Raw genomic sequence first — 57,671 nt, forward strand, 5'->3', positions numbered from 1 at the left:
GATTATTAAGTTAGTTATAAAACTAAAAATCATCACCATCTTGCAGTTATTACGCTTAGTAGAAAGTGATGAGGTTTTTTATGTAGGTAGTACAGAAGTGTTACCTCCTCCTTTGAGCAATGATGAAGAAACATTTCTATTAGTCCGTTTACAAAATGGTGATCATACGGTAAAAAGCATTTTCATTGAAAGGAATTTACGTTTAGTTGTCTACATTGCTCGTAAATTTGAAAATACAGGAGTTGGCATTGAAGATTTAGTTAGTATAGGAACGATTGGATTAATTAAGGCTGTTAATACATTTGATCCAGTAAAACGAATTAAATTGGCGACTTATGCTTCAAGGTGCATTGAGAATGAAATTTTGATGTATTTAAGACGTAATAATAAAACACGTTCAGAAGTATCTTTTGATGAGCCATTAAATATTGATTGGGATGGAAATGAATTGTTATTGTCAGATGTCTTGGGGACGGAAAATGATATTATTTATAAATCTGTAGAAGAAGAAGTTGATAAAACACTATTACATAATGCCATGAGTAAGTTATGCGGTCGCGAACGACGCATTATGGAACTTCGCTTTGGTTTGCATGATGATGGATTAGAGCGTACACAAAAAACTGTGGCAGATATGTTGGGTATATCTCAATCGTACATTTCTAGGTTAGAGAAACGAATATTGAAAAAAATGAAAAAATACATGAATAATATGAGCTAATTTACAAACTTAATCGCTCCCTTTTTTAGGGAATGTAATTTATTGTTGTTGTTGTAAGCGATCTGATTTATGTAAGGGGCAATCATAAGTAGAACTACATCTGCATCTTGATTGATCTCTTTAATCGAGAAATCATTGGCTACAGCACTGGTGATCATAAGGATGCCAGCTTAGTGTATAAAGCATTTGCCAGCATTAAAATAAATTTGAAAAGCATCAGTCTTCTTCATACCGATCGTGGAAATGAGTTTATATATGTGGATGAGGTACAAGGGTACTTAATGCTATTGTAATGGATCAAATAGGTGTTATTCTCAGTGCTTGTTGTAAGCTGGAACTATGAAATACTCGCTAGTGTCCCTGGATATGTGATTAGGTGTCATCATAAAGCAAGACTTCAAAATATTACCGATTCTACAACAACCTTGCTAGGAACCTCTGAGGCTGGATCTATAATGAGCTACTGGTCATCTCAATGGTCAGTGATACAAGGCTTATTTACAATAAGTACAGCAAGAATGTTTGAAATACAGCATGTTACTAATACAGGACATGCGGGTAGTGGGTTTGGAATTGCTCTTGCTTTCGCTGGTATTAATGAGATTTATACAGTAATTACAATAAGAAAGATAGCGTAGTGTAGGCATAATGATAGATCTTTTTATTACTACATGATAATTATTATATGATAGTAAACTTAGTTTATGTTATTATGGTAATGTAAATTAAATATGATAGTTATATTGCGAAAGGAGATATATCAAAATGTTTGGGGTTGGAACACACTTTAGAAACTTGCTTCGTACAATCAGATATGCTAGGGAAGGATTAAAAATTAAGCATGTAAGCTACATTGACAAAGGATTTCAGGCAGAGGCTCCTATTGAAATACTCTACAAAGTTTTGATCGAATCACATGTGTTTATGGGTAAATACACATATATGGTTAGCGGTAGAATTTATCAAAATACTAAAATTGGGAGATATTGTTCTGTTGGCACAAATGTAAATATTGGACTACCCGAGCATCCAACGAACTATCTTTCAACTCACCCATTCCAATACTCTAAGGATTATATAAACAAAGAAACTGTTATTGGGAATGATGTGTGGTTAGGAAATAATGCTTGTATTAAATCAGGCATCACAGTTGGGACTGGTGCAATAGTAGGTGCTGGTTCTATAGTTACAAAAGATGTTCCGCCTTATGCCATCGTGGCTGGTGTCCCTGCGAAAATAATTAGATATCGTTTTGATGAGAAAACTATTCAAGAGTTATTAATGTCTAGTTGGTGGGATAAAGATATTCTGGAATTAGATGGACTTTCGTTTGATAATATCCATGAGTGTTTGAAAAAACTTAAGACTAGTAGAGTATAAACTATAAACTGCAACTAATAAGACGTCTGATAGGCGTCTATTTTTATTGAGACTAACTATATGAAGTCAATAGTGAAAGATAACTTTTTAAAAATTTTCTAACATTAAAAAGGGGCGCAAAAATACACACCTAAAGCTGTTGAAATTTTGAAAAAGGTATAAGGTGAAAATTTGAATGATAATGGAATTGTCAACAAAAATTAGATACAAAATTAAGAAAATTTATGAATTTAATTCCTCAAATTGGGAAGCGGAAAGATATCCAAGAGAGGAATGCATTCTCTTGGTGTTGTAATATAGTTCAATATATTTAAAGATTTCTTGCTGAGCTTGCTCAGGTGTTTCGAAATGAGCATCCTGAACAAGCTCTCTTTTTATTGTTCGATAAAATGATTCCATTAAAGCATTATCATATGGATTTCCCTTTCTACTGACACTTGATACCGCTTCATGTAGACCTTGATAGGTATGAATGATAAGACCTTTTTTCGGATGTTCTCTACCATAAGCCTGCATAAATGCATCAATTACAAGGGCATCCTTCATGTTCCGCCCCATAGACCATACAGATACTTTGCGGGAATAAATATCAAGGAATACGGCTAAATATAGTACTCCTTTTTTGTAGGCACGTATATAATATCGCCAACCCAGATTTTATTCATGTCATCAGTTTGAAATGACTGATTAAGTAAGTTAGGTCTTTCTATTGAAGATGATTGCTGATTGTAACGCTTATATCGGTATCTTGCACCTTTTGGAAGCCGTTTCAGATTTCTCATCAACCGAGAGACACGTTTTCGGTTTGTAGTAATGCCTTGCTGTTTAAGAACTTTTGAAATCCTTATAGAACCATAACTGCCTTTATGCTCTTCAAATATATTTTTTATTTCAGTACTTAAAACTTCATTTTCAAGCATTCGTTTGGATGGTTTTCTATTTAGGTATTCATAGAAACCAGAACGTGAAATACTTAATGCTTTACAGGCCTTCTTGATATTATATTTGTCCTGGTTTTCCTTAAGATATTGAAATCTTATACATTCTTTTTCTTCAAGAAGACCGGAATTTTTTTAGTAATTCTGACTCTGCTCTCGGTTCTTCATTTTCTCGTTTGAGTTTTTTTATTTCATATTAAGAATTATAAATTGCGCTTCCATCACCTGAAAACGCAATTTCCCCATATTCTTCATACTCACTTATCCAGCGGTACAGGCTATTGTAATGGATAGATAATTCCTTTGCAACTTCAGAAACGGACATGCTATCTTCCAAAACTAATTTTATTACTGCTATTTTAAATTGGCGGTCATAACTCCTTCTACCCATAAACTGTCACCTTTTCCTCTTATTTTAGTGTCCAGTTTATTATACCATTTCCAGGAGGTCTTTTTCTTCAATGTCCGTATTTTCAGGTTCTGTTCAAGGCTGAAACTTTTTTTATGTAAATGCTCTCGGGCAGAGTGATGAATAAAACTCTTTAAGCATGGTAATAATGCTCATGTACGGGAATGGTATTTTAAGATTATGGAAGTTATGGGAGGAGATAACATGATTATAAATAAGGTCGAAATTTGTGGTGTAAATACAGCAAAACTCCCGGTGCTTTCGGCAGCGAAAATGCGTGATTTATTCGTGGTGCTGCAAAATGGTGAATTATCTGTACGGGAGCAATTAATATACGGTAATTTACGATTGGTTCTGAGTGTTATTCAAAGATTTAACAACCGTGGTGAATATGTAGATGACTTATTTCAAGTTGGATGTATTGGGCTCATGAAAGCCATTGATAATTTTGATCTTTCACAAAACGTTAAATTTTCCACCTATGCAGTACCAATGATTATTGGTGAGATACGTCGTTATTTAAGAGACAACAATCCAATTAGAGTCAGTCGATCCATGCGAGATATTGCTTATAAAGCTTTGCAGGTTAGAGATTCTCTTGTTTGTAAACATTCTCGTGAACCTTCAATTAGTGAAATTGCCAGCGAACTTAAAATGGAACGGGAAGAAATCGTTTTTGCTCTTGATGCTATTCAAGAACCAATATCTTTATTTGAACCAATTTATCATGATGGTGGTGATCCGATTTTTGTGATGGATCAAATCAGTGATAATAAACATTTAGATTTTAATTGGCTTGAGGGTGTTGCAATCAAAGACGCTTTGTATCGATTAAGCGATCGAGAAAAACACATACTTAATTTGCGCTTTTTTGAGGGGAAAACACAAATGGAAGTAGCCGATGAGATAGGGATATCTCAAGCACAAGTTTCACGTTTAGAAAAAGCAGCCCTTGGGCATATGCGTAAATATATATAGATTAGGTGGGGGAAGTATATGGGGAGAAGTTTAAGACAGGAATGTGCTTTATTAAGTATGGTAGTATGTATTATAATAGGTTGGTTTTTATTGATTTATCACAGCAATGAAAATTTACCTGTATCATCTGAAAAGGGAGAGTTGATTCGGTTACATGTATTAGCCAACAGCGATAGTCCAGCAGATCAACAGCTAAAATTAAAAGTGCGTGATGCAGTAATTGCTTATTTAGCGCCTTATTTAGAGCATATTACTAAGAAAAGTGCGGCTGAGCAGATTGTTCTAGACCATCGGAAGGATCTTATTGAGGTTGCCACACAAGTTGTTACTATGAATGGAGCAAATTATCCAATAGAGTTGCAATTTGGAGTATACGATTTTCCAATAAAATCATATGGAAATTTGGTATTACCAGCTGGTAAATATGAAGCGGTACGTGTACTCATAGGAAATGGTGAAGGCAAGAATTGGTGGTGTGTATTGTTTCCGCCTCTATGTTTTATTGACATTACAAATGCAACGGCTATGCCAGCTAAGAATTTAACGGATCACATAGAAAATCAAGAAGTAAAAATTGAATTTAAATCTAAAATTGCTGAATTATGGAGGGAAAATCAAGACTAAAAAAGATTGGATGGTACATTTAATTCATACTTTCATATACTATATAGAACAAGCAGAGTTGTTAGGAGGTAAGAATGAATGTTAAAAACGTCAGATCTTAAGATGTCGGATGTATAAATGGTAACGGATTGCAAAAATATTACCTGGTAAAACAAAATTCAAAGTTTTCATTTAAGCGAACTGCATGAATTTTATAGGGTAATTTAATCAATACATCTCGTTTTTCCTCAAAAGTCTTGGCATCAAGAATAGCAGCTGGCGATATCGCCAGCTGTTTTAATTTTTCTTGGGCCACATTCAGATCTGATAAAGTGGATAAGGTAGCTACTAATTCTTTGTTGACACTCTGCAGTTCTTTTTCTGCTGTTTCACCATCGATTATGCTTTCACGATACCAACGAGTAATATCTGCTTGCTTTTTCTTTAATTCTAAGTGGAGTTTAGTTAATCGCTCAATCTCTTTTGAATAGTCAGGTCGATTTTTTATACGTAGGTAAGTGTCTAAATATTTGGTGCCACTAGCTATCTCAACGAGGATTTTCCATAGTGCATCTTCTAAGTCGATAGCAGGTATTCTCCGACAGTCACAACGAGTACCACTAATAGCATAAGAGTTTGATTCTTTTGATATACATGAATAGTAATAGTAGATCTTATCAATGCCATTCTTACGCTTGCTATAACGTGCGTAAGCGATCATAGAACGACCACATAGGGTGCAATATAGGATGCCTCTTAAAAGATAGTCACGCTTCGTATTACGCTTTGCTAGCTTCTTATTTAATTTCATTTGTTCCTGAGCTGCTTCCCACATTTGGCGAGTGACGATTGCTGGTATTTCGATAGGTATCCATAATTCCTGAGGATTATTTTTGATTTCACGAGTATTCTGGCTTATCTTGCGACTAGATTGGGTAAAGAGAGTATGCTGACCATAGTACATTTTTTTTGTGAGTATACGTGACACTGTACAAATAGAGAGGGGACGGTTATTAATGCCCATAATTCCGAGACGTACTAACTCCAGAGCAATGACCCTAGATCCATGGCCATGGTTGATGCATAAATCATAAATCAACCGAATTGTTTCAGCTTCTTTTTCATTGACTTGGTACATGCTATTTTCTGCATCCCAGTCGTAACCGAATGGACGGGCATTGAGTACAATTTTACCTTTGGTAGCTTTGGCTCTGCGGCCACGAGACGTGCGTTCACGTATTTTTGCTTTTTCGTAGGCTGATACAGCACCTTTCATACTGAAAAATAAACGACCTTCAGGTGAACAATCATAGTCACCAGTTACAAACGTAATTTTTGCACCAGCTTTTTCTATTTCATCTGCAATGATCAGCTGATTCGTAAGATTACGACTTAAACGATCGGGATCATAGATTGCAACTGTTTTTATCATGTCGTTCTGTAAATCATTACGCAACATTTCGAGTCCTGGACGTTCTAAGAATTCGCCACTGTAACCGTCATCAATATATTCTTTACTAGTTGTATGACCAAGTGATAATAAATGATTGCGGCAAGCATGTATTTGATCGTCTAATGAATAACCTTTACGGACTTGCTCATCTGTGCTTACGCGGACGTAAATAGCATTCATAAATTTATCCTCCGTCTTTTATAAATAGATAAAATAAAAAGCTGATTGCTTAATACAACCAGCTTAGGTATAACTTTTTCTGGGAGAGCTGCTAATCGCTCCAAAACTGAATATAAGAAATGAGCATTATGAGCTTTGAAAGGAAAAATTAAAGTAAACGAGACTTACTTACCTTTCGTATTTGAGTAAGCATTCTATTGATGTAGGGATGTTTATTTATATGCCCATTCTATCGATTTTACTACTGATTATAGGCAAAATTTTCAGATATTCTGTCTTATATCATTTTAAATATCAATATCAATATAAGATTCCTGATAAGTTTCTATCTTAGAGATCAGATTATTCCATTCGTCACCATTCAAAAATACCTGTCCATCCTTTAATGCATAAACTGATATTCTAGCTGTAATGCCTTGTCCCAAGCTAACCGCTGATAAAATACCATCAGCAATCAGCATTGACACACCTTTAGCAGCGGGAACAGGAGAGATTCGTTCAATAAAAAGTCGTCGGTTAACAGTCGCTTTCATTGTTGATACCATCACCTTGCTTATATTTATTCGACATAATGATTTTTAACTGCTATTCTCTTAACATATACGTAGCCGAGGTCATACAATCTATAAGATAACGTTTTTTTACATAAAACTCACACGCATCACTTTGTTTTGAGGATATAATTATCATATTCAATGACATGTTTAGTCATTAAATTTAGATCTTTTTATTTTCATCATAGACTACAGATTCATATAATGTTGCAATATCTTCAGGAGAACCTAAATCGCATACTGGTACTTTGGGGATGATCTTTCCTTGTATTACATTAGTAAGAGCTTCTTTGGCATCATCTAATTGCGTTTCAGTTAACTCATCGATGAGTTTGTATAATTCGTTTTTTATAGTCATATATACTCCTATTTGCCAATTAACGGCCTTAATTTTGATGGTCTACAAACCCTATAGGATTAGCTAAATAATTTCAGAAATGATAATCATTAGAATGATAAGTTATCTAGTATATTAGTTTAGATATTTAGATCAGAAAATCCTTCTAATTTATTTAAATTTCGTCAAAAAATTCCATAAGTTTGTCAAAAAAATTTAATTGGTAAAATGGCAGGGATTCTATTTTATATAGTAAATATATTAGAAAGATGTAATTAGACTAGCTATCATTATATTTCATGTACGTGAAATGAAGATTGGAGAGATAAATATGTGTTATCGAATTCAAGAAAATATTGATAATATTGATTGGCAAGAGGTTTGTAAGGTGCTACGGGAGGCGGGGTTGACAACACATTCTACGGAATTAACAAGAAAAGCCTTTAAAAATAGTTACCGCGTAGTGTTTGTATTTGATAATGAATTACTAATTGGGGTAGGGCGTGCCATTTCCGATGGCGCATACCAGGCGGCAATTTACGATATTGCTGTCCTACCTTCGTATCAAGGGAAAAAAATTGGTAAACTGATTGTCGATGAAATTCACAAAGGTTTGCAAGAAATTAACATAATCTTATATGCAAGCCTAGGAAAAGAAGCCTTTTATAATAAGATTGGGTATAATAAAATGCTTACAGGAATGGCAAAGTTTAAAAATCAAAACATAATGCGTGAAAAAGGTTTTATTGATTGAAGGGGGATAAGGGCATGGATTATAGAATCGTTCAAAGAGAAGCATTTAAGGTCATAGGCAAGGTCTTTAAAGTATCAACAAAGGAGGGAGAGGAATTAAGAAAAATTCCTGAAATTTGGTGTGAATGTAATTCCGATGGAACTTGTATGGATATTTGTTCAATCGATAGCAGACAAAATATGCTAGGTATATGTATGGACTTTGAACATGATAAAGAACAATTTTCTTACATGGTTGCAATAGAAAATGTAAAAGATATAACGGATACTGATTTTACAGTTAGAGAAATTCCTGTTGCTACTTGGGCTGTATTTCCATCGGTAGGGGCCATGCCACAGTCGATACAAAAGGTCTGGGCAAGAATCTTCCAGGAATGGTTGCCAACAGCAGACTTCAAGCACGCTGATGCACCTGAGCTTGAAGTGTATTTTCCAGGAGATCCATCAGCAGAGGATTATAAATGCGAAGTATGGATACCAATAATAAAAATAATAAAAAATTAATTAATTTTTTAATGTATGCTCGTATACTCAATTGAGTATGTTTCCTACTTCCGGCAGCAAGTATATTCTTAAATGAAACTAATATTCAATAAAATGCTACAAAATAATCACAGCACTTTCATTTTATGATGAAATGATGCTGTGATTTTTATTTTCTTTACTCCAAATAGTTCTATTTTTTAAAAGCAGTTTTAATACTGCTAAGTATTGTGATAATGGACAAAAGGTATTGCATATTTTATAGGGGAGGTGGTGTAAATGGCACAGGAGAGGAAAAAGATTAAAGGTGTGTGTACTGGTTTGGTTGTTAGGAATGACGGAGAAAGTATATGCGGTGGCGTTTATTCGGCACTTATGAGAGGGGAATGTAGAATGATTCCTCTTGATGCGCGTAGCGAGGTACCAGAAGTATTGGCATTTGCAAATGATCTTGCAAATACTTTTATTGAGGTCGATAGGCAGTGGCAAAAGAAAGCTCAGATGGATAGTGTGATCAGTAAAGAAGGCGTTGTTGGATACTTTCAGCTGTAGAAATGATGGACATGCGATGATTTCTCAACAAAGAGAGTTTATTTTTATTGACTAATCTATTTATCTGCTACATATATTATCTGCGAGGTGATACATTATGATTTGTTATATAAAAAAATTAGAAGATCATCATGGATATTGGGAAACTACTAGACTGATCGTATGTAGTAACGAAGAACCGGCTAATTTAGAAGATTATGAAGTCATTGAAGTAGAGAGTATCAGGGATTTAATATAAATAGTTGGAGAGTGAAGTACTATTTTTTATTAATATCTGGTTCGTTTAAAAGAAAATTAGTTTAAGTGAGTAAAAAAGCGTAAATCAAAAGGGAAAATGACTTCAAGGATACAGTATTTTCTTCTTTTAATCATATTACTAACAGTAGGAAGGTGGTATAATTTAAGAAAGTTATTTATAAGGAAGTGGTTTATATGAGCATTAGAATTATTAATAGCATAGAAGTAACCGTCACAGGTACGATCAGTGATGATGAGTTATCAGTCTATCTCACACAATTACAAGCTAAACAAAAACGTAAAATTATTAAGGCTGATATTTCTGTAGATAACGAGTACATAGATGTTAACTATACCTTCGAGTATATGCCTTTTGAACGTATACGTCGTATTACAGGTTATTTGGTAGGCACTACAGAACGTTGGGGAGATGCAAAGCAAGCGGAATTGAGAGATCGGAAAACTCATACAAATTGATACTTTAAATACTATAATGATATTTGTAAATATCATTATAGTATTTTGGGGAACTTTATATTACTTGTAAAGTCGCAATCGGATTAGCAGTAATACGCAAAACTAGTATCTTCATATATTATCTATACTAAGAACCAAAAGAAGCTAGAATAAATCTAGTTTCTTTTTATTTATAAAAGGGGGGGCATACTCTACCGATAATTTTGCGCAAGATGCATAGTGATAGCCTCTTCCTGCATATATGTAGCGGTAAGAGGTGTATACGATATGAAAATGCTCTACGTTGCTAAACGCCATTTTATCCTATTTTTATTACCTACTATGCTATTAATAAGCACACTATATGCACATGATGATATTGCTAGCAAATTGTCCGGAAAAATTATTGTCGTCGATGCCGGCCACGGTGGTATTGACCCCGGTGCCAATCGTCCAGGCGTTCTCGAAAAAGATATTAACTTAGCCATAGCATTACAACTTAAAAATATTCTTAATGACTATGGTGCTAAAGTTGTGTTATCCCGTCAAGCGGATATTGAACTTAGTACCGAGTGCGACAACCAAAAAGTCAGAGGGCGCTATCGCCGTGATTTGACTGCTCGTGTAGAAATGGCCGAAGAATCAGATGCAGATTTATTTATTAGTATTCACGCCAACGCCGTTTCCAATACAAAGCGACAAGGCGCAGAGGTTTTTTATTATGATAAGTCAAAGAATGGTAAAGCATTATCAAATTCTATTCAAGCTGAGCTTGTTAAAGTGGCAAAAGCTACACCGATACCAAATACTGCCGACTACTTCGTATTACGTCGTAATAAAATTCCTGCTGCACTCATCGAAGTTGGATATATCACTAATATGCAAGAACGCTCCTTATTACAATCACCAGAACACCAACGAAAACTGGCTGAAGCAATAGCAAAAGGTATTTATGAATATTATCATCAATCTATTTCATCACCTAACACCACAACGAAAAATAACGGTTGATAAAGTTTTAAATAAGGAGCTCGCTATGGGATTATCTAAAGGATTATTTGGTCTCTTTATTTTTACTCTAATGATTGCCAAGAATTTCAAGTGATGTGTAAGTATGAGATGAGCCCTTCCTTTTTAAGGTAGGGCTCATTTTACACAAAACGTATGCCAAGGACCTATGTCTCCCACCAAGATACAGCACACATTATACTACTATCTCCACTGGTGTTATTTGTTATCAAAATAGTAAAACTATGACCAGGTGGAACAATAATGTCACCGTTCAAAGTATATGTTATTACTGGAATAGCCGCAACTTGAAGACTAGTTGATATAATTGTTCCGCTTGATATGGTAGTAGTAGTATTATTTAAATAATATACGTTACTTATACTACCGCCCGAATGTGAGAAATTTCTGTTCGTTGGAGTTATTGATTTAGGATTAAGCCAAGCAGTACTCATTACTGCATCAGCGTATATATCTGCCTGTAGATAGCCTGTATTCGAATTGGTTGTGTCATATCCGTAAAATTGATATAAATAAATACTTTTTCCTGAATTAGAAGGATTTACAATTCGGAAAGTAAAAAAATTATTTTTAGTAAGAGTTTGAACAGTAGTAATGGATGCTGTATATAAATTTCCTAAAGTACATTGATAGCTTGCAGTTGATATAACGCTTGTGGCCGGGTTAACGACTTTCGTATATATTGGCTCTGTTGCACTAGAAATAACTTTGTTATTCATGCGTAGTTTCTGAGGGGCTACCGAAATATTCTTTTTAGTCATGAGTTTATTCTCCATTAGCGATGTATATATTACATGTTATGTAATAGCAGAGTCTATTGTGCAAATCTCGCTACTCATTCTTTAGGGACTCATTTGTGAATGATGTAAGAATTTATGGTGACTAAAACCATTCTTCTCGTGCCAAGAATTCGTATGGTCTACAAAGAATGTGGTATGAATCTTTCATGGCAGTATTCTTTTATTTATATGATCTCAATTTTTATAACAAAGAGATGAACAACGCTAAAAAAAATTACTGATCGTAAAAGGTTAAGTGCTTTTGCTAAAAGAGGTAAATGTAAAAGTATGTCGAATTTTTTTATAAAAGAGGAGGCGTTTAAAATGCATTTACTAGATAATATGAAGGTAAGTCTTAAATTAAGTGTATTACTTGTTATTGCGCTGTTATCGATGAGTGTTATAGGGTATACAGGATATTATTATCTTCAGCAGTCAAATACCGATATTAATTCCATGTATGCAAAGCACTTAGTGCCAATTGCGCTGATTAATGAAAATCGTGCTCATATCAATAAAGTGAATGCATCTATATTGGAATTGATGATCACAACGGATAATAGCAGAAATAACGAGTTACGAAAGAGTATTGATGAACGAGCAAAAGCCTTTAACGATAATATAACAGAGATTGAAAAAAATCATTTGGATGATAAAGAAAAGGAACAATTGGATGGAATAAAGACAGCCATGGCAAAGTATCGCGCTGCCCGCCAACCAGTGATTGAATTAGCGCTGCAAAATAAAAATGCAGAAGCTTATGCATTATATATTTCAACAGTAGATTCCTTGGCAAATGATGCCAATAAGCGCTGTATCGAACTTTCAAAATATAGTATTAATATGTCAAAAAAAATGCATGATGATAACGAAATTGCATTTAAAAAATCAACATATATTGTAATTGGTATTATTTTCATATCGTTTATGGTGTTAGGAGTGAGCGGATTCTATATTACTAAGATTATTGCAACACCTTTAAATATGATGGTGTTAATTTGCAAAGAATTTGCAGCTGGCGATTTTCGCGATAAGCCGCGAAAACTTCTTAGAAAAGATGAAGTTGGTCAAGTCGCTGATGCGTTAGCTGATATGCGGACCTCGATTCGTGGATTGATGAAACATATTACAGAATCCTCGGAGCAGTTGGCAGCCTCTTCACAAGAACTGACTGCGAGTGCAGAGCAATCAGCCCAAGCTGCCAACCAAGTTGCTGAATCAATTACTGATGTGGCACATGGTGCAGAAGAACAATCAAGTGCAGCCAATAGCACATCAGCGGTCGTGCAACAGATGTCAACCAATATTCAGCGAGTTGCTGCTAATGCCAATGAAGTATCTGGGAAAACGGATCAAGCAGCTGACAAAGCAAAGGAAGGTAATAAGTCGGTAAATAAAGCCGTTAACCAGATGAGTGCGATCGAACAAACTGTTACGACTTCTGCGCAAGTAGTAAGTAAATTAGGGGAACGGTCTAAAGAAATTGGACAAATTGTAGATACGATTTCCGGTATTGCGGGACAGACCAACTTATTGGCTCTAAATGCTGCTATTGAGGCTGCGCGGGCAGGAGAACAAGGACGTGGATTTGCCGTTGTCGCAGAAGAAGTCCGCAAACTAGCGGAACAATCACAAGATGCAGCAAAACAAATCGCCGTATTAATTGGCGAAATTCAAGGAGATACTGACAGGGCTGTCATTGCTATGACTGATGGAACTCGCGAAGTTAAGTTAGGTGCAGAAGTTGTCAATGATTCAGGAAAGGTTTTTCAGGAGATTGCAAATATGATCAGCCAAGTATCGAATCAGACAAAAGAAATATCTGCTGCTATAGGTGATATGTCGCTGGGAAGTCAGCATATTGTTGATTCTGTAAAACAAATTGATGAACTGAGTAAAAAGGCTTCTGGGGAAGCACAGACCGTATCTGCTGCAACGGAAGAACAATCGGCATCCATGGAAGAAATCGCGTCATCTAGTCAAGCATTGGCCAATTTGGCGATGGATCTTCGCGAGGCTGTTAGTAAATTTCAAATTTAGATAAAATAATATTCATGGTAAAAAAGTAAACCGCTCATTATGATGAGCGGTTTTTTGTGTCTGGAGAAAAATGAAACTTCTTAATGCATATGTTGAGAGGTTGGTAAAATAATACTGTATAAACACGAAAGAAAAATAGCTTGTTGCTGAGGTATAGTTAATCCTTTAGTGACACAATGGCTATCCATTAGTGGTTGTAATTTAATAAGAAGTTGTGGAATTTTATCAAGTAATTTTACTAAATCTTCATGGGAAATTTTCAGATCATTGTTAGGTAAATTCACGAATCAATAGTCTCCTTATCATTTATCCATATATTTTTGCTTATAGTATGATAACTACTTAGTTCAAATGATACAATAACTTTATTTATTATTTCTTTGATTTATCTAAAATTCCATCATTTGATAGAAAAATATAAATTCGTTAGTCTGTTTGATTGACTTTGAAAATAAATTTATTGAGAGATTTATTTTCAAAATAAATCTTGCTTATAAGAGGGTGGTGAGAAAATGTCCTTTTTTCAATCAATCAATTCAGATGAACTTGCTACAATTGCGACTCTTATTGCAGTGGCTTCATCTAAGGTGTTAAATGCAGAAGAATTAAATATACTTGGTAATTTTATAATCGCCGTAGGAAGTCTCATGACAAGTATTGCTTCTCAAGAACAGGCACTCAAAGTAGAAAAAGATACTACAGAGGTTGAAGTTCAAGACGCAGGGCTCGATGTTCAAAAACAAATTAAAGATATACAAGAACAGATTCAATATTTACTGCAGCGGTAATAAAAGCAATAAAGTGATAAACAGCACTACGCTAAATCACGGCAAAATCTAGGTCATTAATTGGTGGCCCTGCCTATTGAATGGTTTTTATACTGCTGTTTAAATTAGCAATGCTATTTGAAAGTTGAATAATATTAGTTATATTGGCAATTGGGTTAACAGCTAGTTGTTCAATCATTTCTTGTAATACTAACATTGTGAACAAGGCAATGGCGTTACCAGTAGTTGCGGCTAAGAGAGGAAATTCAATTGTTTTACTTGCCTTTTTTTCTAATTCTTCAAGATTTACGATGTCAGAAATAGCCAAAGTATCATGGGTTTTATGGCAATCCATTTCCGTCCCTCCTTCCTTATTTCTTACTATTTATAACCTATTCAATTGATTTTATTTTAGTACATTATGCAAGTGCCTCTTTACACTGGGGTTGTATATGCTTAATTGAGGCAATTTTTTTAAAAAAATCTTGGAATAAAGTACCTTGACTAAAGTTGTTTTTAAGGGAGATTATAAACTGTAGTATAGTATGACGGAGGGATTAGAAAATGAGTGTAGATACTTTAATTCAAGAAGACTTAGTGAATTTTCGGCGCAATTTAATTGAATGTTTTAAGACACAACACCCTCATATTTTTTCCATGCTTGAGCATGTATTTTCAGGACGTAAAAATATGGTAGGGATACAAGTTGCTGAAGATGGAAAGATTATTGGAAAATATACGCTAATGATGGATGGTATTAATGTTGTTGAGGCTAAAAGTGGTATATTAGACTCTTCTTTACATCACCCCCTGTTAGGTGTTGTAAAACCTTATGTAACGATTGAGCGAAGTGTTGTTGAAAAAATGGTCAAGGATGATCGGTTTAAAACTGAAATATTTACCTCAATTTCTAACTATTTACCTGATGTAACAATTAAATTTTTGCGTTAACAATTTTAAAATATCCAAATGAAAGAAGGACCGATTATAGGCTCGATTTCATTTGTTAAAAAATAGTTAAACCATGTCTAGGAATAATAATCCTGAGGCATGGTTTTTTCTTTACTCACATATGTAAAAGAATTTGCTATCAGTAGCTGATATCATAAAACTTTTTGTCCATCATACAATGTAGTGGGGGTGGATGAGATGAAAAGCGCTATCAATTGTGTATCAGATCTTAAGCTTAAAGAAGTTATCAACGTAATCGATGGTAAGCGATTAGGTGGAATCACTGATATTGAAATTGATGTTGCAAGTGGTAGATTGACTGCGATTGTAGTTCCTGGAAGTGGAAAGTTTCTTGGAATGTTTGGTCGTAGTGAAGATGTTGTTATCCCATGGGAAAAAATTAATAAAATTGGATTTGATGTGATTTTAGTTGAGGTAACGGCTTTTGCAGAGTCAAAACAATTAGACAAATAGCAGGATATGATAGGGAATAAATCGGATTACATAGTTTGGTTATGAGCTAGAAGTCTTTAACTTTTAAGGTTAAAGACTTTTAGTTTAATTTTACGTAATCAGCAAGAAAGTATATCACTTTCTTGATTACAGCTAAGGGGAACTAAGACTTTGGTCTGTGTTGAGGCTTGACCAAAATCAAGTTTTCTTTATAATTATAGCAGGAAATGCACAATATATGGCGTAGATAATTAATAAACAATAATGTTGCGTATTTTATTTTTTACTATGAAACATAGTATGATAGAATAAATAAGATAGGTATGATAAGTTTACTAAAAGTAAGTTGAATTTATGTGAAATGAGGAAGTTATATACATGAAGATCAAAAAGCGCGATGGGCGTGACGTGGTATTTGATGAAAATAAAATAACTGAGGCTATTTTTAAGGCTGCTAAAGCCGTTGGTGGAGCAGATAAACAATTGGCGATGGAATTGACCTTAGACGTTTTGCGCTTATTAAAACAAGAATATAGCGCTGGTATGTTTGGCGTTGAAGAGGTACAAGATGCTGTTGAAAAAATATTAATTGAAAAAGGACATGCTAAAACAGCAAAAGCATATATTCTATATCGAGATAAACGAACTCGTATGCGTGATGCCCAATCTTATCTAATGGATGCCGTCGCTGAAATATTAATAGAAACAAGCCGAGAAAATGCAAATATCTCTAATTCTCCTTCGGCAAAAATGCTACAGATAGCCAGTGCGGCCAGTAAAGCATATTATTTAAATCGATTAATTCCTGAGCATATGGCATCAGCCCATATAAAAGGTGATATTCATATTCATGATTTGGATTTTTATGGGAAGACATTAACTTGCGTCCAAATTCCATTGGGTAAATTATTAAAAAATGGTTTTAATAATGGACATGGTTATATTAGACGCCCTAAACGTCCAGCATCAGCGGCCGCATTAGCGGCTATTATTCTACAAAGTTCCCAAAATGATATGCATGGCGGACAATCCTTTGCTTTTTTTGATCGTGATATGGCGACTTTTATGGAAAAGGTTACTGAAGGGGAAGCTTATCAAGCCATGGAAGCCTTTGTATATAATCTTAATTCAATGCATAGTCGTGCAGGTGCACAGGTTCCTTTTTCGAGCCTTAACATAGGAACTGATACGACTCCAGCAGGACGTATGGTCATAAAAACCCTCTTATTAGCCTACGAAAAAGGGTTGGGCCGCGGTGAAAATCCGATTTTTCCTAATATTATTTTTAGAATCAAAGAAGGCGTTAATTTAAATCATGGTGATCCTAACTATGATTTGTTTAAATTAGCAATTCGCGTAGCTTCACAACGACTTAATCCTACATTTAGTTTTATGGATTCATCCTTTAATAAGCCTTATGGCGATCAAGTTGCCTATATGGGATGCCGTACGCGGGTGATGGCGAATAAGTGCGGTGCGGAGGTAACTGACGGGCGGGGTAATCTTAGCTTTACAACGATTAACTTACCGAGACTTGCGATTAAAGCTGAACGTGATTTGATGAAATTTTATCAAAGTTTATCTGATCTTGTTGATTTGATTTGTGAGCAATTATTTCATCGCTATGAGGTACAAGCTAAGTTAAAAGTAAAAGATATGCCGTTTTTAATGGGACAAGGTCTTTATTTGGGGTCGGATCAATTAACACTCAATGATACAATTGGCGAGGTTATAAAAAATGGAACCTTATCGATTGGCTTTATTGGTTTGGCTGAGACACTTATCGCGTTGACAGGTTATCATCATGGTGAAAATGAAGATTCTCAAATATTAGGCGAAGAAATTATTGCTTTTATGCGTGATAAGGCTGATCGGGCTACAGAGAAGTATAAACTTAATTATACCCTTCTAGCGACGCCCGCAGAAGGTCTATCGGGACGGTTTGTAAAAATGGATTGTCATGAATACGGGTTGATTCCAGGTGTAACGGATAAAGATTATTATACTAATTCTTTTCATGTGCCTGTGAGTTATCAAATTGGTATGTATGATAAGATTCGAATCGAGGCTGTCTATCATAAATATACCAATGCTGGTCATATTAGTTACGTTGAATTTACAGCGCCCCCCATTAATAATCTGAACGCTGTAGAAGATATTCTTCGGTACATGGGTGGCTGTGACATTGGTTATGCAGGAATTAATTTCCCTATCGATTTTTGTGACGGTTGTGGTTATATTGGTGTGATCGCCAGTGAGCATTGTCCCTCTTGTGATTCATCAAGTATCAGGCGGGTCAGACGTATTACAGGATATTTAAGTACAGTGGATCGATTTAATGATGCGAAACATGAAGAATTAGAACAACGTGTGGCACATACTTAAGTAAGGTATTTTCAAAAAATAAGTAATGGAGTGATGTTATTGACTTGGCATTTAAAAGAAAAATTACAAAAAATAATGGATAATGAACAAGGAGCAATGGTTTTTGCTCCTGGCTCTCGGCAAGGATTTGCCTTGGTTTATCCAAATACATATCATGTAGGTATGTCTAATTTGGGCTTTCAAATTATCTATCAACAAATTAATCAGCGAGGCGATACGGCCTGTGAACGTTTATTTTTACCAGATCGAAAAACTGAACCGGAGTATATTCGAACGAATACACCCTTGATGACCATTGAAACACAACGACCTTTGTATGAATTCCCTTTAATCGGTGTGGCGTTAACCTTTGAGATGGATTATTTTAACTTTGTCAGTATTTTATCCTTAGGAAAAGTTCCCGTACTGGCTGCTGATCGTGGAGAAACAGACCCTTTTGTTATGATTGGTGGGCCGTGTGCTACTTTTAATCCTGAACCATTGGCTGATTTCGTAGATTTTTGTATTATTGGTGAAGGCGAAGAAGTCATACATGAAATCTTGGATATTTATTACCAAGGGCGCGAGAAGGGGCTTTTACGCCGAGAAATATTATTTAATTTAGCTCAAATTACGGGTGTATATGTACCTTGTTTCTATCAACCAATCTACAAGGAAGATGGCACAATTGATCATATTGTTTCTACGAAAGGAGTACCTGAGCGGGTAAAACGACGCTTTATTTCAGATCTGGATCAGTATGAGGCGCAAACTGTGGTTGTAACTTCTGATACGGAATTCAAAGATTTATTTCTCATTGAAGTAGCACGAGGATGTGGGCGGCATTGTCGGTTTTGTATGGCAGGGTATTGCTATCGTAATCCAAGAGTTCGTTCATTGGAGAAATTAAAAGTTGCGATTACAAAAGCCAAAGAATTCCGTAGTAAAGTCGGTTTGATGGGAGCGGCTATTTCTGACTACCCTGAGATTGATGCATTGTGCAAAGAAGTATTGGATCAGGGAATGTATATGTCAGTAGCCTCACTACGAGCTGATTCTTTGACTGATGGTCTAGTAGAGGCTTTGGCTGTTAGTAAACATAAGACGATTACTCTGGCACCTGAAGCAGCGAGTATTCGTTTACGTCGAATTATTAATAAAAGTATTACAAATGAACATTTATATAATTCGATCAAAATGGCCATTGGTGCAGGTATTCCTCATATTCGATTATATATTATGATTGGTTTGCCCTTTGAAGAACAAGAAGATATTGAAGAAATTGTGACTCTGGCAGAAAATATAAAAAACTATATGGAATCTTTAGGCAGTAAAGGTAAGTTAACCTTAAGTGTTAATCCTTTTATTCCTAAACCTTTTACCCCTTTTCAATGGATGGCGATGCCGCCGATGGGAGTAGTAGAATCTAAATTAAAGTTTCTTTCTTCTAGTCTACGGCAAAGAAAAAATATTGAGGTATTAGTTGATTCTCCGAAAGAGTCCTATATGCAAGCTGTATTTGCAAGAGGTGATCGCCGTTTATCTGCTGTATTACTGGAGGCTCATAGCCGTGGCGGCAGTAAAGGTTTTAAACAGGCGATGAAAGCCAATCAGTGCACTGAAGAACAATACCTTTATCGGCAACGTGATGAACAGCATGAAAAATTACCATGGGAGCACTTGGATATGGGACTCGATTCATCTTATTTGGTTCGAGAATTAGAGACTGCTAAAAAGGAAATCTTTACAGCGCCATGTGCACAAGGTTGTACTCGCTGTGGGGTCTGTAAAAAGCAGTAATAGGAGTGAATAATCAGTGGAAGGATTTGTTTTAAAATACGGCAGTCACGGTTTATGGTATGGCACTTTTCCACATTTTGATCAATTGGGAATTAAGCATGGTGTATCCACTCGACTAGGTGGAACGAGCGTTCCACCTTTCTCATCACTGAATTTAGGACTTCATACGGGTGATGACGATCAGCACGTGATTGCGAACCGGCAACTATTTTGTGAAGCGGTAGGGACCGCGGCAAAGGATGTGGTTACCGCTGAACAGGTACATGCTGATAAGATTATAGTTGTTACGTCAGAGCATCTTGGCAAGGGCGCTACCGTCTATCGAGAAGCTATTGAGGGAACTGATGCGCTCATTACAAATACTCCTGGTATACCCTTGCTTTTATTTTTTGCTGATTGTGTACCTGTACTGATTGTCGATCCAATCAAGAAAGTAATTGGTCTGGTTCATGCGGGATGGAAAGGAACTGTGAATAAAATTGCTCAGAAAACAATTCTAGCAATGCAAACTCAGTTTGGTACTCTTCCAGAGAATTGTTTAGTTGGAATTGCTCCGTCCATCGGACCTTGTTGCTATGAAGTCGATCATGTTGTCGCCTTGAAAGTTAAAGATCAATTTAAAAATTGGGAACAGTTACTTCGCCCCGCTGGTGATAAGTGGCATTTAGATTTATGGAGTGCCAATCGTCTGCAGTTAGAGGAAATTGGGGTTAATTCTAGCCATATTGTGGTGAGTGATGTTTGTACTGCATGTAATAATGAGTTATTCTTCTCCTATCGAGCAGAGAATGGCTGTACAGGTCGGATTGGTGCTGTAATTGTCTTGTAAGTAAAATATACTTGCAAGACTCTTTTTTTATAAGGTTGGGTAGCATGTATTTTTAATAACATGAAATCAGTGATTAAGCTCCCATATAAAAGTTGAGTTAGTCTCTTTGGTCGATAGCGCATCCCTTACAATTATTCTTGGGAATCTTTAGTCCAGTATATTTAGGTCTAATGTCCTGATGTCAATATATTTTGTAGCTTAAGGATATACTGTAAGAGGAAATTTATGTTTATGCGCGAATAGTAAGTATTATGGAGGGTTGACCATGTTTGTAACAGAAAATTTAACCAAAATTATGGAAAATATTAATCATGCAATCACTAGAGCCAATCAGATCAACATGATTAAATTAGATGATGTGAAATTGGTTGCAGTCACTAAAAATCATAGTGTGCTCACCATTGAAAAAGCCATTGCTGCAGGAGTGGTAGCAATTGGCGAAAATAGAATTCAAGAAGCCCTCGATAAATCCTTGACTCTAACTGGGAAAGTCGAGTGGCAGCTGATTGGGCATTTACAGACAAATAAAGTTCGCCAGGCTGTATCTTTATTTGATATGATTCAATCTGTGGACAGTGAGCGATTAGCGATAGAAATTAATCGTGTTGCTAAAAAAATTAATAAACGCCAAGATATTCTCATGCAAATTAATGTAGCAAATGAAGATACTAAATTTGGGATATCTGCCAAGGAAGTCATGCCTTTGGCCCGAGTGATTAGTAATTTGGAAAATGTCCGTTTATGTGGATTGATGACTGTTGCACCATTTTATGAAAATACTGAACTGACTCGCCCAATATTTCGTGAAATGTATCAGTTATTTATGGGATTAAAAGAGGCTAATTTGCCAAATACCAGTATTGAATGGTTATCTATGGGAATGACAAATGATTATAGTGTGGCAATTGAAGAAGGATCTAATTTGGTGAGAATTGGTACGGGGATATTTGGTCAGCGTGAATATTAAAGGGAGGCATGAAAAATATGAAATTCATGGAAAAAGTCTGGGGTAGTCTTGGTTTGATTGAGCCAGTAGAAGAAGAACATGAGCCGCAAGAAGTAAAAAGTAAAGTTGAAGAAGTTGAGCTAATTAAGGGGAAAAAGAGTAATAATATAGTGAATCTGCCTACGGCACAAAAACAAATGAAAGTGATGGTCGTTGAACCTTTTTCTTTTGATGATGCTCAACATGTAGCTGATCATTTAAAAAATCGCAAACCTGTTGTCGTGAATTTTGAGAACTGTGACAAAGAAGTTGCGAAACGGATGATTGATTTTATTAGCGGTACGACTTATGCATTGGCTGGCAGCATTCAAAAAATAGGCAATAATATCTTTTTGTGTGCGCCTAATAACGTAGATGTTGCTTATAGCCCTCATGATGAAGGAATAGATAAAGAATTTCTACCATGGAATAAATAAGAGTTGCAATATGGAGGAACTATGTTACAAAGTAAAAAAATAGGTTTTATTGGTAGTGGTGCGATTGCAGAGTCATTGATTGGCGGTATTGTGAAAGCAGGCTTAATTGCGCCACAGCAAATTACTGTGAGTGATATATCTCAACAACGTCTTGATTATATGGAAGAAAAATTAGGTGTTCATGGTACGTTAAACATTGAAGAATTAGTGAAAGGGGTCAATATTTTATTTCTAACGGTTAAACCACAAGTCATTCATACTGTGCTCGACACCATTGCCCCTTTCGTATCACCGGAAATTTTAGTCGTATCAGTTGTAGCAGGCGTAACAACAAAAGTCTTACAAGAAAAATTGCCTTGTGTACCTATTGTAAGAGCTATGCCGAACACTCCAGTCGCAGTCGGAGAAGGTATGTCGGTGATTACTCTCGGTGAGTATGCTGGGGAAGAGAATGGTAAGTTAGTATTAACGATTTTTGCATCTGTAGGAAAAGCTATTAAAATGGAAGAAAGTGCTATGGATGCAGTAACGGGATTATCTGGCAGTGGTCCTGGTTATGCCTTTGTTATGATTGATGCGTTATCAGATGCTGGTGTATGGGTAGGATTATCTCGTAAAAATGCAATTATTATGGCTGCTCAGACTTTAATGGGAGCTGCTAAAATGGTTCTTGAAACGGGTGAGCATCCAGCAAAATTAAGAGATATGGTTACATCGCCAGGTGGAACAACGATTGCAGGCATCCATGTTCTAGAACAAAGGGGCGTGCGTGTTGCCCTAATGGATGCGGTAAAAGCTGCGACACGACGTTCCCATGAAATGGGGAAAAAAACAGATGAGTGAACGCGAGAAAATTTTACGTTATTATCGAGCGAGTGGTGAAGGAGAGTTAGCAGCTCGCCTCTTAGATACTGCTGAACATGCACAACGCAATCGGAAATATAAAGTAAGTGAATTTCTTGATCCTCATGGTTATAGTATTGCTGAAACGATCGGGGCTCATTATAGCAGTCTAAAGTTAGTATCAAATGGTGGTTATCATGGTGCTGAACGAGTAAAGGTCATTTTTCTTAATGAGGAATTTCGCGGAACCCCTGACGCAAAGATCGAAGCGCTAGCCGTAACGTGGGATGAACGTTATTATGAGCTAACACACCGGGATGTGTTGGGAGCATTAATGGGTCTTGGCATTAAACGGGAGATTATTGGTGATATCATTATGCGTGGACATGGCTGCCAAATTATTGTTGATTCATCCTTGTCAGGTTTTATTATTCAGGATTTTAAAATGATTGGCGCAGCACCTGTCACTGTATCTTCTTTAGGTTTGTCAGACATTGCACCTCGAGAAGAGAAGACAAAAGAAATCAGGACGACTGTATCAGCATTGCGACTTGATGTAGTAGCAGCAGCTGGTTTTGGTACTTCTCGGACAACAATGTCGGATGAAATTGGGATCGGTAAATTAAAAGTAAATTGGCAGGATGCAAAAAATAGTGCGAAGGCCATTAAGGTTGGAGATATTATTTCCATGCGTGGGCGTGGACGCGTTGAAGTCTGTGAAGTGTTAGGTCAAACCAAAAAAGGCAGAACCAGCATTTTATTAAAGCGTTTTATGTAGACTAGGAGGGGTAATCATGTTAACGCCATTAGATATTCATAATAAAGAATTTAAGAAAAGTTTTCGTGGCTATAATGAAGAAGATGTGGATGAATTTCTTGATCGTGTGATCAAAGATTATGAGCAACTCTATCGGGAAAATATCGAAATTAAAGAAAATCTAGATCGCTTAAGCAGCAAATTGGAACATTTTCAGCATATGGAAAATACATTGCATAATACCTTAATCATCGCCCAAGAAACGGCTGAAGAAGTGAAGTTAAATGCAAAGAGAACAACAGAGCTGATGATTAAAGAAGCAGAAGTTCAGGCGCGAAAAATCCTTGATGAAGCCACAAATAAAGTGCGACGTATGAATGATGAATATGAGGGATTGCAAAAACAAGATAAGGTATATCGTCTCCGTGTGCGCAACTTAGTACAGGCTCAATTGGATATTTTAGGCGATGTAATTGAGGATTAATCAAAAAAATAAATGACTTGATACTTAGGATAGGTTAAAGATTTGACTAAGTATCTTTCTTTATGTATAATGAAGAAATACAAAATTATACATAGTTAGATTAGTGATGATGGAGACAGTAGCCATAATGTGGAATTTCACAGCGAGTTAGGAATAGTGTGAGCCTAATAAAGACCTTCATGGTGAAGATCACTCCTGAACTGCGAACCGAATGTTAAGTAGGCTTCGCCGTTTGACGAGCGTTATTTCGTTTAGTAGTGGCTGTAAAAAGTCATTAGGGTGGTATCACGGGAAACAACCTCTCGTCCCTTTCGGGATGGAGAGGTTTTATTTTTTGGAGGTGTTAGTTTGGATTATAGTAAAACATTAAATTTACCACAGACAGAATTCCCAATGCGTGGTAATTTACCGGAAAGAGAACCACAACTACTGGAATATTGGAATGAACAAAAAATTTATGAAAAACGTACAACAAAGGTTGGAAAACCAAAATTTATCTTACATGACGGACCTCCTTATGCCAATGGTAATATCCATATTGGTCATGCCCTAAATAAGGTATTAAAAGATATGATTTTGAAATATAAATCCTTACGTGGTTTTAATACTCCTTATGTGCCTGGGTGGGATACACATGGACTACCGATTGAACATGCTGCCATCAAGATTTTAGGTCTGAATCGTCATGAACTTAAGCCTCTTGATTTGCGCCGAGAATGTAAAGACTATGCATTGCAATTTGTGGATACTCAACGTAATGATTTCAAACGTTTAGGCGTTGCTGCCAATTGGGATCAGCCTTATGTAACCTTACGTCATGACTATGAGGCTAAACAAATTGAAGTATTTGGCGAAATGGCTAAAAAAGGGCATATTTATAAGGGGTTAAAATCAGTCTACTGGTGTACTTCTTGCGAAACAGCATTAGCTGAGGCTGAAATTGAATATGCTGAGAAAAAATCTCATACAATTTATGTTAAATTTCCATTAGTTGATGATAAAGGTACATTACCTGCTGATATTGCAAAAGAAAATGTATATGGTGTGATTTGGACAACGACCCCATGGACGATGCCTGCAAATGTGGCCATTGCTATTCATCCTGAATTTGACTATGCTTGGGTAGAAAGCCAGGGTAAAGTTTATCTTTTTGCCGTTGAATTAATTGAATCAGTAGCTAAGAATAATGGGCTTGAAGAATATACGATCCTTAAAACCATGAAAGGTGCAGAACTTGATGGCCTTGTTTTTGCACATCCGTTTATTGAGCGTCAATCCCCAATTATTTTAGCGGATTATGTTACCTTAGAGCAAGGTACAGGTTGTGTTCATACTGCGCCAGGACATGGTCCAGATGACTTTGAGATCGGTGTGAAGTATGGTTTGCCAATTATTAATCCTGTTGATCATGCAGGAAAATTCACTGCTGAAGGTGGCGTTTTCCAAGGAATGTTTGTTCATGATGCAGATGTTCCAGTCATTAAGGAACTTGCAGCACGTGGACTGCTACTTGGCAAAGGCAAAGTGAAACATCAGTATGCTCATTGCTGGCGGTGTAAGAATCCTATTATTTACCGGGCCACAGAGCAATGGTTTGCATCAGTTGATGGATTTAGAGAACAAGCCTTGCAGGCAATCAAAGAAGTACAGTGGGTTCCAACTTGGGGTGAAGAAAGAATTCATAACATGGTCGCTGATCGTCATGATTGGTGCATTTCACGCCAGAGAATCTGGGGTTTACCTATTCCTATTTTTTATTGCACAAGTTGCAATGAACATGTAATTAATGATACTACCATTACAGCAGTGAAAGATCTCTTCCGCGAGGAAGGATCAGATGCTTGGTGGGCTAAAACCGCAGCGGAAATTTTGCCTACTGGTTTTACTTGCTCTCATTGCGGACACGATTCTTTCCGCAAAGAAACGGATATTATGGATGTTTGGTTTGATAGTGGTTCAAGTCACGCAGCTGTACTTGAACAACATGAAGAACTGGCATGGCCTGCGGATTTATATTTGGAAGGAAGTGACCAACATCGCGGTTGGTTCCAGTCTTCGCTGCTCACTTCGGTCGCAACCAAAGGAACAGCTCCTTATAAGGCAGTACTTACCCATGGTTTTGTTGTTGATGGTGATGGACGTAAAATGTCTAAATCTGTTGGTAATGTCATTTATCCTCAAGAAGTCATTAATAAATATGGTGCAGATATTCTAAGGCTTTGGGTAGCTTCTGCTGATTATCAAGCTGATGTTCGTATTTCTAATGACATCTTGAAACAATTGTCTGAAGTGTATCGTAAGATCAGAAATACATTCCGCTATATCTTGGGCAGTGTAAGCGACTTTAATCCAAAGACAGATAAGGTTAGCTATGAGCAATTACTGGAGATTGATCGCTGGGCACTCTTGCGCTTAGAACAAGTCCGTGAAAAGGTTACCACAGCTTATGAAGAATATGAATTCCATCTCATTTATCATACTGTGCATAATTTTTGTACCGTAGATTTAAGTTCAATTTATTTGGATATTCTAAAAGACAGAGTCTATACTGCAGTGCCGAATTCCATCGAGAGACGCGCTGCACAAACTGCCATGTATGAAATTTTGAATACCTTAGTCCGATTAATTTCACCAGTGCTGACCTTTACGGCTGAAGAAGTATGGCAACATATTTCTAAAGAGGAAAATATGCCAGAAAGCATACAGCTAGTTGATTGGCCAATTGCTCATGAGGAGTATCTTGATGCTGCTCTTGAGGAAAAATGGAATCATATATTAGCCATGCGTGGCGAAATTACCAAAGTTTTAGAAACCGCCCGTCGTAATAAAGTCATTGGACATTCTTTAGATGCAAATGTGACTGTATATGCTGATGGCGAAAATTATTCTCAATTAATGGCAATGAGTAAAGAATTAGCTAATATACTGATTGTTTCTAATATTAATGTTCTTGAAAATATTGCTCAAGCTCCAGAACATGCTACCAAAATTCCTAACATGGCATTGGCGATTGTTGTATCCCAAGCAGAAGGTGAAAAATGTGAGCGATGCTGGATTTATAGTGATACAGTTGGTCAGGCTGCTGAACATACAACCTTATGCCAACGTTGTGCCACTGTAGTTGAAAAAATTTAACTCTTTATTTTAATATCACTGATATCTAAAAAAAACCGGGATTATTCCCGGTTTTTTTATTTGTTTATGGAGATAATAGAAAAAGAACAAGATTCTATGGAGTGTATCATGAAAAATGAGTTAATGACTGAGCAATTACAAAAATTAGTTGATCATTTAGAATCATTCCGCATTGCTGAATATATGGAGTTATTAGAACGTCCGATTAAATTAATTTTAATTAATTTAATCGCTGGCATTGCGAGAGGTCTCGGAATTGCCATTGGAGCTACAGTGTTTTTTGCTCTTGTAATGAATTTTCTCAGACAGCTTATTTTGCTCAATCTACCAGGTATTGGTGGTGTTATTGCAGAGATTGTACATATTGTAGAAATGAAAAATGGAAATTATTAAAATAGGGAGTGTTCAACGATGACAAAAGATGTATTTGATTGTATGCGAGAGAGCTATAGTGTAAGAGAGTTTAAACCACATGACATACCAGAACCCACCTTAACTCGAATTTTAGAAGCTGGTTGTTGGGCGCCCAGTGCGGGCAACTTACAACCGTGGTATTTTTATGTGGTAAAAAATCAACAGGTTAAAGACAAAGTTGCTGCAGCTTGCTTTGAACAACAGCAAATTCATCACTCACCTGTCATTGTTGTTGTACTTGCCGATCCAGCTAAATCCAATGAACGATATGGTGAGCGCGGGGCTCAATTATATTGTATTCAAGATACGGCAGTTGCGATTGAAAATATGATTTTAGCAGCTTATGGACTCGGTATTGGCTCATGCTGGATAGGTGCCTTTGATGAAGTGGATGTGCAGACTGCTGTGGAAGCACCTCCTAGGCTGCGAGCAGTAGCAATTCTATGTTTAGGTTATAGCAATCAAGAAAATAATCATCTGAAAGAACGGTTTAGAGTCGCAGAAGTGACGAAAATCATTCATTAGGAGTGAAAAATTTGAAAGATAAACAACTTAATTATTTTAGACAAAAACTACAACAGGAGAAAAATAATTTAATTAAACAGATGACTAGTTTAGAAGAGACTGGTTTGGGGAGTGCTTTAGGAGATTCTATTAGCGAACTATCTCTTTATGACAATCATCCTGCTGACATTGGTGATGAATTATTCGAACGCAGTAAAGATGTCGCTCTTCGTGACAATGCTCATGTTTTATTAGAACGAGTTGAACATGCTTTGCAAAAGATTGATGATGGAACTTATGGAAGATGTGATAAATGCAGTCGACAAATCCCTATAGAGAGGATTGAAGCCCTTCCGTGGGCAAGTGAATGTATACAATGTCAAAGAGATGATGACTCTTCTGATGATGCTAGACGGCCTTTGGAAGAAAGTATTCTTAAACCACCCTTTCAACGTACATTCTTGGATCATAGCGCTGATCAATTTGTAGGTTTTGATGGTGAAGATGCTTTGCAGGCTGTGATGCGCTATGGTAGTTCTGATTCACCCCAAGATATTCCTGGCAGTCATGATTATAAGGATCTATTTCCTAATAGTGATGAATATGAGGGGATTGTTGATCCAGCAGATGGGATACCTGATGATTTTTCTGGATATACAGTCAAAGAAAATTTGGCTTACACCAAACCAGAACTCAGAAGAAAATCTTAATTATCCTTGTTTACAATCAAGAAAATTTTTTTTCTATGATTATGCAAAATAATAAGTAAAAACTGAGCTGTATATGAGGCTCAGTTTTTACTTATCTCTCAATATTTGTACCTGAATCAGTGTATAATAAGAATAGATGCTGAATCGATTCTTATGTTGGGGAGGTGACTTGATGATAAAATCAATTACAACTGTCCCTATTTATTTTTTCAGGGTTGTTATCTTAGTATTCGCTATCATTGCTTATTATTACATACCTGGACTGCAAGAATTTTTGTATGAAGGAATCAACTATTTACGACACCGTAATTTTGAAGGATTACGTCAATTAATTTTATCCTATGGATTTTGGGCTCCCTTTGCTAGTATTGCCTTAATGGTCGTTCAATCCCTCATTCCATTTGTACCAGGGCTTATTATTACAATTACAAATGCTTGGATTTTTGGTTGGCAATATGGGGCTCTTTATTCTTGGAGCGGGGCCTTGTGTGGTGCTATTTTAGATTTCTGTCTGGCAAGGTGGTATGGACGCCTAGCTGTTGAAAAAATTGTAAATCATAAATACCTCAATATAACAGATGAGTTTTTAAATAAACATGGATTAGTTGCGGTATTGATGACAAGATTAACGCCCATTATACCATTTAAAGTAGTGAGTTATGGTGCAGGTCTCACTTCTATGTCACTTTTGCGATTTATGAGTGCTACAGCCATTGGGCAAGCCCCTGCAACCATATTATATTCAATACTCGGTCAGAATATTACACGTAACATACATATAACAATCGCCATTACGTCATTATTTCTTGTTATCGGTATTATTATTTATTGTTATCGAGAAAAAATAAAACAGAGATTTTTTACAAATGAAGAATAAAATTCTATAAAAATTAAGGAATATGAGTCAATACAAAAGATGATTATTATCGACATGAAAGGACACAATTAGAAACCTGTTTGCAAAGAAGTGATAATATAGTATAATAATAAATAGTTAACTACATAGGAGGTGAAACTCATGTATAAAATTAGCAGCGAATGTATCGAATGTGGTGCTTGTGCTTCAGTTTGTCCAGTAGAAGCTATTTCCGCAGGTGAAGGTCAATATGTTATCGATGAAAAGTGTATTGACTGTGGTTCATGTGCAGGAACATGCCCAGTAGGCGCTATCACTGAATAAGTAAAGTGTAAAAAAGTCCAGAAATTCTGGGCTTTTTTTCTTTGCTCTGAAATTAAAAAGTATAAGAATTATTTGATTTCAAATAATAAAAATTAAGGCTTCTGCCGACACTCAAAGACTTGGTATAAGCTACGTCTTTTCTTAATCAAGCATAAAAACTTTACCTTTGTGTAAATTTTGTTTATTATATAAGAGTGTGATATTTAGAATAGGAGATAGAGATAGTGCCAACATTATTATTAGCCTTTGCTGTGATCATTATTGATCAATTATCAAAAAATTATATTCAAACAAATATGAACATAGGTATGTCGATACCTGTCATTCAGGATATTTTTCATATTACGTATATCTTGAATCCAGGAGCTGCCTTTGGTTTATTTGAACATCAAACTATTTTTTTTGTAATCATAGCAGTGTGTATGGTTCTAGGAGCCATTTACTTTTATCCAAGAATTCCACAGCCCTATCGAATATTGCGCTTTGGTACAGGATTAATGGTAGGTGGAGCGATCGGCAATGTCATTGACCGTATCAGGACAGGGTATGTAGTTGATTTTTTTGATTTTCGTATTTGGCCTATATTTAATATTGCTGATATGGGAATTGTATGTGGTGTGGGGTGCATCATTTTTACGATTATATTTATACATAAAGAGGATGGAATAGAATGACAAATAGAACGGATTGTTTCCAGGTCAGTGAATGTGAGAAGGGTGAGCGCATCGATGTATTTCTTGCAAAAGGTATGAAAGAAATATCTCGATCGAACATACAACGTATGGTAACAAATGGACAAGTTACTGTAAACGATAAAACGGTGAAGACCAATTATAAGGTAAAAGTTGATGATCAAATTGTGGTTAGTATACCTGAACCACAATCGCTAGAATTGATGGCAGAAGATATTCCTCTTGATGTTGTCTATGAAGATGATGATATTATTGTTATTAATAAGGCCCGTGGTATGGTTGTTCATCCTGCTACAGGGAATTATAGTGGTACACTCGTCAATGCTCTATTGGAACATTGTGATGATTTATCGGGGATCAACGGTGTTGCCCGTCCTGGTATTGTGCATCGTTTAGATAAAGATACTTCAGGGGTCATGATTGCTGCAAAGACGGATCGGGCACATGTGAATTTGGCTGAACAGATTAAAGAACATACTGCTAGTCGTCGTTATCTGACCATTGTACATGGTAATATTAAAGAAGAACAAGGAGTGATTAAAGGACCGATTGGTCGTCATCCTTCTGATCGAAAAAAAATGGCAGTTACTTTTACAAATAGTAAAGAAGCAATTACTAACTTTCGTATTGTTGAAAGATTTGGGGCGTACACCTTAGTTGAGTGTAAACTGCTTACAGGGCGTACACACCAAATTAGAGTACATATGGCTTATATTGGGCATCCAGTCGTTGGTGATCCTAAATATGGCCCTGAACGAGGGCACTTTTCCATTGAAGGTCAAGCTTTGCACTCAGCGGAGCTCACAATAAAACATCCTGTAACAGGGGAAAGTATGGTCTTTACTGCAGCATTACCTGAGGATATGGAAAAAATTTTAATGGAGTTAAAAAATAAATAGTTAGGAGAGATCTTGATGAGTACTTTAATCGAAAAAACAGTGATTATGGATGAACAGGCCATCAGACGGGCGCTAATTCGTATTGCCCATGAAATTATTGAAAATAATAAAGGCATAGAAGATTTAGTGCTCGTAGGTATTCGAACTCGTGGTGTACCTTTAGCTGAACGATTGGCTGCTGAGATTGAGAGAATTGAAGGACGATGTTTAACCGTAGGACTGTTAGATATTACTCTATATCGTGACGATTTATCCACATTAAGTTATCAGCCTGTTGTGCATCAAACCCAAATTCCTGTGGATATTAATGGTAAAATAGTCGTACTTGTTGATGATGTATTATACACAGGGCGTACCGTGCGTGCAGCTTTAGATGCTGTGATTGATCTTGGCCGTCCTAAAGTCATTCAATTGGCTGTCTTAGTTGATCGTGGTCATCGTGAATTGCCTATCAGGGCTGATTATGTAGGGAAAAATGTACCGACTTCGAGCAAAGAAATTGTAGGCGTACAATTAATGCCTGTTGATCAAGCTGATCGAGTTGTCATTAAAGGAATTTCGGAGTAAGCAAGTAAAGTGAGAATGTGAAATCTGAAAAGGCATTTGGTAGCCCACAAACAAGAGTGGGATATCAAATGCCTTTTTTACTATCTCAGAAAGTATAACATTTTTGTTAGTTCTCGCTGATTCTTTTATATTATGAGATGGATTAACGTTTAGTGTTTACTAATGCATCTACTTTAGTTTTATCAGGTGTCACATAGATGGTATGTTGGTGATCATAAATAACAAAACCAGGCTTAGAGCCAGAAGGCTTCTTTACGTAGCGACGTTTCGTATAGTCGACAGGTACTTTTGTTGATTGACCAGCTTTGCTGTAGTAGGCGGCTAAGTGAGCAGCTGTTTCGATCGCAGATAAGGATGGTTCTTGGGTACTAGTACGCAAGATGACATGTGAACCAGGAATATCTTTGGTATGAAACCAAAGATCGTTAGGTTGAGACTGTTTAAAAGTCACAATGTCATTTTGCCGATTGTTTTTTCCGACTAAAATGGTGAGTCCATCGGATGTTTTAGTCATTAAAGGCATTGAAGGGGGAGTGGGAATCCGTCGTTTGCTTAATGGCTTAATATATCCAGCATGAGTCAATTCTAGGCGAATATCAAGTAATTCAGCAGCAAGGCTAGCATGTTCGAGGGCCGCTACAATGCTATCAAGATATGCAATGTCTTGGGCACATTGAATTAATTGCTCACGGAGGGATTCTTGAGCCCGTTTTAATTTGTTATATTTTGTATAATAGGCTCTGGCATTTTCCAATGGCGAAAGTCTAGGGTCGAGAAGAATTGTTACCAAGTTATTATCAGGTGATTCACGATAAAGATTTGGTAAGGTAATACTATTGCTTCCATTGGAGATGTTATACAGATTTGCCATTAAGAGATCTCCATATTCTCTTGATTCATCTGCTGCGATTGCATCAGCTTGCTCTTGAGTTAGAATGATTTGTTTACGTAGTAAGCGATTGATTTCATCTGTTGTAAGTTTGAGTAACAGAGATTGTTCTGGAAGGCGTTGTATTCTTGAAAGGCCATCGACAAAGAGTACGGCCTCACTCATGGTGGAAAAGTGATGAGGCGTACATGTTTGCGTTAAGTGTTCGAGTGGGAAAGAAGCGATGCCACTGAGTCCGTTATCAGCGTTTACCATAACTGTTGGAGAAGAAAGGTCGGAATTAAAGTGGGTAATCATACTTTCAATTGCTTCGCTGAGGGCTATTAGATCACCCTTGTCTAAGTGATCCAGAGTTATGTTCGCTGGCAAACCCGCACGCCACACGATTTCTCTTGCAGTAACAGGACCAATGCCGATGCCTGTGTTAACGATTCCTTTTGTGACGAGACCAATAGGATTTTTGGTAAGGGCAGTTATAAAATCAGAGGTAGGAGTCGTCAGTAAGTTTAAACGCATTTGGCCAGGTGGATAGCTATATTCCATTTTGGGCAAAACTTGTCGATGACGACTTGTGCTAATACCAATTCTTTTGATCGCATCAATAATCATATTGTCGTGGGTAAGAATAATGTTGCTATGTTTACCCATTAATTCAATGGTGAGAGATTTAGTTACAATCACTCCTTCTTCACCACGAGTATCAATCGATAAAAAAGCGATACGATCAAGACTGTGTTGTCCGATTTCAGCAATGCGACCGCCCTCAATATGTTTTCTCAGTAACATAGAAAAAGCTGGTGGGGTTGTTGGATTTTCTGGTGGAGTTTCAATCAAATGCATACGTGGATGCTGAGGATCAACTGAAATTAATAAGCACAAATTTTGCGTTGGTTGCCTTATCCACATGGTTAACGTATATTTATCTGTCTGAAAAATTTTATCAATACGTCCGCCAGTCAGTTTGCTATTTAATTCAGCCAGTAGTGTTGATAGAGAAAGTCCGTCAAGACTCATAAGGAGGCCCTCCATTTGTATGTATTCTGATAAGGGGTAGTTGTGGATCAGTATACCATTATTGTCAGCTACAGGTCAAACTAGGTCTAAGTCTAGGTGACTATGAATAACATGAATAAGAATAATACATGTTAGTGAGGTGGCAGAGTGGATATTGATAAATGGTATACACGGGCAAGGCAAGAAGTCATTGACTATTGGCAAACTGATCAATATGAGGGATTGACTTCTAGCGAGATAAAAAACAGATTGCATAAATTTGGGTACAATGAAATCGTGGAAAAGGAAAAAATAGCATGGTGGAAGCGATTGCTAGCTCAATTTCAAGATTTTATGGTTTTAATCTTATTAGCAGCTACATTGATTTCTGCATTTTTAGGAGAATATGCTGATGCAGTTACAATATTGATCATTGTCATTTTTAATGCCATTCTTGGTTTTATTCAAGAATATCGTGCAGAACAATCCATGAATGCTCTAAAGAAAATGGCCGCACCGACGGCTCATGTTCTTCGTAATGGGATACTGCAAAAAATAGCTGCACGTGAATTAGTGCCAGGAGATATTATGATGTTAGAGTCAGGTGATAAAATCGCTGCCGATGCTCGATTGATTGAAGTGCAAAATATGGAAACACAAGAAGCGGCACTTACTGGAGAATCCTTACCCGTACGCAAAGTAGCCGATCAGCAGTTTGGTGAGGAGAGTTCTCTGGGAGATCGAAAAAACATGGTGTATGCAGGTACTAATATTGCAAAAGGACGAGGTAAGAGTGTCGTATGTGCTACAGGTATGGTCACTGAAATTGGACGCATTGCAGATATGATTCAGGATGGTGAAGAGGAAAGTACGCCTCTTGAACAACGGCTTGAATCCTTAGGTCGTTGGTTAGTATGGGGGTGTTTGCTAATATGTTTAATTGTTGTTGTAACTGGTGTGGCGAAAGGTGAGCCCTTGTTTTTGATGTGTATGGCAGGCATTAGCCTAGCAGTGGCAGCTATTCCTGAAGGGCTGCCGGCGATTGTCACAGTTGCCTTGGCTTTAGGGGTGCAACGGATGATTAAACGCAATGCGATTATCAGAAAATTACCTGCAGTCGAAACACTTGGGTGTACTACTGTGATTTGTTCTGATAAAACAGGTACTTTGACTCAAAATGCTATGACAGTGGGAAAAATCATTACAGATGGTAACTTATATGATGTAACGGGGATTGGTTACGATATAAAAGGAAAATTTTTATTAAATAAGCAGGAATTTGACCCTAAAACGGATAAATGTTTACAACAGTGCTTAGAAATGAGTGTATTATGTAATAATAGTATTTTAAAGCATAATGATGTGAGTATAACTGGTTTATGGCGTAAAAGGGAGAATGTTGGTTGGTCCATTGAAGGGGATCCGACAGAAGGTGCTTTGGTGGTTGCAGCGGCCAAGGCTAATCTTTGGCGAAGTGAGCTTGAGAAACAACAAAGGCGAATTGGCGAAATTCCTTTTGAATCAGAACGATGTCGTATGTCAGTTGTATATGAAAAGAAAAATCAATATTTTGTTTATGTAAAAGGCGCACCCGATATCATCTTAGGGTTGTGCAAGCATTGTAGTCGTAAAAGTGGAGATGTACTGCTTACACCCATAATAAAAGCTGAAATATTGACGGCAAATGAGCAGATGACAGATCAAGCTTTTAGAGTGCTTGCGGTGGCATATAAGCAGATAGGCAAAGTTGAAGCTGATCATTTGAGTGAAAGTATGGAGACGGACTTAACTTTTGTTGGTCTTATCGGAATGATTGATCCCCCACGTCCTGAAGCAAGGCAAGCGATTCATGTATGCCGCCAAGCTGGAATCAGGACAGTTATGATTACAGGTGATCATCGTAATACTGCTGTCGCTATTGCAAAAGAACTACAAATGTTTAATAATGATAATAATCAAGCCCTAACAGGTAGTGAACTTGATGGTCTTACGGATGAACAATTAGGGGCAATGATCAATCGGACGAGTGTATATGCCCGCGTATCTCCTGCTCATAAATTGCGTATTGTTAAAGCTTTAAAGGCGCAAGGGCATATTGTAGCCATGACTGGCGATGGTGTGAATGACGCTCCAGCCATTAAAGAGGCTGATATTGGTATCTCTATGGGGATTAATGGAACTGATGTCACGAAAGAAGCAGCGTCCATGGTTTTGGCAGATGATAATTTTGCAACAATTGTTGCTGCAGTTGAAGAGGGGCGGGGGATTTATGATAACATTCGGAAGTTTATTCGTTATTTATTATCATGTAATCTAGGCGAAGTATTGACCATGTTTATTGCCTCAATCATTGGTCTGCCACTTCCTTTATTGCCCGTACAAATTTTATGGGTTAATTTGGTAACCGATGGCTTGCCAGCTATGGCCTTAGGTGTTGATCCTAATGACCATCATATTATGAATCGACAGCCGCGTAACCCACGTGAAAGCGTATTTTCCCGTGGACTCAGTCGTAAAATTATTGGCAGAGGACTACAAATTGGTATTAGTACAGTTCTTGTCTTTGCTGTCGTATATTTTGCTAAAAATGATCTAGCAGAAGCGCGGACCATGGCTTTTTGTACTTTAGTCTTTACACAAATGTTTCATGTTTTTGATTGTCGATCTGAGAGAGTGAGTGTTTTTGAAATCGGTTTATTTAGAAATAAATATTTAATTGTTGCGACTGCCTGTTCTATTTTCATGCAATTGTTGGTTGTATATCATCCTTTTATGAGAGAAATTTTTGTCACCGTTCCTCTTACAATTGTTGATTGGATGATTATTTTAGGTGTTTCCGGCTGGACTTTTATGATCGGTGGGATCCGGCATGTATTTTTCCGTAAGCGAGTACCGCAGTCTGCATTAGGGCGGGTTCATTAATTTAAAAATAAGGAGAATAAAGATGAAGTTTAGTTTTAGCAAATGGCATGGATTAGGTAATGATTTTGTCATTGTCAATGCTCTCGTAGATCAATTTGAGCACTATCCTGACTTGGCAATTAAGATTTGTGACCGTCATTTTGGGGTTGGAGCTGATGGCTTAGTATTTTTATTACCATCAGAAAAAGCTGATTTCCAAATGAGAATTTTTAACTCGGATGGTAGTGAGGCTGAAATGTGCGGTAATGCAACGCGTTGCATGGCTCGTTATGTATATGAATCTGGTCTGACTGATAAAAGAAAAATTACTTTAGAAACTAAAGCTGGAATCATAAAGCCAGAACTCATTTTTATTGAAGATGTACTCAGTACCATCAGAGTTGATATGGGCGAACCACATCTAAAAACGAGCGAAATACCAATGATCTCTAGTGCGAATGATCAGGTTGTCCATGAATTGCTAGTTGTAGAAGAAGCCGAGTATCATATCACGTGTGTGTCAATGGGCAATCCACACTGCATTATATTTGTTGATCAGATTGATGATGTTGATTTATCAATAATTGGGCCTACGATTGAAACTCATCCAGCTTTTCCGCGGAAAACTAATGTTGAGTTTGTACAGGTGCTGACGCCGCAGAAAATTCGAATGCGTGTGTGGGAACGTGGTGCTGGTATTACAATGGCGTGTGGTACAGGTGCCTGTGCAACATTGGTTGCAGCAGTGCTCAATGGTAAGGTTGACCGACAGGCTATAATTGAACTTGATGGTGGTGAATTATTGATTGAATGGGGTTTAGATAATCATGTCTATATGTCAGGCCCAGCCACCCAGGTTTTTCGTGGCGAATATCTTTAGAAATCCTAAAATCCAACTTCTCGTTAAATCAGAAGTTGGATTTTTAGAATGTTACAGGAATTTTCTTATTTATGGTGTAATAGTATACTTCATAAGAGCGAGGAGGTTGAATGGTGAAAATTATTAGCTTACTATGTGCTTTTTTCTTGCTATCAGTAAATCCAGTTTTAGCCATATCGTCCATTGATGTGAATGTAATCAGGGAAGCTCAAAGTTACGGTAAAATTAAGGCTCAAGATCAATTAAAAGATTTTTTACTGCCATGGATATCCTATGAAGAAAAAGCTGTTAAACTAGATGAAACTGCAGAACATGCTTATTTGTACACTGCCTTTTTGCTAATGGCTACGGATTCAAGAGAAAAGAGTTTAAATGGTCAGAGTGTAAGTCTGCTTGATAGTGAACGAATCCTAGCGGATTATACCAATTTATTAAGTTTTAGTGTTGCTTTATTTGGTGAGAAACAAGATTTTGCACAAAATGCCAATGTGATCTTAAAACAAAATAATAAAATTATAAAAGCTTATCAAGTCAACATACCAGTTGATGCTGAAAAAATTTCTAAAGATGAAATACCATCGGTCTATAAAGGACAATGTTATTTTTATTTTGTTGAAAAAGATATTGATCTAGATTCCCCAATTTCATTAGTGATTAGCACGAGTGATAAAAAGGAACATATTTTTTATTTTGATATGGCAAAAATAAGATAAAGCTTCAGAAGGATCTGTGAAGTTTAGATTTCTGGCGAAAAAGGGATTTAGAGAAAGAATAGAGAAGTAGTGAGTAAGAAACGGATAAGGCTGAGTAATTATGAAAATGATTGTTAATACTAACAGATATAGGGAAAGGAGCAACTCATCGTGCTTAAAAGTATGACTGGTTTTGGCCGGGGAGAGTTTTTTGATAGTCAACATCGATTTATTGTAGAGATTAAGGCAGTCAATCATCGTTATAATGAAATTGTCATTCGGATGCCTAAAAATTTAGGTTCACTTGAAGACAAGATTCGCCGTAGCATATCAAATACATTAGTACGAGGACGTATTGATATTTTTATAACTCTTGATGAATATGGACAAAAGAAAAGAACGGTAAGGGTTGACAAAGAATTAGCAATGGCGTACCATGAATCTTTGAGGGATTTAGCGCAGTTACTTTCTAGTACAATAAATGACACGGTTCAACAAATTGCTCATTACCCTGATGTGATTAAAGTAGAAGAAGTAACAGAAGATGTGATCATTTTGTGGCCTAAATTGTCGACTGCAATTGATATGGCTGTCAATCATCTGATGAGTATGCGTTTAGCCGAAGGTCTTTCAATTAAACAAGACCTAGTGGCACGTGTTGCTACGATTTCTTCCTATTTGATTACTGTTGAGGAGCGGGCACCGAAGGTATTAGCCGAGTATCGTGAAAAAATATTGGGGCGTATGCGAGAACTCTTAACTACCGTTGGCGCTGAACCAGATGAAGGGCGATTGCTTCAAGAGACAGCCATATTTGCTGATCGCACAAGTATTACAGAGGAATTAGTGCGCCTTAAAAGTCATTTAATACAAATTGATTCCACATTAAATACTGATGATGCAGTCGGCAGAAAATTAGACTTTATTATCCAGGAAATTAATCGTGAAACCAATACGATTGCCTCAAAGGCCAATGATTTTACGATAGCGAATTTGATGATCGAAATAAAAAGTGAAATCGAAAAAATTAGGGAACAAATTCAAAACATAGAATAATAAAAAGCCCTTAGAAATCACATTCTACACAATAAACATAGGAGGAATGTTATTTATGGAAATTAAACTTATTAACATCGGTTTTGGTAACATTGTATCTGCCAATCGCATCATTTCCATCGTAAGCCCTGAATCAGCACCTATTAAAAGAATTATTCAAGAAGCTCGCGATCGAGGAATGCTTGTTGACGCAACTTATGGACGACGTACGCGAGCCGTTATTATCACTGATAGCGATCATGTCATTTTGTCAGCCGTACAACCAGAAACAGTAGCACATCGCCTGGTAAATAAAGAGACTAGTGATGATAATGCTGCCGAGTAGTCAGTATTGAAAGGAGCAGCATAGATGGCGAAACAAGGGATTTTAATTGTACTTTCTGGTCCTTCTGGAGCAGGTAAGGGTACAATTTGTCAAGAATTGCTGCGTAGTGATCCTGAATTAAATTACTCTATCTCTGCAACAACTCGAGCACCGCGTGTGGGAGAACAGAATGGGGTTAACTATTGGTTTGTTTCACACGCAGAGTTCCAACAGATGATTGAAAAAGATGAGTTATTGGAATGGGCTGAAGTTTATGGTAATTTTTATGGAACTCCTTATCAACATATTGCAGAACTTTTAAATAATGGTAAAGATGTTGTACTAGAGATTGATACACAGGGAGCTACGCAAATTAAGAAAAAATTTCCACAAGGTGTATGTATTTATATTGTTCCGCCATCATTAGATGAACTGGCCAAACGTATTCATAAGCGTGGAACAGATAGCCTAGAAAATATAAAAACTCGATTAGGTTCAGCAAATGATGAATTAACTCATGTACATAATTATCATTATGTAGTTGTAAATGATGAAGTGCAACGTGCAGCTAAAAAAGTTGCTGCCATTATTATTGCGGAAAAATGTCAAGTTAACCGTAATATGAATATAATTGAAAATATTTTAATTGAATCTAAATAATAAATTTTTAGGGGGACTATCATGATTAATCCATCAATCGATACCTTGGTAACTAAAGTTGATAGTAAATATACTTTGGTGGTACTTGCGGCCAAAAGAGCACGTGAAATTATGGACGGTTCTCCGTCTTCAGTCGATAGTAAATCAAATAAACAAGTCACGATTGCCTTAGAAGAAATAGCACAAGATAAAATCACTTATGAGCGAACGAAAAGTGGCATAAAATAGGAGGACTACATGTTGCAAGGAAAGAATGTTGTTGTTGGAGTAGCAGGTGGCATTGCTGTTTATAAAGTGGTGGACGTTGTTAGCCGACTTAAAAAACAGGGAGCTAATGTGTATGTTATTATGACTCAATCAGCGGCAAACTTTGTTACACCTTTGACTTTCCGTGAAATAAGTGGACATCCCGTTGTGGTCGATATGTGGGCTGAGACGACAAATTGGAATGTTGAACATATTGCACTGGCGAGCTGTGCTGATTTATTTTTGCTGGCTCCTGCTACTGGAAATATGATTGGTAAGATTGCCAATGGCATCGCTGATGATATGTTGTCAACGACAGTGATGGCGACGACAGCTCCTGTATTGCTCGCACCTGCAATGAATACAAACATGTATTTGAACCCTATTGTTCAACAAAACATTACGAAATTAACTCAGCTAGGATATCATTTTATTGAACCCGGCTGTGGTATGTTGGCATGTGGTACAGAAGGAGTCGGACGTTTACCTGAGCCAGAAGCGATTGTGGCAAAAGTGATCGACATGTTCAATTGTAAAAAAGATTTTGCGGGCAAGAAAGTATTAATTACTGCTGGTGGTACTCAAGAAGCCATTGATCCTGTACGTTATATCGGTAATCGTTCGAGTGGTAAAATGGGATATGCCATAGCTAAAGCTGCTGTTAGTAGAGGGGCGGAAGTGACTCTTATATCAGGGCCTACTCATTTAACACCACCTGTTGGCGTTACCTTTCAATCAGTTGAGTCCGCTGCGCAAATGCGAGACGCAGTTCTCTCTCATTACTCTGATAGTGATATCGTAATCAAAGCGGCGGCAGTGGCTGATTATCGCCCCCAAACGATGAGTCCTAATAAAATAAAGAAAAATAGTGCTACATTAGAACTGGTACTAGAAAAAAACCCAGATATCTTATTTGAGCTTGGTCAATTAAAGAAACACCAAATTTTAGTTGGCTTCGCAGCTGAAACTCAGCAATTATTAGTTCATGCTCAAGAAAAGCTCACTCGAAAAAATTTAGATATGATTGTGGCTAATGACATTACATTGCCCGGGGCTGGATTTAATGTTGATACCAATATTGCCAAGTTAATTTATCGAGATGGTCATATAGAAGAGCTAAGTAAAATGTCAAAAGAAGAACTGGCAGAGATTATTTTGGATCGAATTTGCATATAATAGTAAAAAAAGATTGATTTTATTGAAGTTATAAATTAAAATTTAGTTTAGCAATTAAAATTTTATATACTCATCAAGAGATGGTGGAGGGATTGGCCCGATGAAACCGCGGCAACCATTTGGATTTTCCGAAAACGGTGCCAATTCCTGCGGCGTGATCCGCAAGATGGGGAGAGTGAAGTTCACGCTCCCTTTAGGGAGTTTTTTTTTTATTACAAAACAGGAGGAATCAGTTATGGAAAAAAAACGTGTATTATTTACTTCAGAGTCAGTTACAGAAGGTCATCCTGATAAAATGGCGGATCAAATTTCCGATAGTGTATTAGATGCAATTATGGCAAAAGATCCTATGGGCAGAGTTGCTTGTGAAACTCTTGTTACGACAGGGCAAGTTCATGTAGTTGGGGAAATCACCACAAATTGTTATGTTGATATTCCAAGACTTGTACGTGAAACAATTAAAGATATCGGCTATACACGCGCTAAATTTGGCTTTGATGGTGATACTTGCGGAGTGCTTATTTCAATTGGTGAGCAGTCTGCTGATATTGCGATGGGTGTTGATCAATCACTAGAATCTAAAAAAGGTGAAAAAGATGATGTAGAAGCCATTGGAGCTGGTGATCAGGGGATGATGTTTGGTTATGCAACCAATGAAACTCCAGAGTACATGCCATTGACCATATCTCTTGCTCACAAATTAGCACGCCGTTTATCTGAAGTACGCAAAACAGATGAATTGGATTACTTACGTCCCGATGGTAAAACTCAGGTTACAGTCGAGTATGAAGATGGTAAACCAGTTCGTGTTGATACCATTGTTATTTCAACACAACATGGTCCTGATGTTGAGCTCACGACCATTGAAAAAGATATGATTGAAAAAGTAATTATTCCAATTGTGCCAGCAGAATTGCTGGATGATAAAACAAAATATTATATTAATCCGACTGGTCGTTTTGTCATTGGTGGTCCACAAGGTGATGCTGGACTTACAGGGCGCAAGATCATTGTTGATACTTACGGTGGTATGGCACGTCATGGTGGCGGAGCATTCTCTGGTAAAGATTGTACAAAAGTAGATCGTTCAGCTGCTTATGCTGCTCGTTATGTAGCTAAAAATGTAGTTGCTGCGGGACTTGCTGATAAATGTGAGATTCAATTAGCTTATGCAATTGGTGTTGCGCAGCCAGTGTCGATCATGGTGGAAACTTTTGGAACGGCTAAAGTCGAAGAAAGTTTAATCGCCACTTTAATTAAAAAACATTTTGATTTACGTCCAGCAGGCATTATTAAGGCTTTAGATTTACGTCGTCCTATTTATCGTCAAACTGCTGCTTATGGACATTTTGGTCGTACTGATATTGATTTACCTTGGGAGCACACTGATAAAGCTGAAATTATGCGTAAAGAAGCGAATCTTTAATTTTAAGAATAGGAAGAATATATGTAACATATGTAAAGAAGGGGACTCAGTGAGATCCCCCTTCTTTTACTTTACAGAATCAGAGCGATACAGGAAGTGTGTCTGTATCAAAGAACTTGATTTTCTTATAGTATGAAAATCACATTGAATGGTGGTAAATATGGAACGTATAGCTCACATTTTAGTAAATATTGCAACGAGAAGTATCAATAAGACATTTTCATATGTCGTCCCAACCCATTTAGATTATGTTGGCGCAGGTTGGCGTGTTGTAGTTCCTTTTGGCAATCGTAAATTAGAAGGTTTTATTATTGATGTGACTGAGGGGCAATACCCTAGCCAGGATGATTTAAAACCTATTTTAGATATATTGGACAATGATATATGGTTTGATGAAAATATGATGAACACCGCTAAGTGGATCAGTGAATATTATGTATGTAATTTAGTTGATGCAATGCGGTTATTTATTCCAGGAAAATCAGGCGTTAAGAGTGTGACAACTTATCGTGTGGCTGATGATATTGATGTTGATAAGGTTCTTGCCAGTTTGGGCGTAAAATCCATAGAAGCTTGTCAGGTTTTTATGTATATCAATCAACATCCTTCCGTTAACTCAGCTAAACTTGAAAAACAGTTTGGTGCGTCAGTTTTAAAAATAGTGCGTTATTTGGTGCGTAAACATGTCGTTATAGGAGAAGCTGTTATGAAAAAAACAGCCTCTCATCGCTACAAGAATCTTATACGTTTAGCCACGAATCAGCAAGTCGATCATGCTTTTATTGAACAATATAAACGCAAACCAGCACAAGCTCGTTTACTAACTTATTTAATGGCTCATGATCAACTTGCATATGATGAATTTAAAAACAACAATATGAGTTATGATGCGGCTCGAAAATTGATAGAAGAAAAAGTTCTGGTTCTGGAAAAGGTTCAGGTTATACGTGATAGCTATGCTGATGTACGTGGGGCAAGAACTCAGGTATCATTAACAATAGAGCAACAACAGGTTTTGGCGTCAATTAAACCTAAAATGCAAGCTAAAGAATATCACTCTTTTTTACTCCATGGTATTACGGGGAGTGGTAAAACACAGGTATATATTGAAGCAGTAGCGCTGGCTAGACAAAATCATCGTCAGGCCATTGTTCTGGTTCCGGAAATCGCCTTGACGAGCCAAATTGTTTCTCGATTTAAAGCTCGATTCGGTGATGATGTCGTTGTGATGCATAGTAAATTATCTACAGGTGAACGGTATGATGCATGGCAACGTCTGCGCACTAAACAAGCGGGGATTGTGATTGGTGCACGTTCAGCGGTGTTTGCTCCCCTTCCTGATCTAGGAATCATTATTATGGATGAAGAACATGAGTTTACCTATAAACAGGAAGAAGCACCTCGTTATCATACGAGGCAAGTGGCTCTTAGGCGAGCTCAATTAGCAAATGGAGTTGTGATTATGGGAAGTGCAACTCCAGCAGTTGAAACTTATTATGAAGCACTGCATGAGAAGCATACTTTGTTATCCATGTCCAAACGTATTGCTGGAGCCTTGTTGCCTGAGGTGACTATTGTTGATATGCGAGAAGAGCTTCGCCAGAAACGGCGTAGTGTGATTTCACTGCCATTACAGGAATTGTTAGCTGAGACGATTAGTTCTGGCGAGCAGGCTATTATTTTACTCAACCGTCGAGGTTATGCTACTTTTGTCATGTGTCGTGAATGTGGGCATATTGTAAAGTGTAAGCATTGTGATATCTCTCTTGTTTATCATGCGGTCGGCAATACATTACGTTGTCATTATTGTCAGTCTGTAGAGTCTACGCCAACGACTTGTCCAGCATGCAGTAGCCCCTATATTCGTTTTTTTGGAACTGGTACACAAAAGTTAGAAGAAAATTTGGAGAAAATGTTTCCAAGTATACGTACGATCAGGATGGATCAAGATACAACTGGTGGTAAAATGGCCTATGATCGTATTTTAGATGGATTTGCTAAAGGTGAATATGATGTTTTGCTTGGTACGCAAATGGTGGCAAAAGGTCATGATGTTAAAAATGTCACTGCAGTTGGCATTATCGCTGCAGATAGTATATTGAATTTGCCGGATTTTAGAGCCGCAGAGCGTGTTTTTTCCTTGCTAACGCAAGCAGCTGGTCGTGCAGGACGCGGCGATAAACCTGGGAAAGTCGTAGTTCAGACCTATAATCCTGAGCACTATGCAGTACAAGCAGGAGCCGCACATGATTATCAGGCTTTTTACGATGTAGAAATTGGTTATCGTCAAGGACTTGGTTATCCTCCTTATGGGCAAATTCTTAAGTTAACCATGCAAGCAGATCAAGAGAGCAAGGCGCGGAGTCAAGCAGAGATGATTATCAATGAATTGAAATCCATGTTAGATCAAGAGAAGAATATTGAGGTCATAGGACCTTTTCCTGCACCAGTTGCTAAGATCAAAGATGTTTTTCGCATGAATATCGTAATAAAAACAGTTGATCTGATTCATGTTAAGTCAGCCATTGTTGCCATGGGGTTGACGGTGCGTACAGATGTAGTGATTGATGTGGAGCCAATTAGTATTATGTAGAGATTTTGTTTAAGTTAAGCATGGATTTTTACATGTTTTTGTGATAGAATTTGGCATGATTTATAATTTTTTTTTGGAGGGCTATGATGACAGTTCTGGAAATAAGAAAAGCTGGTGATACGATCTTAAAAGATACAGCCCAGCCAGTAATAAAAATCGATAAAAAAATTAGAAAACTTCTTGACGATATGGTTGAAACCATGGAGAAGGCTGATGGCGTAGGGTTAGCTGCACCACAAGTTGGGGTGTCATTACGCGTGATTGTTCTTGATGTAGGTGATGGACTTATTGAATTAATCAATCCAGTGATTACTGCTAGTTCTGGTTGTGAGCTAGGTACTGAAGGTTGTTTGAGCATTCCTGGAGTATTTGGCGAAGTCGAGAGATTTGCTGAAGTCACAGTGGAAGGATTAAATCGTTTTGGTAAAAAAGTTAAAATTACAGGAACTGGTTTGCTGAGCCGAGCTTTGCAACATGAGATTGATCATCTTGAAGGTGTATTATTTATTGAAAAATCAAAAACCATTCATAAGGGGCCATGATGATGTCAAAGTTACGTATCGTATTTATGGGGACGCCAGATTTTGCCGTCCCATGTTTAGATCAATTGGTTGCTGAAGGCCATCACGTTGTTGCAGTGGTTACTCAACCTGACCGTCCTAAAGGTCGGGGACAAAAACTGGCCCAGTCACCAGTTAAGGAAGCTGCACTTGCTTATGGTTTTCCTGTCCTGCAGCCGAATAAGGTAAGAGAAATAGAGTTTCAAATGGAGTTATCGCTGCTAAAACCTGATTTGATTGTCGTTGTGGCATTTGGACAGTTGTTGCCAAAAGTGATGTTAGATCTACCACCTCTAGGTTGTATTAATGTACATGCCTCCTTATTACCTTATTATCGTGGAGCAGCACCGATTCATTGGTCGGTCATTAACGGCGAAAAGCTGACTGGTGTAACAACCATGTATATGGATGTAGGCATGGATACTGGTGATATGATTCTAAAGGATGAAGTACCTATCCAAGAAAATGAAACAACAGGCATGATTCATGATAAACTAAAAGAAAGTGGTGCGGCGCTGCTTGGCAAAACACTACAGCTCATTGTAGACGGCAAGGCACCACGTATTGAGCAAAATCACGAACAGGCTACCTATGCATCAATGTTACATCGGGAAGTGGAAGCGATTGATTGGAATCGTTCTGCTATTGATATTCATAATTTAGTACGCGGCCTTAATCCTTGGCCTGGGGCTTATTGTTCCTATCAAGATAAGAATTTAAAAACCTGGCAGACGCGGGTTTGTCAAAGTGAAGAACTAACGAGTTTGCCAGGTCGAGTAGCAAAAATCACGGCTGATGGTTTTGTGATCGAAACAGGGGACGGTATGCTCGAAGTGTTAGAAGTTCAACCTGCTAGTAAACGTCGGATGAGTGGAAAAGATTTTGTATGCGGTTATGGTATTGTGATTGGCGATATATTGAAATAGAGGGTGAATAGTAATGATTGAGGTGATGGTTCGTCCGAAGAAAAGACTGTTTCTAGCATTAATACTTGCTAGTTTGTGTTTAGCCAGCCTTTCCACTTATGGATTGTGGATGGTGAGTTTTCCAGGACTCGCAAATATTAGTGAATATTTGCCGGTGATTCTTGGAATGTTATTGGCACTGGTCCTATTGTTCATTGGAGTTGGAATTGGTGGTATTATTTTGACGATTTTAGGATTTTCAACCTTAGCTTTTTTTCAAGGACCTGCATGGTCGGCCATTAATTTGTTATTCCCTCTTGCCATCCAAATTGGTAAACTTTTTGATGTAGAAAAAGAACGAGTCGAGCGTTCATTCATTGAAGTAAGCAATCATTTAATGCACACTAAAGGAACAAAGGTTAAACCTGAGAAGTTATTAATTCTAACTCCTCATTGTATTCAGCAAGAGTTATGCCAATATAAAGTGACTCATGATATCTCCAATTGTCGCAAGTGTGGTGCGTGTCAGGTGGGAGATTTATTAACGATCTCTGAAAAATATGGTGTGCATGTGGCAATTGTTACAGGTGGGACACTAGCGCGTAAAGTGATTAAAACCTTAAGACCTCATGCTGTACTTGCGATTGCTTGTGAACGAGACCTGACAAGCGGTATTCAAGATGTTTTTCCTCTGCCTGTTATTGGTGTTTTAAATGAACGTCCTAATGGTCCATGTTGCAATACTAGAATTGATGTTGCACGAGTGGAAGAAGCCGTACAAGATTTTATTTCTTAAAAATGAAAAAACCTTTAGAAAGTAACCTGTGTACGATGTAACTTATATATATGATAGAGAAGGTGTTTTTTTGGATGCACGAGAAGTCGCTCTGAAAATTATTAATGATGTAACTCAGAATCAAGCCTATGCGAATATCGCACTTGCTAGAGAAATAAATCGGCAAAAACTGTCTGAACAAGATCGACGTTTCATTACAGAATTAGTTTATGGAACCATTAAGGCGGGGGCTACTTTAGATTGGATGATCGGTCACTATATTAATAGACCCGTAGATAAAATAGCACCTGTTATTTTGAATATTTTACGTATGGGTATGTATCAGATGTTCTTTTTGTCTAAGGTACCTGTGTCTGCAGCGTGTAATCAAGCTGTAGAATTGACGAAAAAATATGGACATATTGGTACTGTTAAATTTGTGAACGCTGTTTTACGAAATGCTGGTCGGACTCCTGAAAAAATAGTATATCCAGATAAAGAAAAGAATATGGCGCGATTCTTAGCTTTAACTTATTTTCATCCTGAGTGGTTAGTAAAGCGTTGGTTAAAACGATTGGGAGCTGAGGCAACAGAAGATTTATGCCGAATTAATAATTTGACGCCTCCTCTTTGCTTACGTACCAATACTTTAAAAAATACTCGGGAAGAGCTATTACTCATTTTAGAGAGTGAAGGCGTAGTGGCTGAACCTTCAAGATGGACTCCTGAAGGAATCATTTGTCATAGCTCTCCAGCTCTTATTACCTTGAAATCATTACGTGAAGGATTATTTCAAATCCAAGATGAAAGTTCGATGTTAGTTGCTCATGTTCTTGATCCTCAGCCTGGTGAATTCATTATTGATACCTGTGCTGCACCAGGGGGGAAAAGCACTCATATTGGGGCATTGATGCAAAATAAAGGACGCATATTATCTGGTGATATTCATGAGCATAAGTTGGTTATTACGCGAGAAAACGCTGAACGTTTAGGGATCAACATTATTGAAGCTAAGGTTTTGGATGCGACAACCATTGGTAAACAATATTTTGCACAGGCTGATCGAGTACTTGTCGATGCCCCTTGTTCTGGTCTTGGCGTATTGCGGCGTAAGGCTGATTCACGCTGGCGCAAAGAAGAATCTATGTTACAAGAACTCCCAAAACTGCAGAAGACAATTTTACATAGTGCTGCTGATTGTGTCAAAGTAGGCGGTGTGTTAGTCTATAGTACTTGTACAACAGAACCTGAAGAAAACCAAGCTGTTGTTGAAAGTTTCCTGAAGGAACGATCGGAGTTTATATTGGAAAAGACGGGGAATTTTTTACCTGTTACCGGTCATGATGCTGATATGGTTCAGTTGTGGCCTCATATTGATGAAGTAGATGGTTTCTTCATAGCACGATTAACGCGAGTGAGATAGGTGATAGGTATGAAAATTAATATTTTTGGTATGTTTGTTGAGGAAATAGGGGAAGCCATTGGGCCCTATGGTTTGCCTAAATTTCGTGCTGCACAAATTGCAAAATGGATTTATCAGCATGGTATTGATGATTTTGAAAATATGACTAATTTGTCGAAAGATCATCGTAAATTGCTCATGGAGCACTTTGTTATTCATAGAGTGTCAACCCAAGCTGTTCAGCAGTCTGCTGATGGTAAGACGAGTAAATATTTATTAAGATTTCATGATGGCATGGCTGTAGAAACGGTATTGATGAGGCAAACTTATGGAAATAGTGTCTGTGTATCCACGCAAGTTGGATGTGCGATGGGTTGCGTATTTTGTGCTTCAACCTTAAATGGCGTTACCAGAAATCTAACAGGTGGCGAAATTTTAGCTCAAGTTTTATATGTGAATCAACTGTTGCAGCAAGAAGAGCAACATGTAAATACCATTGTAATTATGGGAGCTGGAGAACCTCTCGCAAATTATGAAAATGTATTAAAATTTATACGTTTATGTCATGCAGATTATTGCTTAAATCTAAGTTATCGCAGTATTACTATATCGACATCTGGCTTGGTACCGGAAATTGATCAATTAGCGAATGAAGGTTTACCAGTCACTTTGTCTATTTCATTACATGCGCCTAATAACGAAATTCGTTCACAGCTGATGCCGATTAATAATCGTTATCCACTTGTTGAAGTGCTAGCGGCAGCCAACCGTTATGCACAGCAAACAGGGCGGCAAGTTACATATGAATATGTACTCATCGCCGATGTCAATGACCAAGCTCATCATGCTAAACAATTGGCAGGACTCATGAGAGGGCGATTGGCAAATGTGAATTTAATTCCTGTTAATTCCGTACTTGAGCGGGGATTATTGCGTCCAAGCAATAAACAGGTGCAATTATTTGAACAAATTCTTCTTGAACGAAAAATCAATGTGACAGTGCGACGTGAAATGGGTACAGATATATTGGCTGCTTGCGGGCAGTTGCGGCACAAAAATTTAACAGAAGCAAAAGTGATAGAAGCAAGTGATCTTTAGCAAGAAAAATTGATGTTTATCCATAGAGTCTAAGATGGGGTGGCAAGTGCCACCCCATCTTAGACTCTATTAATTTTCTTCTCCAGCGCCGACTAAGGGTAATACTTTATCTACACGAAAGGATACTAAATATAGATTTTCATCCGTTTTACACCCATCTTTCTTACAGTGACGGCGTAAAGAAAACAACAATTCTGTATTTTTTTCCTCTTTTTCTTTAGTAAGATAGATCCGTTTACCAGTCATTGTACCAGCTTCAATAAATAAGAAACAAGCATGTGGATTCACTTCAATATTTTTATGAGTTTTACGTTCACGCATAATAAAAGAGAGCAGACCGTCCTCTATCGTGTGGGGAGTGCCATAGACAGCAGCATTGACGACTCCATCATCATCAGCAGTCGATAATACGCCAGTACCTTTTACAGATGCAAAATATTCTTTAAAGTTCATAATTAGTCCTCCTATAATGATTTGTTATGATGTTTATATTCCTGATTATTTTTACTAAAACCTTCTTCACCAAATAGAAATTAAAAATATATTTAATAAATAAAATTTGGGATTATTTAGAGTTGATTATTATAGCATATTAATCCTGTATTTTGACTATGCTGGGAATATAACGTATAATATAATATATTAATTTATTGGTGAGGTAATGGCCGTGAAGTTTGTACGAAGTTTGGAAAATATATTTGAGAAATATATTGAAGGTTTTTTTAATAATAAATTTTCGAGTGGTTTACAACCTGTAGAGATTGCCAAACAGTTGGTTCGGCAAATGGATGATGAGCGAACTGTTGGTATTTCCCAAATTTATGTACCAAACTCTTATATGGTTTACTTAAATAAGGCTGATTATGAGCGCATTGGATCTTATAGTCAGTCTATTTGCAAAGAACTTTCTATTTATTTAGTTGAGCAAGCGAAAAGTCGAAAATACACTATGAGTGGCATACCATTTGTAGAAATTTATCAGGATGATAGTGTTGGTAAGGGGAAATTTCGCATTCTGAGTACCTTTAGCGAACCTCTTATTGAGGAAACTGATGGCTTAGGTATTCAAGTAGACTGCCAGGAAGTATCTGATACTCGTATTTTTGATAAAATTGACTGTGATTTTCTCAAGAAGGCTGATCTAGTTGGGATATTAATGGTGGTAGAAGGGCCAGATATGGGGCTGGAAGTTAATATGGGGATTCACCGTATTAATATTGGTCGACGTGCGAGCAATGAATTACCTTTGACAGATATGAATACTTCTCGTTTGCAAGCTTATGTAGTATATGAAGAAAATCATCATGTAATTTATGATGCCAAAAGTCTAAATGGTACATATGTCAATAGCCATCGTATTATGCGTAAGGAGTTAGAGGTCGGTGATCGCATCAAAATAGGTAATACAGTTATTTTGTATGAGGTGAATTAAATTGCCTAATAAAGCATTGGTCTTTAATTTAATTGGTATTGTGTTGCAATATAGTTTACTGATTTTAATTTATTATTTTTTATTTAGAGTCATTAATCTTATCGTGAAAGATGTAAGAACACCAGAAAATCGTACTTCTGTAAAGCCTAAAAGCAGTACTCGAACACATGATGATAGAGGTAAGCTAGTAGTGATTGATCGTGGCCAGGTTCAATTAGAAAGGGATCAATTTATTATGGGCGGTACACTATCGATTGGGCGCAGTGAGCATAATGAAATTTTTGTTGATGATGCCTTTGTGTCCTATGAACATGCTATTATTAATAAAAATAAGCAGGGATATTGGCTGACGGATCTGAATAGTACAAATAAAACCTATTTAAATAATCAGCCTGTGAATATAGAAACTTTGTTAAAAAATGGTGATTTAATTAAAATTGGAGCGGTAACATTTCGCTTCGAGGGGTGAGGGATATTGTGCTGGTACATGTAATGTCTGATATTGGACTAGTTAGAGCAACGAATGAAGATAGTTATATTTGTGAACCACCGCATTTATTTGTTGTGGCTGACGGAATGGGAGGACATTTGGCTGGTGAGATTGCTAGTAAACTAGCAGTTACGACCATCAGTCGTTATATCAAAGAAAATGATGGTAAATTCAAGGATGAAGAACTGCTTAGACAGGCTATGACTCAAGCTAATACATCAGTTTATCAATTATCACTTTCTAAAGAAGAATTTAATGGCATGGGTACGACTGTAACAGCAGTTTATATGGAAAATAATAAGATTTTTTGGGGACATGTTGGCGATAGTCGTATTTATTTATTGCGCAATGGAGAGTTTAGTCAAATCACAAATGATCATTCTTTAGTTTGGGAGTTAGTGCAAAGCGGTAATATAACAAAAGAAGAAGCAAAAATTCATCCCAAGAGAAATATGCTGACTCGTGCAGTTGGTACAAGTTGTCTGATTAAGATCGACACAGGTGTTATTGCACTCGAATCAGAAGATATTATTCTAATGTGCACTGATGGTCTAACCAATATGGTAAGTCATCAGGATATTTATAACCTACTTAAAAATAGTCAAGATGATTTAGAATGTATCACCAATCAGCTAGTTGTTAATGCTAAAAATGCTGGTGGTTCAGATAATATTACAGTGATTTTACTTAAAAATGGGGATGCGTAAAAGATGACTAGCATACGGCACTCTGAGCGTAGATTGCTCTTAATTGCTGGTGTAATTATGTTAAATGGTATCTTAGCAGTTAGTTTCACACAAGGTAGTCTTGATTATGGTGTTATTGGTGCTACTTGCGGGCTGATGCTTGGTTTTATGTTAGTGAATGCGGTGCTGTATAAAGCTGGACATGGTGGTGATCCTATCTTTTTACCCTTAGCGGCATTACTAACGGGAATTGGATTAACTATGATTCTTCGACTTAAACCCGATTTGTTCCTATTACAGGCGATGTGGGTGGGAATTGGGCTACTCATTTTTTTAGCATCAACATTTATTTCTCGAAGACTAGAAGAAGTGGCTAAATTCAAATATGTATGTGGTTTTATTGGTGTTGGTTTATTATTAATTGCTATTTTGTTTGGGGTAGATATTGGTGGGCATAAAAGTTGGGTTATTATTGGTCCCATTCGATTTCAACCGTCGGAATTTGCCAAGATGTTTATTGTCTTGTTTTTAGCAGCGTATTTAAGTGAACGACGTGAATTACTGACCTTGGCCACTCGGCATTATGGACCTTTGGTATTGCCTCATCCTAGATTTATTGCTCCTCTTATTGCAGTATGGGGTATTGCGATGATGATGTTTATCTTGCAGCGCGATATGGGAGCAGCTTTATTATATTTCGGGATTGCGATTATCATGACTTATATGGTAAGTGGGCGGTTTAGTTATGTAATTATTGGTTTATTGTTGTTTTTAATTGGTTCAGTTGTGTGTTATAAATTATACTCTCACATTCAAACACGGGTAGATATATGGCTTAATCCATGGGTTGATCCGAATGGTGGAGCCTATCAAATTGTACAATCTTTGTTTGCTTTTGGTTCAGGCGGAATTATAGGCAGTGGTCTTACCTATGGTTTTCCGAATATGATTCCTGAAGTTCATACAGATTTTATTTTTGCAGCGATTGGAGAAGAAATGGGACTGGTTGGAGCAGGTGGGATTATTATTTTATATATCATTATGGTGTATCGTGCTTTTCGCGTAGCCTTATTATCAACAATGTCATTCAGCATGCTCGTAGCTGGAGGGTTAGCAGTCTCTATGGGGTTACAGATTTTTTTGATTATTGGCGGGGTAACTAAATTTTTTCCCTTAACAGGCATTACATTGCCTTTCATCAGCTATGGTGGTAGTTCCATTGTTGCTAATTTCATTTTACTAGGTATGCTATTTTCCATATCGGAAGTGAGATCATATCATGCGAAATGACATAGGAGAGATTAGAAAAAATATTCAGAACGTAACCTTCGCTTTACTCGGCCTACTGGCGATTTTATTTATCTATTTATCCTATATACAAGTTGTTGAACAGGATTTTTTGGTCACTCATCCATTGAATCGTCGTAATGCTGCTGGAAATCGTAATCTTCAGTATGGTATGATTCTTGATAAAAATGGCGAAAAATTAGCTTACAGTGAGAAAAAAGGGAATAGTTTTACACGCACATATCCATATGCAGCCATTACAGCTCCTTTGGTGGGGTATGATAGCGCTAAATATGGTAAAGCGGGCCTTGAAAGTACATATAACAGTTATTTGACGGGAATGAATAATCAACTCCGTCATTTAGGTGCTATCAGTCACTTGTGGTCAAATCAGACTGGTAATAATGTAGTACTGACCTTAGATGCTAAACTGCAGGAAGCAGCTTATCGAGCACTCGGTGAGCATCGAGGAGCAGTTGTCGTTATGTCGCCCCGGACGGGTGCTATCTTAGCGATGGTGAGTAAACCTAGCTTTAATCCCAACATATTGGAACAAAAATGGGAAAGTATTTCAACTGCTGATAATAGTCCTCTGCTTAACCGTGCTGTTCAAGGTTTGTATCCACCAGGATCAATTATAAAGGTGATGATGGCCGATGCAGCATTATCAGAAAAAATTACGGATATGAATAAGACAATTCGTTGTGAAGGTATATTACAGGTGCCTCCCGACTATGTTTTGGAAGAGAGTGGTCATAAAGCACATGGTAATCTTAATTTAGAAGAAGCCTTAACTGTTTCCTGCAATGTAACATTTGGTACTTTGGCATTGGAGTTAGGTGGCAAGAGGATGGCTAAGACTTTTGATCGATATGGTTTTAAACGTCCGATTGGACCTGATTTACAAGAAGTTCAATCTCACTTGCCTGATTTTAATTCACTTGGCAACGGCGATTTGGCCCAAACAGGCATTGGTCAAGGCAGTTTATTAGTGACCCCATTACGGATGGCGATGCTTGTGAGTACATTCGCTAATAAAGGAATTATTATGAAACCATATATTGTTGATAAAATAACTGACTCTGATGGTAATTCCATAAAAGAATTTATGCCTGAAGAGTGGTTGACTCCAACAACTTCTCAATTAGCTAGTGCAATTAATAAAATGATGGTAACAGTCGTAAATGAAGGTACAGGTAGTGGAGCTCACTTGTCGGGGGTAAAGGTGGCGGGTAAGACCGGCACGGCAGAGAATCCTCATGGTGATTCTCATGCCTGGTTTATTGGATTTGCACCAGCTGATAATCCAGAGGTTGTTATAGCGGTTATTGTTGAAAATGCTGGTGCAGGTGGTAGTATAGCAGCACCCATTGCGGGACAAATTTTAGCAAAGGCATTACATTAAAGGGGGGGTGATCGTTTACATGATTAATCGAACACTTGATAAGAGATACACTATTTTGGAACATATTGGCGGCGGAGGTATGGCTGACGTTTATCGAGCACATGATAAATTGTTAGAACGTTCTGTTGCTGTAAAAGTTTTGCGTTCACAATTTGCAAATGATGAACAATTCGTTGCTCGTTTTCGTCGTGAAGCTCAAGCGGCAGCCCGGTTATCTCATCATAATATTGTAAATATGTATGATGTTGGTCAAGATGGAGATGTACATTATATTGTCATGGAATATATATCTGGTGAGACTCTTAAGGAACGTATTTTGCGAGAGCCATTGCCAATCGAGAATGCAGTACGGATCGCTGCCGATATTGCGGAAGCATTAGAACATGCGCATCAAAATAATTTGGTACATTGTGATATAAAACCCCATAATATTCTGATGACCCGTGCTGGGCGTATTAAAGTGACTGATTTTGGTATAGCGAGAGCTGTTAGTTCAGCAACACTACACCATACGGGTACCATCATTGGATCCGTACATTATTTTTCACCAGAGCAAGCTAAAGGGAGCGCAGTAGGCGCTAAATCTGATATTTATTCATTAGGTGTTGTATTATATGAAATGTTAACAGGTGTATTGCCTTTTAATGGTGAAACGCCAATTAGTATTGCATTGCAACATTTACAAGAAGAGCCACGTCCCATGCGAGAAATCAAGCCAGATATTCCACCATTATTAGAAGCTATTGTTCTTAAAGCAATGGCTAAAGACGTTGCTCATCGCTTTAATGATATTAGTGAAATGATTGCTGATTTAAAGTCAGTACAAAATTACCTTCGTGATGACAATACTCATTTGTTGTCTCGAAGTGATTTTCCAACTCAAATATTGCCACGTCTTGATGAAAGTGTCATTAACTCAACCGCTAAACCAACTGTTTCAGAACAAAGTAATAACCAATTATCTAAAAGTTATAAACCAAAAGGTTGGGTATGGGGGTTATTAGTACTTTTACTCGTTGGTTTTATAATAGGAGCATTTTTCTCTTTTGGTAAATTTTGGAGCAATAATGAAGTTGCCGTTAGCAGTGTAGTCGGTAAGCAAGTTGAAGTTGCTCGCAATATTTTAGCAAATCAAAATTTAAGGGTAAGTGAATCGGAAATA

The 57,671-nt window shown here is 37.2% G+C and carries 59 protein-coding genes, 2 pseudogenes, 1 riboswitch and 1 other annotated feature (2 of these 63 cut by a window edge); of the genes and pseudogenes, 53 read left to right on the forward strand and 8 right to left on the reverse strand.

What is annotated here, in order from left to right:
* The 4 genes and pseudogenes from sigE to ACAN52_RS02965 all read left to right on the forward strand — a co-directional run.
* Nucleotides 1-721, forward strand: partial view of an RNA polymerase sporulation sigma factor SigE gene (gene sigE / locus ACAN52_RS02950; RefSeq protein WP_378951999.1) — the 3' portion only. The gene continues 17 nt to the left of window position 1, outside the view; the window shows 721 of its 738 coding nt (coding positions 18-738); its start codon lies beyond the left edge, outside the window; its stop codon occupies nt 719-721.
* Between the two features lie 47 nt (nt 722-768).
* Nucleotides 769-972: pseudogene (locus tag ACAN52_RS02955) on the forward strand (DDE-type integrase/transposase/recombinase); the annotation flags it as partial.
* A gap of 66 nt (nt 973-1,038) precedes the next feature.
* Nucleotides 1,039-1,359 (forward strand): hypothetical protein, encoded by a 321-nt coding sequence (locus tag ACAN52_RS02960; protein WP_378952002.1) that lies wholly within the window; start codon nt 1,039-1,041, stop codon nt 1,357-1,359.
* Between the two features lie 127 nt (nt 1,360-1,486).
* Complete coding sequence (locus ACAN52_RS02965; RefSeq protein WP_378952005.1) at nt 1,487-2,101, forward strand: CatB-related O-acetyltransferase; 615 nt, start codon at nt 1,487-1,489, stop codon at nt 2,099-2,101.
* 222 nt (nt 2,102-2,323) lie between these two features.
* Here ACAN52_RS02965 and ACAN52_RS02970 read toward each other — a convergent pair.
* Nucleotides 2,324-3,430: pseudogene (locus ACAN52_RS02970) on the reverse strand (IS3 family transposase).
* Nucleotides 3,431-3,652: 222 nt separating this feature from the next.
* Between ACAN52_RS02970 and sigG the strand changes: the two are divergent.
* Nucleotides 3,653-4,426, forward strand: coding sequence for an RNA polymerase sporulation sigma factor SigG (sigG, locus tag ACAN52_RS02975; RefSeq protein ID WP_378952007.1), 774 nt, complete (start codon nt 3,653-3,655; stop codon nt 4,424-4,426).
* 18 nt (nt 4,427-4,444) lie between these two features.
* Nucleotides 4,445-5,050: a stage II sporulation protein R gene (gene spoIIR, locus ACAN52_RS02980; RefSeq protein ID WP_378952010.1), complete on the forward strand. Its 606-nt coding sequence runs from the start codon at nt 4,445-4,447 to the stop codon at nt 5,048-5,050.
* Nucleotides 5,051-5,189: 139 nt separating this feature from the next.
* Here the strand turns inward: spoIIR and ACAN52_RS02985 are convergent, their stop codons facing one another.
* The 3 genes from ACAN52_RS02985 to ACAN52_RS02995 form a co-directional block, all read right to left on the reverse strand.
* Nucleotides 5,190-6,662, reverse strand: coding sequence for a recombinase family protein (locus ACAN52_RS02985; RefSeq protein ID WP_378952013.1), 1,473 nt, complete (start codon nt 6,660-6,662; stop codon nt 5,190-5,192).
* A gap of 287 nt (nt 6,663-6,949) precedes the next feature.
* Nucleotides 6,950-7,195: a hypothetical protein gene (locus tag ACAN52_RS02990; RefSeq protein ID WP_378952016.1), complete on the reverse strand. Its 246-nt coding sequence runs from the start codon at nt 7,193-7,195 to the stop codon at nt 6,950-6,952.
* Nucleotides 7,196-7,379: 184 nt separating this feature from the next.
* Nucleotides 7,380-7,574, reverse strand: coding sequence for a hypothetical protein (locus ACAN52_RS02995; protein ID WP_378952019.1), 195 nt, complete (start codon nt 7,572-7,574; stop codon nt 7,380-7,382).
* A gap of 310 nt (nt 7,575-7,884) precedes the next feature.
* Between ACAN52_RS02995 and ACAN52_RS03000 the strand changes: the two genes are divergently transcribed.
* The 5 genes from ACAN52_RS03000 to ACAN52_RS03020 all read left to right on the forward strand — a co-directional run bounded on the left by ACAN52_RS03000 (nt 7,885) and on the right by ACAN52_RS03020 (nt 11,045).
* Complete coding sequence (locus tag ACAN52_RS03000; protein WP_378952022.1) at nt 7,885-8,307, forward strand: GNAT family N-acetyltransferase; 423 nt, start codon at nt 7,885-7,887, stop codon at nt 8,305-8,307.
* Nucleotides 8,308-8,321: 14 nt separating this feature from the next.
* Entirely contained in the window at nt 8,322-8,810 is a 489-nt protein-coding gene (locus ACAN52_RS03005) for a GyrI-like domain-containing protein (RefSeq protein WP_378952025.1), read from the forward strand.
* A gap of 258 nt (nt 8,811-9,068) precedes the next feature.
* Nucleotides 9,069-9,341, forward strand: coding sequence for a hypothetical protein (locus ACAN52_RS03010; RefSeq protein ID WP_378952028.1), 273 nt, complete (start codon nt 9,069-9,071; stop codon nt 9,339-9,341).
* A 432-nt stretch (nt 9,342-9,773) separates the two neighbouring features.
* Nucleotides 9,774-10,055 (forward strand): anaerobic ribonucleoside-triphosphate reductase, encoded by a 282-nt coding sequence (gene nrdD, locus ACAN52_RS03015; protein ID WP_378952030.1) that lies wholly within the window; start codon nt 9,774-9,776, stop codon nt 10,053-10,055.
* Between the two features lie 267 nt (nt 10,056-10,322).
* Complete coding sequence (locus tag ACAN52_RS03020) at nt 10,323-11,045, forward strand: N-acetylmuramoyl-L-alanine amidase (protein WP_378952033.1); 723 nt, start codon at nt 10,323-10,325, stop codon at nt 11,043-11,045.
* Nucleotides 11,046-11,209: 164 nt separating this feature from the next.
* Here ACAN52_RS03020 and ACAN52_RS03025 read toward each other — a convergent pair whose 3' ends face one another.
* A complete protein-coding gene (locus tag ACAN52_RS03025; protein ID WP_378952036.1) occupies nt 11,210-11,824 on the reverse strand; it encodes a hypothetical protein in 615 nt (204 codons plus the stop codon).
* Nucleotides 11,825-12,166: 342 nt separating this feature from the next.
* Here ACAN52_RS03025 and ACAN52_RS03030 point away from each other — a divergent pair, with 342 nt between their 5' ends.
* Together ACAN52_RS03030 and ACAN52_RS03035 are read left to right on the forward strand one after the other, a co-directional pair.
* Complete coding sequence (locus ACAN52_RS03030) at nt 12,167-13,882, forward strand: methyl-accepting chemotaxis protein (protein ID WP_378952039.1); 1,716 nt, start codon at nt 12,167-12,169, stop codon at nt 13,880-13,882.
* Nucleotides 13,883-14,394: 512 nt separating this feature from the next.
* Nucleotides 14,395-14,670, forward strand: a complete 276-nt coding sequence (locus ACAN52_RS03035; RefSeq protein WP_378952042.1) for a hypothetical protein — start codon at nt 14,395-14,397, stop codon at nt 14,668-14,670.
* Between the two features lie 73 nt (nt 14,671-14,743).
* On the opposite strand, the gene ACAN52_RS03040 is transcribed toward ACAN52_RS03035, so the two are convergent.
* Complete coding sequence (locus tag ACAN52_RS03040; protein ID WP_378952044.1) at nt 14,744-15,004, reverse strand: hypothetical protein; 261 nt, start codon at nt 15,002-15,004, stop codon at nt 14,744-14,746.
* 209 nt (nt 15,005-15,213) lie between these two features.
* On the opposite strand from ACAN52_RS03040, the gene ACAN52_RS03045 reads away from it, so the two are divergent.
* The 19 genes from ACAN52_RS03045 to pyrR all read left to right on the forward strand — a co-directional run bounded on the left by ACAN52_RS03045 (nt 15,214) and on the right by pyrR (nt 32,653).
* A complete protein-coding gene (locus ACAN52_RS03045; RefSeq protein ID WP_378952047.1) occupies nt 15,214-15,600 on the forward strand; it encodes a hypothetical protein in 387 nt (128 codons plus the stop codon).
* Nucleotides 15,601-15,798: 198 nt separating this feature from the next.
* Complete coding sequence (locus ACAN52_RS03050) at nt 15,799-16,074, forward strand: YlmC/YmxH family sporulation protein (protein ID WP_378952050.1); 276 nt, start codon at nt 15,799-15,801, stop codon at nt 16,072-16,074.
* A 357-nt stretch (nt 16,075-16,431) separates the two neighbouring features.
* Entirely contained in the window at nt 16,432-18,438 is a 2,007-nt protein-coding gene (nrdD, locus tag ACAN52_RS03055; protein WP_378952053.1) for an anaerobic ribonucleoside-triphosphate reductase, read from the forward strand.
* Between the two features lie 39 nt (nt 18,439-18,477).
* On the forward strand, nt 18,478-20,217 hold the full coding sequence (locus ACAN52_RS03060) for a TIGR03960 family B12-binding radical SAM protein (RefSeq protein ID WP_378952056.1): 1,740 nt from the start codon (nt 18,478-18,480) through the stop codon (nt 20,215-20,217).
* Nucleotides 20,218-20,233: 16 nt separating this feature from the next.
* On the forward strand, nt 20,234-21,046 hold the full coding sequence (gene pgeF / locus ACAN52_RS03065) for a peptidoglycan editing factor PgeF (RefSeq protein ID WP_378952059.1): 813 nt from the start codon (nt 20,234-20,236) through the stop codon (nt 21,044-21,046).
* 265 nt (nt 21,047-21,311) lie between these two features.
* Entirely contained in the window at nt 21,312-22,013 is a 702-nt protein-coding gene (locus tag ACAN52_RS03070; protein ID WP_378952062.1) for a YggS family pyridoxal phosphate-dependent enzyme, read from the forward strand.
* 17 nt (nt 22,014-22,030) lie between these two features.
* On the forward strand, nt 22,031-22,468 hold the full coding sequence (locus ACAN52_RS03075) for a cell division protein SepF (protein WP_378952065.1): 438 nt from the start codon (nt 22,031-22,033) through the stop codon (nt 22,466-22,468).
* Between the two features lie 21 nt (nt 22,469-22,489).
* The gene (proC, locus tag ACAN52_RS03080; protein WP_378952067.1) at nt 22,490-23,311 is read left to right on the forward strand and encodes a pyrroline-5-carboxylate reductase; all 822 of its coding nucleotides are present in this window, start codon (nt 22,490-22,492) and stop codon (nt 23,309-23,311) included.
* Nucleotides 23,304-24,089, forward strand: coding sequence for an RNA-binding protein (locus ACAN52_RS03085; protein ID WP_378952069.1), 786 nt, complete (start codon nt 23,304-23,306; stop codon nt 24,087-24,089). The genes proC and ACAN52_RS03085 overlap by 8 nt, the downstream gene beginning before the upstream one ends.
* Before the next feature lie 16 nt (nt 24,090-24,105).
* Nucleotides 24,106-24,552 carry a DivIVA domain-containing protein gene (locus ACAN52_RS03090; protein ID WP_378952071.1) on the forward strand — a complete coding sequence of 149 codons (447 nt, stop codon included), beginning with the start codon at nt 24,106-24,108 and terminating at the stop codon, nt 24,550-24,552.
* A 97-nt stretch (nt 24,553-24,649) separates the two neighbouring features.
* Nucleotides 24,650-24,865, forward strand: a binding site (T-box leader).
* Nucleotides 24,866-24,900: 35 nt separating this feature from the next.
* Nucleotides 24,901-27,687: an isoleucine--tRNA ligase gene (gene ileS, locus ACAN52_RS03095; RefSeq protein WP_378952073.1), complete on the forward strand. Its 2,787-nt coding sequence runs from the start codon at nt 24,901-24,903 to the stop codon at nt 27,685-27,687.
* 108 nt (nt 27,688-27,795) lie between these two features.
* The gene (locus ACAN52_RS03100; protein WP_378952075.1) at nt 27,796-28,080 is read left to right on the forward strand and encodes a DUF5665 domain-containing protein; all 285 of its coding nucleotides are present in this window, start codon (nt 27,796-27,798) and stop codon (nt 28,078-28,080) included.
* 18 nt (nt 28,081-28,098) lie between these two features.
* Nucleotides 28,099-28,626 (forward strand): nitroreductase family protein, encoded by a 528-nt coding sequence (locus tag ACAN52_RS03105; RefSeq protein WP_378952077.1) that lies wholly within the window; start codon nt 28,099-28,101, stop codon nt 28,624-28,626.
* 11 nt (nt 28,627-28,637) lie between these two features.
* The gene (locus ACAN52_RS03110; protein ID WP_378952079.1) at nt 28,638-29,315 is read left to right on the forward strand and encodes a TraR/DksA C4-type zinc finger protein; all 678 of its coding nucleotides are present in this window, start codon (nt 28,638-28,640) and stop codon (nt 29,313-29,315) included.
* A 172-nt stretch (nt 29,316-29,487) separates the two neighbouring features.
* Entirely contained in the window at nt 29,488-30,192 is a 705-nt protein-coding gene (locus ACAN52_RS03115; RefSeq protein WP_378952081.1) for a TVP38/TMEM64 family protein, read from the forward strand.
* Nucleotides 30,193-30,333: 141 nt separating this feature from the next.
* Nucleotides 30,334-30,495: a DUF362 domain-containing protein gene (locus ACAN52_RS03120; RefSeq protein ID WP_378952084.1), complete on the forward strand. Its 162-nt coding sequence runs from the start codon at nt 30,334-30,336 to the stop codon at nt 30,493-30,495.
* 224 nt (nt 30,496-30,719) lie between these two features.
* Complete coding sequence (lspA, locus tag ACAN52_RS03125) at nt 30,720-31,169, forward strand: signal peptidase II (RefSeq protein ID WP_378952087.1); 450 nt, start codon at nt 30,720-30,722, stop codon at nt 31,167-31,169.
* Nucleotides 31,166-32,086: an RluA family pseudouridine synthase gene (locus tag ACAN52_RS03130; protein WP_378952090.1), complete on the forward strand. Its 921-nt coding sequence runs from the start codon at nt 31,166-31,168 to the stop codon at nt 32,084-32,086. Before lspA ends, ACAN52_RS03130 begins: the two co-directional genes overlap by 4 nt.
* Before the next feature lie 15 nt (nt 32,087-32,101).
* Entirely contained in the window at nt 32,102-32,653 is a 552-nt protein-coding gene (pyrR, locus tag ACAN52_RS03135) for a bifunctional pyr operon transcriptional regulator/uracil phosphoribosyltransferase PyrR (protein WP_378952093.1), read from the forward strand.
* Between the two features lie 142 nt (nt 32,654-32,795).
* On the opposite strand, the gene ACAN52_RS03140 is transcribed toward pyrR, so the two are convergent.
* Nucleotides 32,796-34,556, reverse strand: a complete 1,761-nt coding sequence (locus tag ACAN52_RS03140; protein ID WP_378952096.1) for an NFACT family protein — start codon at nt 34,554-34,556, stop codon at nt 32,796-32,798.
* A gap of 147 nt (nt 34,557-34,703) precedes the next feature.
* Here ACAN52_RS03140 and ACAN52_RS03145 point away from each other — a divergent pair, with 147 nt between their 5' ends.
* The 15 genes from ACAN52_RS03145 to rlmN all read left to right on the forward strand — a co-directional run bounded on the left by ACAN52_RS03145 (nt 34,704) and on the right by rlmN (nt 51,209).
* Nucleotides 34,704-37,457 (forward strand): calcium-translocating P-type ATPase, SERCA-type, encoded by a 2,754-nt coding sequence (locus ACAN52_RS03145; protein WP_378952099.1) that lies wholly within the window; start codon nt 34,704-34,706, stop codon nt 37,455-37,457.
* Between the two features lie 22 nt (nt 37,458-37,479).
* Nucleotides 37,480-38,316 carry a diaminopimelate epimerase gene (gene dapF, locus ACAN52_RS03150; RefSeq protein WP_378952102.1) on the forward strand — a complete coding sequence of 279 codons (837 nt, stop codon included), beginning with the start codon at nt 37,480-37,482 and terminating at the stop codon, nt 38,314-38,316.
* A gap of 110 nt (nt 38,317-38,426) precedes the next feature.
* Nucleotides 38,427-39,029: a hypothetical protein gene (locus ACAN52_RS03155; protein WP_378952105.1), complete on the forward strand. Its 603-nt coding sequence runs from the start codon at nt 38,427-38,429 to the stop codon at nt 39,027-39,029.
* A 150-nt stretch (nt 39,030-39,179) separates the two neighbouring features.
* Nucleotides 39,180-40,064, forward strand: coding sequence for a YicC/YloC family endoribonuclease (locus tag ACAN52_RS03160; protein WP_378952108.1), 885 nt, complete (start codon nt 39,180-39,182; stop codon nt 40,062-40,064).
* Between the two features lie 55 nt (nt 40,065-40,119).
* Nucleotides 40,120-40,389, forward strand: coding sequence for an extracellular matrix/biofilm regulator RemA (remA, locus tag ACAN52_RS03165; protein WP_378952111.1), 270 nt, complete (start codon nt 40,120-40,122; stop codon nt 40,387-40,389).
* Between the two features lie 24 nt (nt 40,390-40,413).
* Nucleotides 40,414-41,028 (forward strand): guanylate kinase, encoded by a 615-nt coding sequence (gene gmk / locus ACAN52_RS03170; protein WP_378952114.1) that lies wholly within the window; start codon nt 40,414-40,416, stop codon nt 41,026-41,028.
* Nucleotides 41,029-41,049: 21 nt separating this feature from the next.
* Nucleotides 41,050-41,256 carry a DNA-directed RNA polymerase subunit omega gene (gene rpoZ, locus ACAN52_RS03175; RefSeq protein ID WP_378952117.1) on the forward strand — a complete coding sequence of 69 codons (207 nt, stop codon included), beginning with the start codon at nt 41,050-41,052 and terminating at the stop codon, nt 41,254-41,256.
* 9 nt (nt 41,257-41,265) lie between these two features.
* Nucleotides 41,266-42,450: a bifunctional phosphopantothenoylcysteine decarboxylase/phosphopantothenate--cysteine ligase CoaBC gene (coaBC, locus tag ACAN52_RS03180; protein ID WP_378952120.1), complete on the forward strand. Its 1,185-nt coding sequence runs from the start codon at nt 41,266-41,268 to the stop codon at nt 42,448-42,450.
* Between the two features lie 67 nt (nt 42,451-42,517).
* Nucleotides 42,518-42,623: riboswitch (SAM riboswitch) on the forward strand.
* A 62-nt stretch (nt 42,624-42,685) separates the two neighbouring features.
* Nucleotides 42,686-43,876 (forward strand): methionine adenosyltransferase, encoded by a 1,191-nt coding sequence (metK, locus tag ACAN52_RS03185; protein ID WP_378952122.1) that lies wholly within the window; start codon nt 42,686-42,688, stop codon nt 43,874-43,876.
* Between the two features lie 160 nt (nt 43,877-44,036).
* Entirely contained in the window at nt 44,037-46,469 is a 2,433-nt protein-coding gene (priA, locus tag ACAN52_RS03190; RefSeq protein ID WP_378952125.1) for a primosomal protein N', read from the forward strand.
* A gap of 86 nt (nt 46,470-46,555) precedes the next feature.
* On the forward strand, nt 46,556-47,011 hold the full coding sequence (def, locus tag ACAN52_RS03195; protein ID WP_378953087.1) for a peptide deformylase: 456 nt from the start codon (nt 46,556-46,558) through the stop codon (nt 47,009-47,011).
* 2 nt (nt 47,012-47,013) lie between these two features.
* A complete protein-coding gene (gene fmt / locus ACAN52_RS03200) occupies nt 47,014-47,955 on the forward strand; it encodes a methionyl-tRNA formyltransferase (RefSeq protein ID WP_378952128.1) in 942 nt (313 codons plus the stop codon).
* Between the two features lie 13 nt (nt 47,956-47,968).
* Nucleotides 47,969-48,730: a DUF116 domain-containing protein gene (locus ACAN52_RS03205; protein WP_378952131.1), complete on the forward strand. Its 762-nt coding sequence runs from the start codon at nt 47,969-47,971 to the stop codon at nt 48,728-48,730.
* Between the two features lie 70 nt (nt 48,731-48,800).
* Nucleotides 48,801-50,132 (forward strand): 16S rRNA (cytosine(967)-C(5))-methyltransferase RsmB, encoded by a 1,332-nt coding sequence (rsmB, locus tag ACAN52_RS03210; protein ID WP_378952133.1) that lies wholly within the window; start codon nt 48,801-48,803, stop codon nt 50,130-50,132.
* 9 nt (nt 50,133-50,141) lie between these two features.
* Nucleotides 50,142-51,209 (forward strand): 23S rRNA (adenine(2503)-C(2))-methyltransferase RlmN, encoded by a 1,068-nt coding sequence (rlmN, locus tag ACAN52_RS03215; protein WP_378952136.1) that lies wholly within the window; start codon nt 50,142-50,144, stop codon nt 51,207-51,209.
* 69 nt (nt 51,210-51,278) lie between these two features.
* Here the strand turns inward: rlmN and ACAN52_RS03220 are convergent, their stop codons facing one another.
* Nucleotides 51,279-51,662, reverse strand: a complete 384-nt coding sequence (locus ACAN52_RS03220) for a pyridoxamine 5'-phosphate oxidase family protein (protein ID WP_378952139.1) — start codon at nt 51,660-51,662, stop codon at nt 51,279-51,281.
* 208 nt (nt 51,663-51,870) lie between these two features.
* Here ACAN52_RS03220 and ACAN52_RS03225 point away from each other — a divergent pair, with 208 nt between their 5' ends.
* The 6 genes in view from ACAN52_RS03225 to pknB are tightly spaced (at most 19 nt apart) and all read left to right on the forward strand, a layout consistent with a single transcriptional unit that may run on beyond the window.
* Entirely contained in the window at nt 51,871-52,641 is a 771-nt protein-coding gene (locus ACAN52_RS03225; RefSeq protein WP_378952142.1) for an FhaA domain-containing protein, read from the forward strand.
* Nucleotide 52,642: 1 nt separating this feature from the next.
* Nucleotides 52,643-53,110 carry an FHA domain-containing protein gene (locus ACAN52_RS03230; protein ID WP_378952145.1) on the forward strand — a complete coding sequence of 156 codons (468 nt, stop codon included), beginning with the start codon at nt 52,643-52,645 and terminating at the stop codon, nt 53,108-53,110.
* Nucleotides 53,111-53,118: 8 nt separating this feature from the next.
* The gene (locus ACAN52_RS03235; protein WP_378952148.1) at nt 53,119-53,838 is read left to right on the forward strand and encodes a Stp1/IreP family PP2C-type Ser/Thr phosphatase; all 720 of its coding nucleotides are present in this window, start codon (nt 53,119-53,121) and stop codon (nt 53,836-53,838) included.
* 3 nt (nt 53,839-53,841) lie between these two features.
* On the forward strand, nt 53,842-55,107 hold the full coding sequence (locus ACAN52_RS03240) for an FtsW/RodA/SpoVE family cell cycle protein (RefSeq protein ID WP_378952151.1): 1,266 nt from the start codon (nt 53,842-53,844) through the stop codon (nt 55,105-55,107).
* Nucleotides 55,097-56,509, forward strand: coding sequence for a peptidoglycan D,D-transpeptidase FtsI family protein (locus tag ACAN52_RS03245; RefSeq protein WP_378952154.1), 1,413 nt, complete (start codon nt 55,097-55,099; stop codon nt 56,507-56,509). Before ACAN52_RS03240 ends, ACAN52_RS03245 begins: the two co-directional genes overlap by 11 nt.
* Before the next feature lie 19 nt (nt 56,510-56,528).
* Nucleotides 56,529-57,671 carry the 5' portion of a Stk1 family PASTA domain-containing Ser/Thr kinase gene (gene pknB, locus ACAN52_RS03250; RefSeq protein ID WP_378952157.1) on the forward strand. The gene runs 738 nt beyond the window's last position, so only the first 1,143 of its 1,881 coding nucleotides appear in the window; it begins with the start codon at nt 56,529-56,531; its stop codon lies beyond the right edge, outside the window.

The organism is Pelosinus sp. sgz500959 (assembly GCF_042610375.1).
In the GTDB taxonomy this organism is placed as follows: domain Bacteria; phylum Bacillota; class Negativicutes; order DSM-13327; family DSM-13327; genus CTSoil-075.

Excerpts from the sequence above, each read along its gene's own strand:
- ACAN52_RS02965 (WP_378952005.1), top strand. The coding sequence starts at position 1,487 with ATGTTTGGGGTTGGAACACACTTTAGAAACTTGCTTCGTACAATCAGA.
- sigG (WP_378952007.1), top strand. The coding sequence starts at position 3,653 with ATGATTATAAATAAGGTCGAAATTTGTGGTGTAAATACAGCAAAACTC.
- spoIIR (WP_378952010.1), top strand. The coding sequence starts at position 4,445 with ATGGGGAGAAGTTTAAGACAGGAATGTGCTTTATTAAGTATGGTAGTA.
- ACAN52_RS02985 (WP_378952013.1), bottom strand. The coding sequence starts at position 6,662 with ATGAATGCTATTTACGTCCGCGTAAGCACAGATGAGCAAGTCCGTAAA.
- ACAN52_RS02990 (WP_378952016.1), bottom strand. The coding sequence starts at position 7,195 with ATGAAAGCGACTGTTAACCGACGACTTTTTATTGAACGAATCTCTCCT.
- ACAN52_RS02995 (WP_378952019.1), bottom strand. The coding sequence starts at position 7,574 with ATGACTATAAAAAACGAATTATACAAACTCATCGATGAGTTAACTGAA.
- ACAN52_RS03000 (WP_378952022.1), top strand. The coding sequence starts at position 7,885 with ATGTGTTATCGAATTCAAGAAAATATTGATAATATTGATTGGCAAGAG.
- ACAN52_RS03005 (WP_378952025.1), top strand. The coding sequence starts at position 8,322 with ATGGATTATAGAATCGTTCAAAGAGAAGCATTTAAGGTCATAGGCAAG.
- ACAN52_RS03010 (WP_378952028.1), top strand. The coding sequence starts at position 9,069 with ATGGCACAGGAGAGGAAAAAGATTAAAGGTGTGTGTACTGGTTTGGTT.
- nrdD (WP_378952030.1), top strand. The coding sequence starts at position 9,774 with ATGAGCATTAGAATTATTAATAGCATAGAAGTAACCGTCACAGGTACG.
- ACAN52_RS03020 (WP_378952033.1), top strand. The coding sequence starts at position 10,323 with ATGAAAATGCTCTACGTTGCTAAACGCCATTTTATCCTATTTTTATTA.
- ACAN52_RS03025 (WP_378952036.1), bottom strand. The coding sequence starts at position 11,824 with ATGACTAAAAAGAATATTTCGGTAGCCCCTCAGAAACTACGCATGAAT.
- ACAN52_RS03030 (WP_378952039.1), top strand. The coding sequence starts at position 12,167 with ATGCATTTACTAGATAATATGAAGGTAAGTCTTAAATTAAGTGTATTA.
- ACAN52_RS03035 (WP_378952042.1), top strand. The coding sequence starts at position 14,395 with ATGTCCTTTTTTCAATCAATCAATTCAGATGAACTTGCTACAATTGCG.
- ACAN52_RS03040 (WP_378952044.1), bottom strand. The coding sequence starts at position 15,004 with ATGGATTGCCATAAAACCCATGATACTTTGGCTATTTCTGACATCGTA.
- ACAN52_RS03045 (WP_378952047.1), top strand. The coding sequence starts at position 15,214 with ATGAGTGTAGATACTTTAATTCAAGAAGACTTAGTGAATTTTCGGCGC.
- ACAN52_RS03050 (WP_378952050.1), top strand. The coding sequence starts at position 15,799 with ATGAAAAGCGCTATCAATTGTGTATCAGATCTTAAGCTTAAAGAAGTT.
- nrdD (WP_378952053.1), top strand. The coding sequence starts at position 16,432 with ATGAAGATCAAAAAGCGCGATGGGCGTGACGTGGTATTTGATGAAAAT.
- ACAN52_RS03070 (WP_378952062.1), top strand. The coding sequence starts at position 21,312 with ATGTTTGTAACAGAAAATTTAACCAAAATTATGGAAAATATTAATCAT.
- ACAN52_RS03075 (WP_378952065.1), top strand. The coding sequence starts at position 22,031 with ATGAAATTCATGGAAAAAGTCTGGGGTAGTCTTGGTTTGATTGAGCCA.
- proC (WP_378952067.1), top strand. The coding sequence starts at position 22,490 with ATGTTACAAAGTAAAAAAATAGGTTTTATTGGTAGTGGTGCGATTGCA.
- ACAN52_RS03085 (WP_378952069.1), top strand. The coding sequence starts at position 23,304 with ATGAGTGAACGCGAGAAAATTTTACGTTATTATCGAGCGAGTGGTGAA.
- ACAN52_RS03090 (WP_378952071.1), top strand. The coding sequence starts at position 24,106 with ATGTTAACGCCATTAGATATTCATAATAAAGAATTTAAGAAAAGTTTT.
- ACAN52_RS03100 (WP_378952075.1), top strand. The coding sequence starts at position 27,796 with ATGAAAAATGAGTTAATGACTGAGCAATTACAAAAATTAGTTGATCAT.
- ACAN52_RS03105 (WP_378952077.1), top strand. The coding sequence starts at position 28,099 with ATGACAAAAGATGTATTTGATTGTATGCGAGAGAGCTATAGTGTAAGA.
- ACAN52_RS03115 (WP_378952081.1), top strand. The coding sequence starts at position 29,488 with ATGATAAAATCAATTACAACTGTCCCTATTTATTTTTTCAGGGTTGTT.
- ACAN52_RS03120 (WP_378952084.1), top strand. The coding sequence starts at position 30,334 with ATGTATAAAATTAGCAGCGAATGTATCGAATGTGGTGCTTGTGCTTCA.
- ACAN52_RS03130 (WP_378952090.1), top strand. The coding sequence starts at position 31,166 with ATGACAAATAGAACGGATTGTTTCCAGGTCAGTGAATGTGAGAAGGGT.
- pyrR (WP_378952093.1), top strand. The coding sequence starts at position 32,102 with ATGAGTACTTTAATCGAAAAAACAGTGATTATGGATGAACAGGCCATC.
- ACAN52_RS03140 (WP_378952096.1), bottom strand. The coding sequence starts at position 34,556 with ATGAGTCTTGACGGACTTTCTCTATCAACACTACTGGCTGAATTAAAT.
- dapF (WP_378952102.1), top strand. The coding sequence starts at position 37,480 with ATGAAGTTTAGTTTTAGCAAATGGCATGGATTAGGTAATGATTTTGTC.
- ACAN52_RS03155 (WP_378952105.1), top strand. The coding sequence starts at position 38,427 with ATGGTGAAAATTATTAGCTTACTATGTGCTTTTTTCTTGCTATCAGTA.
- remA (WP_378952111.1), top strand. The coding sequence starts at position 40,120 with ATGGAAATTAAACTTATTAACATCGGTTTTGGTAACATTGTATCTGCC.
- gmk (WP_378952114.1), top strand. The coding sequence starts at position 40,414 with ATGGCGAAACAAGGGATTTTAATTGTACTTTCTGGTCCTTCTGGAGCA.
- rpoZ (WP_378952117.1), top strand. The coding sequence starts at position 41,050 with ATGATTAATCCATCAATCGATACCTTGGTAACTAAAGTTGATAGTAAA.
- coaBC (WP_378952120.1), top strand. The coding sequence starts at position 41,266 with ATGTTGCAAGGAAAGAATGTTGTTGTTGGAGTAGCAGGTGGCATTGCT.
- metK (WP_378952122.1), top strand. The coding sequence starts at position 42,686 with ATGGAAAAAAAACGTGTATTATTTACTTCAGAGTCAGTTACAGAAGGT.
- priA (WP_378952125.1), top strand. The coding sequence starts at position 44,037 with ATGGAACGTATAGCTCACATTTTAGTAAATATTGCAACGAGAAGTATC.
- def (WP_378953087.1), top strand. The coding sequence starts at position 46,556 with ATGACAGTTCTGGAAATAAGAAAAGCTGGTGATACGATCTTAAAAGAT.
- fmt (WP_378952128.1), top strand. The coding sequence starts at position 47,014 with ATGTCAAAGTTACGTATCGTATTTATGGGGACGCCAGATTTTGCCGTC.
- ACAN52_RS03205 (WP_378952131.1), top strand. The coding sequence starts at position 47,969 with ATGATTGAGGTGATGGTTCGTCCGAAGAAAAGACTGTTTCTAGCATTA.
- rlmN (WP_378952136.1), top strand. The coding sequence starts at position 50,142 with ATGAAAATTAATATTTTTGGTATGTTTGTTGAGGAAATAGGGGAAGCC.
- ACAN52_RS03220 (WP_378952139.1), bottom strand. The coding sequence starts at position 51,662 with ATGAACTTTAAAGAATATTTTGCATCTGTAAAAGGTACTGGCGTATTA.
- ACAN52_RS03225 (WP_378952142.1), top strand. The coding sequence starts at position 51,871 with ATGGCCGTGAAGTTTGTACGAAGTTTGGAAAATATATTTGAGAAATAT.
- ACAN52_RS03240 (WP_378952151.1), top strand. The coding sequence starts at position 53,842 with ATGACTAGCATACGGCACTCTGAGCGTAGATTGCTCTTAATTGCTGGT.
- ACAN52_RS03245 (WP_378952154.1), top strand. The coding sequence starts at position 55,097 with ATGCGAAATGACATAGGAGAGATTAGAAAAAATATTCAGAACGTAACC.